The organism is Maricaulis sp., assembly GCF_034670125.1.
Classification (GTDB): domain Bacteria; phylum Pseudomonadota; class Alphaproteobacteria; order Caulobacterales; family Maricaulaceae; genus Maricaulis.
The window spans coordinates 1-57,192 of record NZ_JAXMOC010000006.1; the positions used below are offsets into that span (position 1 = coordinate 1).

Sequence of the window (57,192 nt, forward strand, 5' to 3'; positions counted from 1 at the left end):
GACCCGCTCGTCAAAAGACCAGCAATCAACAGAACCGGCATTCGGCGCGGTCGGGGTTGGTGAAACCGTGTCAGCGTTCGGCAACGCGGACAGGCTCGGGCCATCATCCGTGATGTTGAGGTTCGGCCGGTCGGTCGTCGGTAGCTGGGCCGGCAAGGTTTGTGGCTGCTCGACTACAGGCGACACAGGCAAAACCGGGGTCGATGCCGGGCTGCACAGATTGACTGGGCCGTTGTGCGACGTCGTAAGGCCAGAAAAGACCGCACCGATAAAACTCGAATGCGGCATTCCGTTTGAAGAGAAGGACTGCAGATAGGCAATGTAATTGTCCGGGTTTGTGCGATCGGGCGTGCCCGTCACATTACCGGCGGGGATGCCATTGCCGGCCGCCGCGATCGACAAGATTTGGCTCGCCCGGGCGCGCACCCCATCGGCCAGGAGTACAATGTCGGGATTGCTCGGATCGCGCGGCAGTCTGGCCACTGCCTCGACGAACTGGGCCTGCGTCGCCGTTCCGAGTTGAATGGCGTCTTCCAGCTCACAAGCAAGGTTGATGCTGACCCCCTGATGGGTCATCTGAACCCCACTTCCGGCAATCGCGACGGGATTGCCGGTCGTTGGCGACTGGATCGACAAGGTTTGTGGCTGCTGGAGCACAGGCGTTACAGGCAAAACCGGTGCCGGTGCCGGGCTTCCGATGGAGACGTTGACTTGGCGCGGCGCCGGCGCAGGGGCGCACAGGTCAACAGATCCGCCGAGCGAAGTGGCAACGCCCCTGAATATCGCGGTGACAAGGGCCTGGTGCGTCAGCGCATTGCCGCCATTGTCGTGCACCAGATACGCCATGAGATTGTTCGGATCGGCCCGATCCGGCGGGGTGGTTAACGGGCTTGCAGGCAGTCCGGATCCGCCAGCGACGAGCGCATTGATGGCGCCGAGCTGGGCGCGTGCGCCGTTTGCGAGCAACACAATTCCGGGATCATTCGGATCGCGCGGCAGCCTGGCAACCGCTTCTGCGAACTGGGCGGGCGTCGCCGTTCCGAGTTGAATGGTTTCATCCAGCGGGCAGGTCATGGCTACCGTCGGCGTGGTATTGCCGGCTGGCATGTTGAGGTTGCCGGGGGCGGCGACAGGCGCCACACCGCCAGACACGGGCGATTGGATCACAGGGCCGAGCATTGCCTGGGTGACAATGTTTTGCGGAGCCGGGGTTGGCGCCGGGCTGCACAGATCAGCCGGGCCGCCGCCAGACGGCGTGAGGCCAGAAAAAACCGAAGCGATAAAAGTGGAATGGGCTATCGCGGTTCCACCGCTACGGTACAGCAGATGGGAAACGTAATTGTCCGGGTTTGTGCGATCCGGCTCGCTCGTCACGGGGGCTGCGGCAATACCATTGCCCGCTGCTGCGACCGCTAGAATCTGGCTCGCCCGAGCGCGCACGCCATCGTCCAGAAGTACGATGTCCGGATTGTTCGGATCACGCGGCAGCCGGGCAACAGCTTGAGCGAATTGGGCCTGGGTCGCCGTTCCGCTAGAAACGGCCCCAACCAGCTCACAAGCATACCTGCGCATAGGCTGCCGAGTCGCGGCGGCGCTGAACGCGGCGGGATTGTTGGTCGTCGGCGACTGGATCGCCGGGGGTTGTGACGGTTGGATCACAGGGCCGAGCATGGCCTGGGTCACAATGTTTTGCGGAGCCGGGGGCGGCGCACACAGATCAACCGTTCCGAACAATCCCGTCGAGACGCCGCTGAAAACCGCGTGCATGAAATCGCCGTGCGACATGGCGCGTTGATTGTTGCTGAATTGCAGATGGGCGACGAAATTGGCCGGGTTGGCCCGGTCCGGCGCGCTCGTCACATTGCTGGCCGGGACGCCATTTCCGGTCGCTGCGATCGCCAGGATTTCCCTGGCGCTTGCGCGCACGCCGTTGTCCAGCAGCACGACATCCGGATTCCCCGGATCGCGCGGCAGCCTGGCCACCGCCTGGGCGAACTGGGCCTGCGTTGCCGTTCCTGCGGCTATGGCTGCATCCAGTTCGCAGCTAAAGCCTGACGAAGTAACGAGGCCTTGAGCGCCGGCCGCAACGGACGCGGTCAGGCTGAATGTACCGGCGATGACGGCGGCAGCGAACATGCTGGCGAGTCGTGATGTTTTCATGTTCCGGGTCCTTCGATCGGGCCTTCGCCGCGGCGCCCCGGGCGCGCGGCGTGAATTCAAAGTCTAGAAGCGTTGATTGACGCTGAAGCTGATGATCGTCTGGTCGTAATTCGCCGACGGCAGGTTCGAGCTTGAATCCAGATGGCTGGCGGAGCCTGTTATGGACAATCCGCTGTCGAATTCCCGGGACAATGCGGCCTGATATCTGCGGCGCGTATCTTCTCGGGTAACGCCGTAATACGGATCGAGCCGGTCATAGCTGCGCTCCGAGATGCCGGCGGTGAGCGACAGACGGAGCGGTTGATCGATCAACCGGAGCGGTCGGGAAAGGTTGATGGAGACGGTGGTGGAGTTGTTATCCAGGAAGTCCGAACGTGCGTCTTCACCGGCTTGGCTCAATTCCAGTCGAATCCGGGTATCGCCAAATCGCCGCGATGCCGAAATGCCGACGCTGTCGGCGCTTGCGTCCCGTTCTGACAGGACCGCGTCGAATGTCTTATCCGTCGCTGTGTAGCGACCGACCAGCACCCAACCCCATGGCCCCGGCGTTCCAAAGAACAGGCTTGCCACGTCGATCTCCAGGAAATCTTCGCCGTCGAGCTGGTAGCGCCCGATGGCATAACTGCCGCCGAGGACCGATACGCCAACGCGATGGGTGTAGGTCGCCGTGCCAAGATGGAGGTTATTGTCCCGCGACCCGATTGTACTGTAGCGCGTGCCGGAGAAGGCGTAATCAAGCGACAGGCGACCATTGTCACCGATCTGCCACTTGCCGTTGGCACTCCCCCGCAGCGTGATAGAGCTGTCATCGTCCGATGAGACGCCCGCGCCAGACAGGAGAGCGATATTGTCGCTATTCGAAATCGTCAGCCCGAGGCTGAAGCTCAGGTCCCCATCGCCAGATTGTGCATCAGACGCACTTCCAAGAGCTCCCGCCAGTCCGGCGGCAGCGATAACTCCAAGCCATGGTTTCATATGCAAGTGCCCCAACCCTCATACCAAACAAATTTGCATAGTGCCTTTTCACCGTCAACGGCGTGCCTCGCCGAAACCATTCATATCAAACATTTACCTGAAAGTGTGTGGGATACGACTTCCCCGATTTAACGACGGCCTTACTGCGAAATCGCTCTTGGCATCTGTGCAAATTGCGGCGCCCCAAACCGTGTCGACCCACCTCAAGAGCCCGAAAACACGCCTGCCCCATGCTCGAAAAAATGGCCGAAACAAATGGTGACAGGCACCATTCAATCCTCAATTTCAGGCTGAGCCATAAACCCCTTGCCTCGCACAGGATGTCAGGTGCGCCCCTGCCTTCCCCAAGCGCACCAGCAGATCGCTGCCCGTAACGAAAAAGGGCGGGACAATCGCCCCGCCCTTTTCATGTCTTGTCGGTTCACGCCTTGCCGGGTTCGTCGCCCGACCGGCGGGTCAAACCTTGACCACTTCCTGCTCGATTGCGCCGAAGATGGACTTGCCGTCCTTGTCCTTCATCTCGATGCGGACCGTGTCGCCGTATTGCATGAAGGGTGTGCTTGGCTTGCCGTCATTGATGGTTTCGATCATGCGGATCTCGGCGATGCAGGAATAGCCGACACCGCCTTCGCCGATCGGCTTGCCCGGTCCGTCATCGAGCTTGTTGGACACGGTGCCCGAGCCGACAATCGTGCCCGCGGTGACGGGGCGCGTCTTGCCGAGATGGGCGATCAGCTGGCCGAAATCGAAGGTCATGTCGACGCCGCACTCGGCCTTGCCAAACAGCTCGCCATTATACTTCACCAGCAAAGGCAGGTGCAGCTTCCTGCCGTCCCAGGCGTCGCCCAGCTCGTCCGGCGTCACGGCGACCGGCGAGAAGGCACTCGGCGGCTTGGATTGGAAGAAACCGAACCCCTTGGCCAGCTCGCCCGGGATCAGGCCGCGCAGGGAGACGTCATTGACCAGCATGACGAGCCGGATGGTTTTGACAGCGTCCTCGACCGAACAACCGGCTGGCGCGTCACCGGTGATGACAGCGATCTCGCCCTCCATGTCACAGCCCCAGGCGGTGTCGCCCAGCGGGATGTCGGCGCGTGGGGCCAGGAAAGCGTCGGAACCGCCCTGATACATCAGCGGGTCGGTCCAGAAGGTGGCCGGCATCTCGGCATTGCGCGCCTTGCGGACCAGTTCGACATGATTGACGTAAGCCGAGCCATCGGCCCACTGGAAGGCCCGCGGCAGCGGCGACAGGGCTTCACGTTCATGGAAGCGCTCGCGCGGAATGGTTTCGCGTTCCAGCTCATCGGACAGTGAGCGCAGCTCCGGCTCGCATCGCTCCCAGTCATCCAGGGCAGCTTGCAGCGTCGGCGCGACCTGATGGGCGTCGGCGCACCAGGCCAGGTCTTTCGAGACAACAACCAGGCGGCCATCCCGACTGTCGGATTTGAGCGTAGCGAGTTTCATCCTGTCACTTTCCTGTGCATCGATTGTGGATCTGGCGTGATGAGCCGCCGGTTGAATGGGGCGAAACAGGCTGGCACCGGTTCCGCGGCAACTGAATACTCAAACCCCGCTCCGTCCCGAAGCGGCCTCGGACACGGGTCAGGCTGCGAGGCTAGACCGGATGGAATTCGCCGTCTTCCCCCATCCACTCCAATACCCCGTTGTGAATCGAGAAGCGGGCGCCGTGCAACTGCAGTCCGCGCGCGCGGATCGCGTCTTCCACAAACGGAAAGTCGTGCAGTCGCTCCAGTGAATGCCGGATCGAATTGAGCTCAAGCGCATCACAAAGCGTCTCGCTGTCGGCATCGCCATGTCGGGCGTGGACCTCGGCGCGCGCCGGTTCGAGCGGCTCCAGCCAGGGTCCGACATATTTGAAGGACAGTGAGGCAAGACCGGCCACGCAGGCCGCCACGCCGCCGCACTGGCCGTGCCCCATGACCACGATGTGATCGACGCCCAGGGCGCTGACGGCAAACTCGATCGCCGCGGACACGCCGTGACGGCCGCCATCATCATCCCTGGGAGGGACGAGATTGGCGACATTGCGCACCACGAACAGGTCACCCGGTCGGGCACTGAACACGACCGCCGGGTCGACCCGGCTGTCGGAGCAGGCGATAATGAGCGTGTGCGGGTTCTGCCCTTTGGCGAGCTCGGTATAGTGCTCCCTTTGGGCCTTGTAGGCATCGCGGCGAAAGTCGCGATAGCCGTCCAGCAACATTTTGGGAGGTAGGTCCGGCATGCGTCGCTCCTGCGTCTGACCGACAGGGCCGGCCAATCACATCGATAACGCCGTTCTAGTTGCAATCGAAACCGAATTGAAGCCCGGGGCCGCAGCCTCGACCGCGACAGGCCGCGCAGACAAAAAAGCGGCCGGAACACAACGCGTTCCGGCCGCCAGTCTGTGCAGCATGCAAACCTGTCTGGGAGGATCAGCTTGCCGAGGTGCACATTGCCATGGCGAGATTCGCCGATACGTCTTCCTCGCCGGACGATGCAGCATCGGCGGCGCGGAAATCGGCCACAGCCGCTACCCGATTCCCGGCCAGCCAGTGGGCGGCACCGCGATTATTGAGCGCCCGCCAGGCGTCATCCCGCAGGGCCAGCGCTTCATCGCAAGCCGACAGGGCCGCGTCGACATCGCCGCTGGCGGCATAGCCGGCGCACAGATTCGACCAGGCGGCTGTCTTGTTTCGGGCCGACAGGCCCGACTCGACCAGGCCTTCGCCGATCAGAACCACATTGGCCCATTCGCCACGTTCCACCGCGTTGTATTGAGCACGCACGGTTCCATGGGCGGTCCTGTGCCCGGCCATGGCCGGTTCGCCATCACAGGACTGGGCAAATCCGGTCGGCGCGACGATGACCGCCAGCGCGGCCGCGAGTAACACTGAGCGCATGTTCAATCCCTCCGATATGAGCAATGCAGTAAACACTGTTCATATTTAGAACGAAGTTCCACGAATGGAATTGACGATATCATCATCCTTGGAATACAAAATCGTATGGATGACTGGTCTGATTATCTCGTCTGCCTCGCCGTTTCCGAAGCAGGCAGCCTGACCGCCGCGGCCCATGAGCTCGGCGTCAGCCAACCCACGGTCACGCGGCGCCTGCAATCGCTGGAGACCCGTTTCGGTGAACCCCTGTTCGAACGCGAGCAAGGCCAGACGCGATTGACCCCGCTCGGCCAGAAGGTGACCGCTCATGCGGCGCGGATGCGCGACGAGGCCTCGGCCATAGAGCGCGCGGCCATGGCCCAGGACCAGTCATTGTCCGGGCTGGTGGTGGTGTCCGCGTCGGAAGGCCTGGGGGCCGACTGGCTGCCCCGGGCACTGGCCAGTTTTCAGGCCACCAATCCGGGCATCGGCATCGACATCACGATCAAGAACAATTCCGCCAATCTCGCCGATCGCGAAGCCGATATCGCCCTGCGCTGGAACGGCCCCGGCACCCAGCAAAGCCTGGTGGGGCGCCGAGGCGCCACTGTCGGCGCCGGGCTGTACGCCGCCAAGAGCTACCTCGACAAACATGGACGCCCCGAAACCGTGGAAGACCTCGCCGACCATGCCGGTGTCGGCTGGTCGATCGGTGACTATTTCGGCTGGCCCGCGACGCAGGCCGGCGCTCCGGTCCTGCCCCGCCACGTCTCGTTCAAGTCGAATAGCCCGGCCTCCCATGTCAAAGGCCTTGAGGCCGGCTTCGGCGTCGGCGTGACCTCGCACCGCCTGGCCCGCAGCAGCCAGTATCTCGAGCGTATCCTGCCGGACTTTGAAAGCTCGCTGGACCTGTGGGTCGTGGCCCACGAAACCGTTCGCAAGAGCGCCCGCGTGCGCGCCGCCTACGACCATATCATCGCTCAAATGAAAGCCGACGCGGCCTATTTCAGCCGCGGCGAACCGTCGACGCTTTAGTGCCGGCACCCCGCTGTCACGACGCTCGGGCCGGGATGGCGAGAATGTTCATCGCGATGGAAACACGGTCACGCGGACCGCTGTGCGGCCGAACGGCATGCATGAGCCAGGACGGAAAGATCACCAGCTTGCCCGGCTCCGGCCTGACCCGGTGCTGGGACAATTGCTTGGTGCCGTCCTCGTCCTGAAAAACCAGATCCGGTGCATTCATGCGCACGCTGGGAAAACGCGGGTCCTGGGCCACGAAAAACCCGTCGTCGCTGTCGCCGCCATCGTCGAGGTAGAAACTCGCTGACCAGAACGACCCTGGATGACAGTGCATCTGGTTCGAGGCCGCCGCCGGCGAGACATTGGCCCACATCTCCATGTCCATTTCGTAGCGGGACTGCCCCTGGGCCGCGACGACATCGCTGGTGTGCCGGGCACACACGGCCATGGTCTCTCGCGCCAGCGCAATGGCTTCCTCACCGCCCCATTCCAGCATCGCGGTGTCCGAATGCCAGCCATTGATGTTCGAGCGGGATATCCCGGGGTGCTCGGCCCGTCGGGCCCGGACCCGTGCGAGCAGAGGCTCTATCCAGGCCTTGGCCTGTTGTGGCCAGACTTCGATCAGGGGCGTCGCAAACAACCGGTTGACGCGGCTGCGCGGCGCCAGATTCCAGTCCGCCATCAGTCCTCATCCCCGTAAATCGCGACCACCGGATCGCCGCCTTCGCTCAAGCGCGCCCTGTACATGCCGGGGGTATTGAAACTCCAGGCAATCTCGCCACCGGGCGTGAGCGCGACGATGCCGCCATCGCCGCCCATCGCCGTCAGCTCGTCGCCGATGACCTGGTCGCTCGCGGCCTGGAGGTCGAGGCCCTGGAATTCGACGAGGGCACAAATCCGGCTGGCGACCGTGAGGCGGATGAAATACTCGCCCGTCCCCGTGGCCGACACGCCGCAACTGGCATTGTTGGCATAGGTCCCGGCGCCAATGATCGGGCTGTCGCCGACCCGGCCCCACCGCTTGGCGGTCGTGCCACCGGTCGACGTGCCGGCAGCGATATTGCCGTCACGGTCGAGGGCGACCACGCCGACGGTTCCGAACCGGTGCTCGCGGGCGTCGCGGTCCAGCTCGCCATGATCGACTTCAGCCGGCGCCGGCGCCCCCTCGGGACGCGGCGGGACAGGCAGGCCCAGACCGCCCAGCGAGCGCTCCATCGCCGCCCAGCGACGTTCGGTGAAGAAATAGGCTGGCGGCACGATCTCGAGTTCCTGCTCGCGGGCAAAGGTCTCGGCCCCCTCGCCCTGCAGCATGACATGGCGGGAATTGTCCATCACCGCCCGGGCCAGCGAGATCGGGTGGCGGACCTGCGTCACACCGGCTACCGCACCGGCCTGAAGGGTCGCCCCATCCATGATCGACGCATCCAGCTCGTTGCGCCCGGCGGCTGTGAAAACCGCCCCGCGACCGGAATTGAACAGCGGATCGTCCTCCATGCCGTGAATAACCGCTTCGATCGCATCAAGCGCCGTGCCGCCGCTGTCGAGGACGGCTTCGCCGCGCTCGAGGGCGGCGCCCATGGCGGCCCGGTACTCGGCCTCGCGCTCGGGCGTCATCGCACCCCGCTCGATAACACCCGCCCCGCCGTGGACGACCAGCGCCCAACGGCCCTCCGATTGCGCCTCACTGCCCGCAGTCGCAAGAACGGCCCCGACCGCAGCGACGGTCGCCATCATCAAACGCAGCATATCGAATTCTCCCCGTGATCCGCTCACAGGTTCCCGCGCCCGGGCCGGTCTGGCAAGACGTCTCAGGCGGAATTGACACAGAGCGGGCGCAGACCAACCAGGCTGGCCTGTCCGGGCCCGGCGGCGGCACGGTCGAAATACAGCTGGACGCCCTGAACGGTCCAACCGCGCTGACACCAGACGGTCCGGTATTCGGTGACACACTCCCCGGCTTCCGCCGTCGCCGCTTGATCGGCAAAGGTGTAGAGGCGCACGGCGCCGACGCGCTCGTCCTCGGTGAAACAGGCGGATATTCCGTTGACCCGCTCGCCGGCGCGCAGCGTGGCGGTTCCCGCACCTGCCAGCTGGCGACGCGTCATCCGTCGCGTGCAGAACTGGGCCGTGCGCGGCGAGGCTCCCCGGAAAAAGGCCCGAACCTGGCAGGGCCGGTCGCGGCGCACGGCGATCTGCAAACCGTAAAAGTCATGTCCCGGAACAGCGATCAGGCTGGTGTGGTAGGCCGTGGTCTGACCGACCACCATCTCCTCGCCCTCACCAACCGTCCCGAACGCGACCAGCATCGCTGCGACAAAGGTCGTCAACATGGCATCCTTGCCTCCTGATCGAGACAGATTAGGCAAACATCGGAGCTTTGTCCGTACACTCGTCAATCACAAGCGCGTGCGCACGCTGGCGATCAATCGGCGCTGACGGCGCCGCCGCGAACCCGGACGGTGACACGCGAGGCGCGGCCGGATTCATCAACTGCGCTGACCGAGTAGAAACCCGGCCCGGGCGGCGTCCACAAGGGTTCACCCAGAACATTCTGGGGTACACTGTCGCCGTCGGCATACCATCGCAGCGGACCGGCCGCCTGTGCCGACAGGATGAAGCCGCGGCCTGTCCGGTCCGACCAGACCTCGGCGCCATCCGGCGGAAACAGGATATGCGGCGCTGCATCCTGATGGAATGAGGCCAGGGTTTCGGGCAGGTGTTCCGTGGCCGGCAGATCAAGCAACTCATCAATCTCGCTGTCAGGCTCGACCTGGCTGATTCCGTCCGCGATGCGAAACAGCAGGGGCAGCGCCGCCTCCCGCCCGGTCACGCCGTCCCGCGGCGCGCCGTCAGCCCGCCCGGACCAGACCACGATGGTGTAGCGACCGGCAATCCCGGCCGCCCACGCATCACGAAACCCGTAGGACGTTCCGGTCTTGAAGGCGATGTCGGGCGCCCCCCGCGCCAAAAGGGCCGGGGCGCGGCCACCCGGATGCGGCGCCCGGCGCAGCACCGCCAGGATTTCGTCGGCCGACTCGTTGGACAGCAGCCGGAACCCGCCGGTTGCGACGTTTGATGCAAGCTCATCCTCAAACCAGGCGAGCGGTCGCGCCTCGCCGCCATCGCCGAGGGCGGCATACAGCACCCCGATCTGACGCAGGGTCAGCCCCGCGCCTCCCAGGGCCACAGCCAATCCGCTGTCCTGACCGGCCTGCCGCGGGCGCAACGGGCGGGCGCCGGCGAAACCGAGAGCGGCATTGAAGCGCCGGGCGCCCACCCCGTCCAGTGTCGTCACGGCGGGAATGTTCAGCGAATGTTGCAAGGCTTCTGCGATGGTCACATCGCCGCGAAAGCGGCGATCGAAATTGTCAGGCTGGTAGCCTGAATACCGACGCGGCAGGTCGGCAATCCGGGTCCCCGGCGCCGCCAGTCCGTCATCGAAGGCCATGCCGTATATGAACGGCTTGAGGGTTGAACCCGGAGATCGCGGCCGGTCCGTCAGATCAATCCAGCCGCCCGGCCTCGACCGGCTCGCCGACCCCGCCATGGCCCGGACGGCCCGGCTTTCAGTGTCGATCACCATGGCAGCAAACTGCACGTCATGACCGGTTTCCGGCAGCTCGCTGGCGAGTCGGTCCTCAAGCATGCGCTGCAGCGCCCGGTCGAGCGTGCTGACATGGTCAGGTCCGCCCGGTCGTGCCCGGCGCAGCGCGTCGGCCGCGTGCCAGGCGTCCGACGGGAAGGCCCGGCGGCGCGGCGCCGGATCGCCGAGCGCATCCTCAGCCGAGGTCTCGCGGGCCAGGCCGACCGCCGCCAAGCGCTCAAGCACGCGACTGCGGGCCAGCACGGCCTGACCGGGGCGGCGGTCCGGGCGGCGGGCTTCGGGCGATTGCGGCAGCGCGATCAGCATGGCGATCTGGTCGATGGTCAGATCATCGGGTTCACGCCCGAAATAGGCCCAGCTGGCCGCCCTCACCCCCTCCAGATTGCCGCCATAGGGCGCAAGGGTGAGATAGAGTTCGAGGATTTCCCGCTTGGTGAGACGCAGCTCCAGTTGAAGGGCGCGCGCCATCTGGATCAGCTTGGCGCCAAAGGTTCGCTCCCGTGGTTCGATCAGGCGGGCCAGCTGCATGGTAATGGTCGAACCGCCGGAAACGATACGCCCGGCCGCCAGACTGTCGCGCGACGCACGCACGAGCGCCGGCAGGTCGACCCCCCAGTGCTTGAAAAAGCGCTCATCCTCATAGGCCAGGAGGGCGGCCAGGAAATCGGGGTCCAGAGCCTCGATGTCTGCTGCCAGCCGCCAGCGCCCATCCTCGACCGGGAAGGCACGCAGGACTTCGCCGTTCCGGTCACGGACGACCGCCGACACAGCGCCCGCTTCGGGCAGCGGAGGCGGCAATGCCCGGTCAAGCGCCAGCAAGCCGACCAGACCGGACAGCGTCGCCAGGATGACCCAGTATGCCCGCCCCAGACCGAACATGATCAGTCGCGCGGCGCGATCACCACCCGGCGGGTCTCCGACCGGGCGTAAACATCGCTACGGTACATGTCCTCAACGACAGCGCCGGGAAGCGTGTACTCACCCGGCGTCACCGCACGCACGATATAGGCCAGCCGGCGTGGTCGGCGCTGGGTCAGGTCGAGCGCGGCCGCATAGCGGTCGTCGCGGGTTTCACTCATCGACGGCGCAGCAAGCTGTCCAAGCCAGGCATAGGCCCCGCGCGGCGCGCCCTCGGCGACGCTGATTTCGGCCTCGATCTCGAAACCGGGCGGCAAGAGGTCGATCAGGATGGCCGGGATGAGGCGCTGCTCATGCGGCGACACGGTAATGTCGATGACGAGACGATCGCCTTGGACAAGGGCTTCAAGATCCACGGCCCGGCCATCGAGGCCAAGTACCCGTTTTTGCAGCGACATTCCTTCCGCGGCACGCCCCGGCGCCTGACGGGTTTCGCCATGCGCCAGCTCCGTCACCCAGAGCGGGCCGTCACCGGCGGCCGTGAAGACCAATTCGGACTCGAGCATGTCGGGCTGCACGGTGAAGACGGGGCGGTTGTTATCCGACGGGGCAAAGGGTCCCTCGATCACAACCGAATCGGCGCCGCCCGACAGACCCTGTGCGGCCATCAGCAGAAACGCTTTTTCCTGGGTGGTCAGGCGGGCAGGCTCGGGTAGGTCCGTCACAACCCGTTCGGCCAGCCTTGCGACCCGGTCAGCCTCCCCTGCTTCCGCGGCATAGGCCACCACGCCGGCCAGGTCCCGACGGGCTGACTGATACCAGTCCCCCGGATTCTCGTAACCCAGACGCGCTTCGGCAGCGTCAAAGGCACTGCCGGAGCGGGACCGGTCGCCAATCAGGTGCAGAGCAGCGCCCAATTGCGCCAGGGCGAGCGGGCTGTCGATCTCATCGAGGCGTTCATCGTGCATGTAACGCAATCGCGACCGGTCAACCCGACCGGCGCGCGCCAGCACATAAAGCGCATAGGCCGCACTGCGGTCAGAAAGCCGCTCGGCCGTATCGGTTTGTCCTCGCCAGGTGTAGATATTGGTGCTGTAGCCACTGACCCGCCAGGTCTCCTGCGCGGCAACATGCTCCAGCACAGCATAGGCCCGATCCAGAGCCGCCTGCGGCACGGTGTAGCCCGCCGCCTTGGCCCGCTCGAGGAAATCGACCGCATAGGCACCGATCCACGGCCGGCTGCCGCGATCACCAATCCGCCAAAGGCCGATAGTTCCATCATTGGCCTGCCGGTTGAGCAGGGTTGAAATGGCGTCCTGGATGATCACCCGCGTGCCATCCACCCCGTCGATCCCCGCAGCTCCGGCAAGTGGATCCGCCATAAGGAGCGGCATGGCACGACTGGTGATCTGCTCGGTGCAGCCATAGGGATACCGGGACAGGGACCGCAATAGCGCGTCCTCGTCCAGCGGCGTTGGTGAGAAGCTCAACGTGACGTCCGAGCCGCCCGGCAGGTAGGCCGCCAGCGCATCCGTGCCGAGTGTCCAGCTCTCTCCCGGCAATAACCGGCCGCGCGTGACCGTCGAGGAAGGCAACCAGGCCGAGCGCACTTCGATCGGGTAGCTGCGTGACACGGCGAAGTCATCCGGGCCGGCGACATCGAGCGCCACCGAACCCAGTCCGGCATCGGCTCCCTCCAGCGCATAGCGGCGATCCGCGCGCTGGCCCTGATCGAGCGGAATGGTGTCGGAGGCAGCCCCGCCAACCGCGCCGTCCGCATTCACGGTGGTCAGATAATCACCCGCCGCCCCATCGACATTGTCGATGGTCAACGTCGCCGTCGACACATCGCCGGGTGCCAGGAAACGCGGCAGTATGAGTTCCGCCGGCACATCATCGCGCACGGTCAGGGGGCGCGACACGCCTCCCACGCCGCTCTCGCTCCAGGCGACCGCCATCAGCCTCAGCTCGCCGTTGAAATCAGGAATGTCCAGTGCGACGGTTGCGCGACCATCCCGACCGACCGAGACCGGACCACTGAACAGGGCCACCGTACGGGTCGGCACCACGGTCAGGCCGGCTCCGCCGATCTGGTCACCACCGGAACGGACCGCCGCCGCGGCCCCCTGATTGGGATCGAGCAGGCGTCCGTAATCGTCATAAAGGTCCACATCGAGCGCCGACTGGCCGAAAAACCAGCTGACCGGATCGGGCGCGGCAAACCGGGTCAGGGCCAGAATGCCCTCGTCCACAGCGGCGACGGTTAACCAGGCGCCCTCACGCACCGGCCCGTCCAGGCTCACACCCAGTTCCAGGGTCTGCCGCGGATGGACGCGCTCGGGCGCATCCAGTGTCATGTCGAATGTCCGACGGCCCATGTCCACGGGAAGATACGCAATGCCAACCGCCCGACGCGGCGCCGGCTGGTCAACCGGGTGGCGCGGTGTGAACAGCGACACCATGGCGTAGGCGCCCGCACCCCATTCCTCGGTCACACGGAACGTCAACTCGGCGCCGCTTTCCGGAATGGTCACCGAGCGCGTTTCGATCACATGGTCGCTGGCGATGACGATCTCCGCTTCGCCGGCATAGGGAGGCAGGAGACTGAGTGTCATCTCGCCACCCACCGGTGTGGGCGTGTCCGGCGTCGACAGGGCAACACGGTCAGGCGCCTCGCTGCCAGCCTCGGCAGTCGCGCCCCAGCCGACCCAGAAATCGGCCGATGCGCTCTGGCCGCTAGTGGCTTCGGTCACGACAAGCCGGTAGCTGCCCCAATCCAGGGCCCGGATGTCGATTGCCGACGGACCGTCAGCGGCGCTGTTCAGCACGCCCTGTTCGACCAGGACGATGTTGCGCGTCCGGCGCCACTGCCAGCGGCCCGTGCCAACGCGGTACCAGTCATACTCCCAGTCCACGCGCACCAACTGCCAGTTCAGCGGCGTGGCGACGAGGTCACCGACCGGATCCAGAGCGACGACATCGATCGCCGTCTCGCGATTGCGCTGGGCCCGCCCGTCGAATTGTGGACGCAGACCGAGATAGATTTCCGCAGGCCGGTAGGGAATGCGCATGTCGTCAGCGACCGGGCGACCGCCCGGCTCGATGGCCGACACCACCGCCCGGACGCGCAAGGGCTGCGTCGCGTCCCGGCCAGCGTCTCCCAGATCGATGGACTGGACGGCACGACCTGCCCCGTCAGCGACCGTGTCGGCCAGCTCGCGGGTGAATTCGCGGAAGGGTTCATCGCCACGTCCGAAACGGAAATCGGCAAACCCGGCGAAAGGAGCCGGATCGACCTCGACCCGAACCCGCCCCTCGACCACCAGGCCGGCGCCGGGCGCGCCATAGAGGAAGCGCACATTGGCCTCGATGTCGCGGACCTCACCGGCGCCGATGGCGGTCGCATCGTCGCCGGACAGCGACAGTCCGACCCGTTGCGGGACGAAATCCTCGACCGAGAACCGCACCTGCCCAACACGCCCATGGCCGTCCATTTCAGCGACAATCCGCCATTCGCCGCGTGCAGCCGTGCGCGGCACATCCCAGGCCCAGCTGAGACCACCCGCCTCTGGCGCCGCCGGAAAGCGCACATTCGCCGCCTCGATGCCATTGGGACCAAAAACCGTCAGATCGACAGGACGATCAGTGATGGCGAGCGCCTCGGCATCGCGCAGCAGAGCTGACACGTGAACGGTCTCACCGGGGCGGTAGATGCCGCGATCCAGATACACATATCCATCCGCGCCATCAGGACGCTGGCGGCCGGACGTATCCAGTCCGGACAGGTCAACCGGATTGCGCTGAAAATCGAGCACGGCAAAATCATTGTCGGGGCCATAGGCGGTCAGCAGACGGGGGGCCATGGCGCCGTCACCACGAGTCAACGGGCCCTCAAACCGGGCGCGGCCGCTGGCATCCGTCGTCACGCTGGCAAGCCGCTCATTGGAACGGGCGATCAGCTCGACCCGCACACCAGCGACCGGCTGGGCGGTCTGCAGCGAGCGCACCATGAAATCGACGCCGTCATTGCCACGATAGGCGGTCAGGGCCAGGTCGGTGATCACCAGCCAGCGATTGGCGCGGGCCGGCGTGCGATAATCATCGTCGGCTTCGGCAGCATCCACCACCGTGATGTGGTAAGCGCCCGGCGTCAGCGTACCGATCGCCTCGGCCACCGGGAAAATGGTGGTGACCGGGGTGTTGAGCAGTCCGGCCGTGTCCATCTCGCCCTGCCAGATGATCTCGCCGACCGCGTCCGGGTTTTCGTCCTCACCCGACCAGTGGTAATCACCCGAGGCAATGTTCGCACCGGAGGTTATCGACCGGAACGCCAGCGCCCGGTCATTGATCCGGCGCAGGGTCACGGCCACGCTGTCGACATTGACCGTTTCGATCGCCAGGCCGTCCGCATCGAGGCGGGGCAGGATGACACCGTCACCGGCGATACCGACATAGGCCGGCCGGTCACCGAAATCGACCTCGACGGTCTCGTCGGCCAGCAAGCCGTCACCATTCGCCGCGGGCAATCCCGCGCGCAGGGTCAGCGCCTGGCCTTCGCCAAAACCGAGACCGCCAACACACAGGCTCTGCCCGCTGGCATCCAGGGCGATGGGACGCTCCGGTGTCACGGCAACGTAGGACGCGTAATCGGCTTCCGGATCGAGCGGATGGGTAAAGCCAAGACACAGACGAGGCTCGTCGTCGTCGACATCGATGGCGTAGCGCAGGAATGCAAACTGGCCGGGAATGGCGTCCTCGGCACGCGGCGCATCCGCTTCACGGGCTGCCAGCTCAGGACCGCGCTCGGCCTCCTGGGAGCCGCCGGAACACGCCGCGACAGTCAGGGCCAATGCCCCCGCAAGCCAAACTGCATACCGTGTCGCCATCATGCCTCTCCCCTGAATGAAGCGGTGGGGACCTTAGGGCATGCCGTTGCGAAACGCACCCACAAACAGATTGAAACATTGATGTTTCAGCGAACGGGTTGGTGGACCCGCCACCCGGCGACCGCGAACGGTCAGTCGAGCGGGATACCGCACAGCGCCGCCAGCGCCCGCCACGGTATCGCCGCCGAGGCAAAGCCGAGACTTATGATGGCCAAGCCGACGAAATGGCGCGTGCCTGGACGTCTGGCGAGTGCGAGAAACCGGGTCAGTCCGAGCGCGGCGGCCGTCACAGCCGGCAAGGTGCCCAACCCGAATCCCAGCATGACCAGCCCTCCGGAGACGACGCTGCCGGACAACAACGCATACAGGAGCGCCGCGTAGACCATGCCACAGGGCAACAATCCCCACACCAGTCCCGCCAGCACCGGGCTGGCCGCTCGAAACACACCGTCAAAGCGGGCGCCCATGAAGCGGTGCACCCCCTGTCCGAGCCGATCCAGTCCCGACAGAGCGGGGGCCCAACCCATGACCGACAAACCGATATAGACCAGGATCGAGGCCCCGGCCCAACGCATCACGTAATGGGCCTCGGCCCGGTCGAATCCAAAATAGATGCCGGTCCCGATCGCGGCGAGCACCGCTCCGGCAAGCGTATAGGCAAGGATCCGGCCCATTTGCGCGAGCAACAGAACGCGCACCCGATCGCCCTGGGAACCACCAGGCGACAGCGACAGGGTCAGGCTGGAGGCGATTCCCCCACACATGCCGACACAGTGCAGGCTGGACGCCAAGCCCGCCAGAAAACCACCCGCCAAGCTGATCTCGCCAAGCATTGCCACCCTACCCGTCTGCTCCGGGCCCGGTACGCGTTGCCTGTCTGCCGCCCGGCCTCGACAAGGCGATGGCAGACCGGAAGCCCCAAAAAAGTATGGCATATTGCCGCGACACCCGATTGCGCTTAGTGAGAGGTCATCAAGGGGGAGTTGAAGATGATGGAATTGCAGCATGTCAGACGTGATGCTCCGTGGAAATGGCTGCGGGCCGGCTGGCAGGACTTCATCAAGGCGCCCCGGGTCTGCCTTGCCTATGGTGCCATTTTCGTCCTCATCGGACTGGCCGTCAGCGTCGGACTCACCAGCATCGGCATGGCCGCGGGGATCCCGGTCGCGCTTAGCGGTTTTGCGCTGGTCGGGCCGGCATTCGCGATCGGCCTCTACCAGGTCAGCCGGTCCCTTGAACGAGGCGAGACTCCGCGCTTTCGCGTCGTCATTTCGCGCATGCCCGACCGGCTTTCCCAGATTGGCTTCCTCAGCCTTCTGCTTTTGCTTTTGTTGTTGCTGTGGGTCCGGATCGCACAATTCCTGCTGATCCTCATTGCCCCGTTCAGCCCGCTCGACCCCGGCCCCTTCCTCGATTTTTTGCTGACAGACGGCGCCGGCCTGACCCTGCTTACGGTCGGAACGCTGATCGGCGGCGCTCTGGCGACCCTGGCCTTCTCAATCTCCGTCCTCGCCTTTCCCTTGCTCGTGGATCGCGACGTCGACGCCGTCACAGCGCTGGTCACCAGCCTGCGGGCCGTGGCCACCCAGCCCTTTGTCTTGCTGACCTGGGCCTGGTTGATCGCCTTCGTGATCGGCGCCGGGATTGCCGCGTTCGGGATCGGCCTCGCCATTACCTTCCCGTGGATCGCCCTGGCGTCCTGGCACGCCTATCGCGATTTCCTGCCGGCTGAATAAGCGCCCCGCCTTCCCGGTTCGCTGGCCCAGATCACAGGCACCGGTCACAGGCTCAGGTCACAGGCTCAGGTCACAGGCACCGGTCACAGGCCCAGGTCGCGATTACGGCTCGGGATCCTGACCGGTCTCAGCATCATCGGAGCGGGGTCGACCGGCGGGCGAATCGCGCGACGGCAATGGTGCATCATCGTCCAGCAGCATCCGCTGGGCGGCACCGTCCATGTCGTCATACTGCCCCGAACGCAGGCTCCACAGAAAACCGGCAAGGCCTAGGGCACCCATGGCGATGGCAACCGGGATCATCCAGATCAGAACCGACATCAACCCGTCCTCCGTGCCAGCCTGAGCGCATTCAAGGTGACCAGGACCGACGACGCCGACATGGCGATGGCGGCGATCAGCGGGGTCACGAAACCGGCAACCGCCATCGGAACCGCAATAGCGTTGTAGGCGGCGGCCAAGCCGAAGTTCTCCAACACCCGGCGTCGCGCCGCGCGCGACACATCCAGCGTGACCAGGCAAGCCGCCAACCTGTCGCCCTGCAACACAAAATCGGCAGCGGCCTGCGAAATTTCCGCCGCCGAGGCCAGCGACACCGAAACATGGGCCGCCGCCAGCGCCGGCGCGTCATTGATCCCGTCCCCGATCATCGCTACCACCCGGCCATCGGCCTTCAGGGCCTCCAGCCGGTCAATCTTGTCGCGCGGCTGCAATCCTGCCCGCCACTCGTCGATATCCAGGTCCTCTGCCACGCCCTGGACAGGGCCTGCCCGGTCGCCCGACAGCAGCACCACCCCGCACCCCCGATGTTTGAGGCCGGCGATGACGGCCTTCGCGTCGGGCCGCAAACTGTCTTCGAAACAGAACCGAACCGGCTCGCTCCGCCCCACCTGCAACCAGGCTTCGGTATGCGGATCGGAAATGGCGTCGATGCCCATCCAGCGGGCGGCGCCAAAGCGTGTCACCGCGCCGTCCTGATCGGCCTCCAGGCCACCGCCCGGTATTTCACGAACACCGGCCGCGGCCTCACCCATGCCGGCCGCATCGGCGATGGCGCGCGACAGCGGGTGACGGCTGGTCCGGGCAAGGCGTGCCGCCTGCTCCAGCGCCCCGGACGGCAATCCCGCCTGGTTGATCAGGCGGGGCCGGCCCTCGGTCAGGGTGCCGGTCTTGTCGAACACCACGGTATCGACGCCGGCAAAACGCTCGAGCGCATCACCGGACTTCACCAGGACACCCTCGCGGTAAAGGCGTCCCGAGGCCACGACCTGGACCGCCGGAACAGCCAGCCCCAGCGCACACGGGCAGGTGATGATGAGAACAGCAATGGCGTTGATGATGGCGGGTCGGGCTTCGCCGCCAATCACCAGCCAACCGACCAGTGTCAGCGCCGCCAGCCCGTGCACGACCGGCACATAGAGGCGCGCCGCCCGGTCAGCCAGGCGCACATAGCGGGACCGGGCCTGCTCGCCGGCCTCCACGAGCCGGGTGATCTCGGACAGTAGCGAGTGGTCGCGGTCAGTGCGCGCTTCCAGCACCAGCTTGCCATCCAGGTTCAACATGCCGGAATAAACGTCCAGACCCGGCGTGGCGACGACCGGCGCGGTCTCTCCCGTCACCAGTGAGCCATCCAGCGCGCCCTCGCCTTCACGAATGACGGCATCGACCGGAACCCGGTCGCCTGCGGCCAGGACCAGCCGGTCGCCTGCCTTGACGTCCCGGGCCGGAATGGCACGGATGCGACCATCGGCTTCCAGACGGTTGGCGGTGGCAGCCTGCATCGCGGCCAGACCGCGCGCCGCCTCACCCGCACGGGCCCGCAGGCGCATGTCCAGAAAGCGGCCAATGAGCAGGAAGAAGAGCAGCATGACGGCTGCGTCGTAATAGGTCTGGCCGTGACCGATGAAGGTCTCCCACACCGACAGGCCACAAGCCAGGAGCACCGCGAGGGATATCGGCACATCCATGTTGACGTGACCGCCGCGCAGGGCCGTCAAAGCCGAGCGGAAGAACGGCTGGCCGGCGAAAGCCGCGACCGGCAGTGCAATCAGGGCGGAGCCGCGATGCATCAGGTCCTGCAGGCTGGCACTCATCTCCTCGCCGCCGGCCCAGACCGAGATCGAGAGCAGCATGACATTGGCCATCCCGAACCCGGCGACAGCGAGCGCGTAGAGCAATTTGCGCTCGTCTTCCTTTTGCGGGTCGGCCTCGCTTTCCGGCTCGTAGGGCGTAGCCGGGTACCCAAGGCGCCCCAACGTGTCGACGTAATCGCGCGCAAGGTCCGCCGGCCCGGTCCAGCGCAGGTTCAATCGACCGGTCGACAGGTTCAGCCGTGCTTCGGAGACGCGCCCGTCAGCCTTCAGCCCCCCTTCAATTCGCGCGATACAGCCGGCACAGGTGGCACCACGCACGAGCAGGTCGAGACTGGCCTCGCCACCGCTTTCCCGAACAAAGGCCTGCGGATCGGCATGTCCGGCCATCGGCGCTCCAGCGACCGCCGTCGTCATGGCAGCCTCAAGGCATGAACCATCTCGAACGGCGGCCCGTCGACCGTGTGCACGCGCAAACGCCAATCACCGACGTCGCCGCAAGGCATGTCCGAGCGATAGACACCCGGGCGCGGCTCACTGAAGGCCAGGTCACAATCTGCCCCGGTATCCGCGGGATGGATCATCCGGCCCGCCAGGTCGAGTCCGGTGACGGGAGCGCCGTCCGCATCGTCGATCGCCAGAACCAGCTCGCCATCAACCTGGTTGACGCGTGCCGTCCAGCCCAGTGCGGCCTGGGCGTGCCGACGGTCCAGCGTGTCGTTGTAGTTCAGGCCCTGGACGTAGGAACGCGGAACGTCTTCACCGGGATGACTGGACAGGGCAAGGGTGACGAAAGTCGCATTCACGCCGATCGTGACCCCAAAAAACATCAGGATCAGGATCAGGACATGCCAGCCGCGCAGGGGGTTGAACGGGTTTCGCATGGCTCATTCGGCTCCCGTGATCAGGACGGATCGTGTGGCGGCCGTTTCGCCGGTCGCCGGGTCGACAACCCGGAACAGGAACTCCTCGCGCGGACCATTGATCGCCTCACGCGGCAGGGTCAGATAGATGACGAAGTCCTGGGTCGTGTCGGCCCCGACCTGCAACTGACCCGGCGCATCAGCCGGGGTTCCCAGGACACGCGTCCGGAAGTCGGCGTCGCCGTCGATCTCAAGCTGGAGCAGGCGCGGGGTTGTCGCCTTGTTGATGACGGTCAGGGAATACCCGTTCCGCACCGAACCGTCGGACAGGCGCACATAATTCGGATTGCGGTCGCGCTGGGAATTGAGGTCCAGCTCGGTCCGCAGGACCAGACCGGCCAGCATGACGGCACACACCAATGCAAGCGTCACCGCATAGACCATCGTGCGCGGCCGCAAGAAGCGGTAGCGCGGCTTCTCACCGGCCACGAAGCGATCAACATTATCGTCGGTCTCATAGGTGATCAGCCCCTTCGGGCGATCAACCTTGGCCATGATGTCGTCGCAAGCGTCGATGCACAGCGCGCACTGGATGCATTCCAGCTGAGCGCCGTCGCGGATGTCGATGCCCATCGGACAGACCGCCACGCACTGCATGCAATCGATACAGTCGCCCCGATTGTCCCAGCTGTCATTCTTCTTGTGGGCGCCGCGCGGTTCGCCGCGATCGACCCGATAGGTGACGTTGAGGGCTTCGCGGTCGGTCATTGCGGCCTGGATACGCGGCCACGGACACATATAGGTGCAGACCTGTTCGCGCATGGTGCCGGCCAATGCATAGGTGGTGAAGGTCAGCACCCCGGCAAAGACATAGGAGGACGGCGCCGCTGTGCCGGCGAAGAAATTCGCCAGCGTGTCCCAGGCATCGTGGAAGTACAGGATCCAGGCACCGCCGGTGGCGAAGGCGATCAACAGCCAGACCGCGTGTTTGCCGACCTTTCGCCACACCTTGTCGACTGTCCAGCCAGCACGGTCCAGCTTGATCCGGGCATTGCGGTCGCCCTCGAACAGGCGCTCGACCATGATGAAGAGATCGGTCCAGACGGTTTGCGGGCAGGCATAGCCACACCAGACCCGTCCAAACAGGGCACTGGCGAGAAACAGCCCCATCGCCGCGATGATCAGCAGGCCGGTGACGTAGTAGATTTCCTGCGGCCAGATCTCGATGAAGAAGAAGTAGAAACGACTGCCGGCGAAATCGATCAGAACCGCCTGGTCAGGCGCCCCCTCACCCCGGTCCCAGCGCAGGAAGGGGACGAGGTAGTAAATCCCCAGCGTAACCGCCATTACCGCCCATTTGGCCAGGCGGAACTTGCCATGCGCCAGCTTGGGATAGATCGGCTCGCGCTTCTTGTAGAGCTCGCGCGTCTCCGCCGCATTGACGGCTTGGGCCTGCGACCGGGGAATGCCGGCCGCGGCCTGGTCCTGGGCAGGAGACTGGGTCATCGCCGCTTCATACAGGAGCCGGGCCGCCGGTCACATGCGACCTACTGCCCGGTGGGGCGCTCTGACGCACCCTCCCCGCCTCCCAAAAGGAACACATAGGCCGCCATGGCGTCGATTGTTGCCTCATCGAGGCGCCCTTCCCAGGCCGGCATCACGCCATAGGGGCCACGATGGATGCTGGCGATAACCTGGTCCCGGCTGCCGCCATACAGCCAGTCCTGATCGGTCAGATCGGGAGCGCCCTGGGCACGGTCGCCGGTACCACCGGGCATATGGCAGCTGGCACATTGCGATGCGTAGATGGCGGCACCGCGGGTGATCGCCTCGCTGTCGGCATCGGCACCGGACAGCGACAGGACATAATCAGCGGTGTCGGCGATCTGCGACCGGGTCAGCAGCTCATCACGCCCGAATGCCGGCATCTGCGAGAAACGCGTGTCCGGATGCTCCGCCCGGATCCCCACAGCGAGGGTCGTGCGGATGTCGTCATAGGTGCCGCCCCACAGCCAGACATCGTCGTTGAGATTGGGGTAGCCGACAAATCCCTGGGCGCCGGTGCCGTGGCAGGTCGCACAATTGTCGCCGAACACCGCTTCACCGGCGGCGAAAACAAAGCCAAGCAGATCCGGATCATTCTCGATTTCGGTGATCGACGCGCCTTCCAGGGCGGTAAACCCGTCCGCCCGCTCGGCGGCCAGCGCATCCAGTGCCAACGCGACATTGGCCCGCTCGGAGTGGTTGCGAAGGCCGCGGGTGTGGTCGACCTCACCCGCAAGCCCTGGCAGGGCGGGCCAGGCGGGCATGAACACCCAGTAGATCACCGCCCAGACGATGGAAGCGTAGAATATGTAGAGCCACCAACGCGGCAGCGGCGTGTCGAGTTCCTTGATGCCGTCCCATTCGTGGCCGGTCGTCTCGGTTCCGGAATGCGCGTCGGTTTCGCGCGTCTCGTCATGCTCGGACATGGGTCTCGTCCTCGGTCTCGCCGGCCGGAGCCGGGGCGTCGTTTTCAGAAAGAGGGGCGCTGGCCGCGGCATCAAACCGGGCCTGGTTGCGCGGCCAGAGCGCGTAGACGAGCGCCGCGCCGAACAGGCCGACAAAGACCAGCAGGCCCCAGGTCTGCGCGAAGGTGGAGAGGATCGCGTACATCGCCCTACCTCAGATTTTCATCGGCTTCGGCTTCATAGGTGGAGAAGTCCACCATGGTGCCGAGGACCTGCAGATAGGCGATGAGCGCATCGAGCTCGGTCACCTGATCCGGATTGCCGTCAAAGTCCCGCATCACGGCGCCGGGATAACGCGCCTGGAAGCCGTCATAATCATCGGCAAACGGGTCAAGCTGTGTCTCGATGTCCGAAACCGCTGCTGCCAGCATCGCATCGTCATAGGGCACACCAACGGTGCGCAAGGCGCGCAGGTTGGCCTCGACATTGTCGAAGGCAAGCTCCGAGGTCTCCAGGAAGCCATAGGCCGGCATGATCGACTCCGGCACCACCGATTGCGGCTGCCGCATGTGGTCGCGATGCCATTCATCGGAATACTTGCCGCCGACGCGGGCCAGATCCGGTCCGGTTCGCTTCGAGCCCCACTGGAAGGGGTGGTCATACATGCTCTCGGCCGCCAGCGAGTAATGGCCGTAGCGTTCGACCTCATCGCGCAGCGGACGGACCATCTGCGAGTGACAGTTATAGCAGCCCTCGCGAATGTAGATGTCGCGTCCCAATTGCTCGAGCGGCGTGTAGGGCCGCATGCCGTCGACCTCCTCGATCGTCGAGTCGAGGTAGAAGAGCGGCGCGATTTCGACGATGCCACCGATCGAGACCGTGACCAGAACCCCGACCGTCAGGATCAGCGAGTTCTTTTCGAAGAGCGATTTGTGAAGATCGCTCCAGAGAGATTTTTTCCCTGACATGAGGACCTCCTATTGCGCCGGCTGGAGTGAAGGTTGGTCGACGACATCCTCATCGACCTCGGTCACATCGCCCTTGATCGTGCGATAGACATTGTAGGCCATGATGAGGGCACCCGCGAGGAAGAGAAGCCCGCCGACAGCCCGGATGATGTAGGAGATATGCATCTCCTCGACCGTCTCCACGAAGGAGTATTCCAGGAAGCCGAGGCTGTCATAGGCCCGCCACATCAGGCCCTGCATGATGCCGGCCGCCCACATCGAGGTGATGTAAAGCAGGATGCCGATCGTCGCGACCCAGAAGTGCCAGTCGATCAGGGCCTTGGAGAACATGCCCTTGCGCTTCCACAGCCACGGAACGAGGCAGTAAATGGCCCCGAAGGAGACGAAGCCGACCCAGCCGAGCGCTCCCGAATGCACGTGGCCGACAGTCCAGTCAGTGTAGTGCGACAAGGCGTTGACGGCGCGGATCGACATCACCGGGCCTTCGAAGGTCGACATGCCGTAAAAGGCGACGGACATGACGAGCATGCGCACGACAGGGTCGGTCCGCAGCTTGTCCCAGGCGCCCGAGAGCGTCATCAGACCGTTGATCATCCCGCCCCAGGACGGCATCCACAGCATGATCGAGAAGGTCATGCCCAGTGTCTGCGCCCATTCAGGCAGGGCCGTGTAGTGGAGATGGTGCGGACCGGCCCAGATGTAGATGAAGATCAGCGACCAGAAGTGGATGATCGAGAGACGGTAGGAATAGACCGGCCGGTTCACCCGCTTGGGGATGAAGTAGTACATGATCCCGAGGAAGCCGGCCGTCAGGAAGAAGCCGACTGCATTGTGGCCGTACCACCACTGGATCAGGGCATCCTGCACGCCGGAAAAGGCCGAATAGGAGCGCGACCCCACCCAGGAGACCGGCATCGACAGATTGTTGATCACATGCAGGACGGCAATGGTGACGATGAAGGCCAGGTAGAACCAGTTGGCCACATAGATATGCGGCTCCTTGCGCTTCCACAGCGTGCCCAGGAAGACCAGCAGGTAGACCACCCAGACCAGCGTCAGCCAGATATCGGCATACCATTCAGGCTCGGCGTATTCCTTGCCTTGGGTGATGCCGACCACATAGCCGGACGCGGCCATCAGGATGAAGAACTGGTAGCCCCAGAACACGAACCACGGCCAGATGCCGCCGGCGATCCGGGTCCGGCAGGTGCGCTGGACCACATAGAAGGAGGTCGCAATCAGAACATTGCCGCCGAAGGCAAAGATCACCGCCGAGGTATGCAGCGGCCGCAGGCGGCCGAAACTGGTGAAACCGAATTCTTCGATGTTGAGCACCGGGAAGGCCAGCTGGAAGGCAATGACGACGCCGACCAGCAGCCCCACCACGCCCCAGAACATCGACGCGATGACGCCGGCCTTGATCAGGTTCTCGTTGTACTCGCGCTCATCGGTGATGACACCGCCGCCGGCGATTGAACCGACCAACAGGGTGATACCGGTCAGGAAGCCGCCAAGCAGAAGCCAGGCCTGCCCTTTCATTGCCGCGTCCGGTGCGTAAGCGGCCGCAAAAAGGGACCACAAGGCGCCCAGAATGGTGATGAGAAGTACGATGGCTGTGTTCGGGTCGGATCCGGCCCGTCTCAGCCCTTGAGCGGAATTCATGTGCGCCCCCGGCGATTCGCGTTATCGTCCGGGTGTAGCGCAATTCACCACAAAATGTGTACGGCAATTTGTCACGGGCGGGTTCCGGTGCAGTTCCCCCGTGCGTGACCTCATCCGGATGCCTGCGCGCTTGATCCGCAGCAAGAACCCGTGAAGTCTCCCCGCCTCAGGTCGCAAAGATGACCGTCAACGGGAGAGATCGATGAACTGGGCCCTGTCCATAGACCGTAAAACAATCACCGACGTCCGCATTGTCGAGGACGAGGCGCGCCCGCTCGCTGACGGCGAAGTCCGCCTCGCTGTCGACAGTTTCGCGCTGACCGCCAACAACATCACCTACGCCGCCTTTGGCGATGCGATGCGCTATTGGGACTTCTTCCCGGGCGCCGATGGCCGCTGCCGCCTGCCGGTCTGGGGCTTCGCCGACATTGCCGAAAGCCGGGTCGACGGCCTCACCGTTGGCGAGCGGATCTACGGCTACTTCCCGGCCGCGTCGGAACTCATTGTCCGCCCGGGCAAGGTGACGCCGGCCAATTTCGTCGATACCTCGCAGCACCGCGCCGAGCTGGCCCCCGCCTACAACAATTATGTCCGCTGCGCCGCCGATCCCGGTTGGTCACCGGCGGGCGAGGCCGCGCAAATGGTGTTGCAGCCGCTCTTCATCACCGCCTGGCTGCTCGATTTTTTCCTGCGCGATCCGGACAACGGCCTGACCGAGGCACCGGTCCTTTTGACCAGCGCCTCCAGCAAAACCGCCATCGCCCTCGCCTTTGCGCTCAAGGCTGGCGGCGGCCGCCAGGCGATCGGCCTGACGTCGAAGGGCAATGCCGACTTCGTCGCCGGGCTCGGCCTCTATGACGAAGTCGCGACCTATGACGCGCTCGACCAGCTGGCGCCTGCGGCCCCTGCCGTGATCGTCGACTTTGCCGGCGATGCCGGCCTCAACCGCAAGCTCCATGACGGCCTCGCCGGCCAGCTCGCCGCCAATATCCGCGTCGGCGGTGCCCATTGGGAGCAATCCGCCCCACCCAGCGACCTGCCGCCGCCACGTCCGCAATTCTTCTTCGCGCCGGACGCCGCGCGCACCCTGATCAAGCAATGGGGACCGGAAGCGTTCCAGCAACGCTACAAGGCCGCCTGGCGCAAGTTCGCCGACGCGGCTCCGGGCTATTTCGACTTCCGCAGTGAAGCGGGAAGCGAGGGAGCGCTGTCGGTCTACAAGTCCCTGCTGGACGGTCAGGCCAAGCCGCGCGACGGGATCAGCATCAAGGTCTGATCGGCTGCGCCGCCCCTGACCTCAAGAACCGGATACGGCCCGCTTTCTGACAAGGGATCAATGGATGATTGCGCTCGAAGCACGCGAAAGGATGTGTCCCGGAAGCTGTGGGGAAGCCCTCCCTGACAGGTCCTCGCCCTTGATGGGCGAGGTGGATCACCGCGCAGCGGCGAGACGGAGTGGGTGATCTGCCGTCGGTGCCGGAACGCTGGCGCGTTTCACCCGATCCGGTCCGAGGCTACGCCTCGGCCCACCTTCCCCATCAAGGGGAAGGACCTGTGTGAGCCGACTTATCCCCCGCACAACCTGCCATCAACCGTCATCCTGACGAAGGTCAGGACCCAGTCTCGCAAGCTGGATTTCACCAAGAATGGCAACCACTTCGCGTCGCAGTCTGGGTCCCGATTGTCATCGGGATGACGGTGTGTGGGGCGGGGATAGAGGTGAACTTATCCCCACCCATCGCTACCAGGCGATAATGGCTTTGGTTTTCGGGACGGGAGGCACGAGCTCAGTCACTTGTGCCCGGAAACGAGCGGAGCCTGTCCGCGCGTCGGGGGTGACAACCCGATGTTCCGGCAGGGCGTGCGACCAGGTCGCGGGGCACTAAACGACCGACCCCATCTACCTGACGCATTGGAATCGGGGTGGAGACAGCCCGGGAAATCTTCGCGAGCGGGATGTCGAGGACATCACGGACACCGCAGACCACCCACAGGACACCCCGGTGTCCGCCGACATCCCGCTCCCTCCCACCCTTCGGCGTGAAAGCGCGTGCGGAGACGAAGATGTGTGCCGTGGTTCCAGCCTCTTCGCACCCACACCGGCGTCATCCCACGGTCGCGGCAACGCCGCGATCCGGGGGACCTGCGCTTCCCCGTCGAGCAGGTGGACGAGGTCCCCCGGACAAGCCGGGGGATGACGGTGGTGAAGTGTTGGAGGGATTAAAAGCCGGCGTAATGCGCACGCCCGCCCATAAATCCCTTGCCGGAAGAAAGCCGTATCCGGTTCTTGAGCTCAAGGGTTTCAACCGCGAAGCGGCGGCTGCGCCGCCCTTGACCTCAAGAACCGGATACGGCCCGCTGGCAGACATGGGATTTAGGGACAGGGCTGCGCCTGGGCGCCGAAGATTGGTGTAGGACTGTGTTTTTTTGCCAAAATTGAGTGTCAAGAACGTTTGAAGTATGCATCACTTGCGCAGAAAGCGTTGTAACCACTCCAAAACCACCCACAAGAGAAATGTGACAAGACCGACTAGCGTCATGCCCCACGCAAATTCCGAAATCCCGTTACTGTAACAACCATCTAAATACCTGAACTCACATCGTATTGGTACCGCTCCCGTGGCTAAAAAAAGTATCATCCCGGCCGTTAGGAAGAGTGATATTAGGAATTGCGATGTGATCGACACCTCGCCTACCCTCCCCCGCGAAAGAAGGTAACTTTTCAGGCCCACCGTCCCAAACGAGAGTAATGCAGAAACAGACAAAGAAAGTGACGACAAAAAACCGACCAGCACAAAAACAGGAAGCAGGCCCGCAATTTCAAATTTATAAACATTCGCCACAAGAGCGAATGCAAAATGAACACAAAAACTCAACGTCATGATCGAATTCGAATTCAACATGGATTCACCTCCCGCTTTTGAATGGATCCAGTTTAGTCAGGAAGCCTATCGCTCATGCCCCAGTTATTCACTACTGCTGTGGCACCCTCGACAACCGAAAGAAAAAATAACTTCGCCTCGGACCGGGAATGATCGGGTTGGGTTCAGACCGTTGTCCCTCAAAGCGACCAAACAAGCCGCTCCGCCCCGCCCCTGACAGCCCCGCTAGAGAATGCTCTGGCCCGTCTTCTGCCAGTCGGCCATGAAGGCTTCCAGGCCCTTGTCGGTTAGCTGGTGCTTGACCAGGCCTTTCAGGACTGAGGGCGGGGCGGTGGCGACATCGGCGCCCAGCAGGGCGCATTGCTGGATGTGGTCGGCCGAGCGGATCGAGGCGGCCAGGATCTGGGTGTCGAAGGCGTAATTGTCGAAGATCATCCGCAGATTGGCGATCAGCTCCATGCCGTCAACGCCGAGATCATCGAGCCGGCCGATGAAGGGCGAGACATAGGTCGCTCCGGCCTTGGCAGCGAGCAGGCCCTGATTGGCGGAAAAGCACAGCGTCACATTGGTCTGGATATTCTCGGCGGTGAGCGCCTGGCAGGCTTTGAGGCCCTCAAAGGTCAGCGGCAGCTTGACCACGACATTGTCGGCCAGCCGGGCCAGCTTCTGGCCTTCGGCGATCATCGACGGGGCATCGAGCGCGGTGACTTCGGCGCTGACCGGGCCCTCGACCAGATCGCAGATTTCCTTGACCACTTCGAGGAAGTCGCGGCCGGACTTGGCGATCAGGGAGGGGTTGGTGGTGACCCCATCGACCAGACCGGCTTCGGCCAGCTCGGCGATGTCTGCGGTTTCGGCCGTGTCGACAAAGAATTTCATGATGCGCTCCTCGCGGTCGGTCAGTGTATTTGCTTGCCGTTACCGGTAACGGCCGGATGTGACATTTCAAAGCCCGGTGGGCAGATCAACTCAGTAGCCCGCCAGTTCGACCCGGAAGCCGGCCGCCTGCAGCGCCGCCTGGATCCGGTCCATATGGACCCCGTCCTGCGCCTCCAGCGAGATGTCGATATAGGTCACCTTGGCCGGCAGGTCGGAAAAGGTCTTGTGATAGGCGACATCGGTGACATTGCCACCGGCCGCCGAGATGATTTCCGAGACGGCCGACAATTGTCCGGGAATGTCGACCAGCTCGATGCGAAAGCGGGCCAGGCGGCGCGACCGGGCCAGATCGCGCAGCAGCAAGGACGACAAGAGCCGCGTATCGACATTGCCGCCGGACAGGACGAGGCCGACCGTCTTGCCGGCAAAGCGTTCCTTGTTGGCCAGCACGGCTGCCAGACCGACAGCGCCTGCCCCTTCCGGCAGGACCCGCATCTGCGCGATGAAAAGGTTGAGCGCATGCTCGATCTGGCGCTCGTCGACCAGCAGCACATCGTCGAGCAGGTCGTTCAGGATGGCGCTGGTCAGTTGCCCCGGTTCACGCACGGCGATCCCCTCTGCCAGGGTGAAACCGCCGACCGGTCGGTCGGTGTTACGAAAAATATTGGCGAAGGCCGGGAAGAGGTCGGACTGGACACCGACCAATTCGATGTCCGGCTTGATACGCCGCGCAGCGAGCCCGGCTCCGGCCGCCAGCCCGCCACCGCCAACCGGAAAGACCAGCACGTCCAGGTCCGGCGCGTCCTCCAGCATCTCCATCGCCACCGTGCCCTGCCCCGCCAGCACGACAGGGTCATCAAACGGATGAATGAACACGGCGCCACGGCCTTCGGCGGCGGCGATGGCCAGCGCCTTGGCGGCATCAAAGTCCTCTCCGGCCAGTTCGACCTCGGCTCCCAGCGCTCGCGTGGCATTGATCTTCACCGTCGGCGTTCCGATCGGCATGTAGATCCGCGCCGCGATGCCCATGGCCGCCGCGCTGCGTGCCACACCCTGCGCATGATTGCCGGCCGATGCCGCGACCACGCCGCGGCGGCGCTCATCCGGACTGAGGGCAGCCATGCGGGCAAATGCGCCGCGCTCCTTGAACGAACCGGTGACCTGGAGGTTCTCGAGCTTGACCCGCAAGTCGCAGCCCGCGCTCGCCGACAGGATCGGCGATCCGATCATCGGCGTGCGCAAAATGCCGCCAAACCCGTCCCGGCGCAGCGCATCGACATGGTCGAAAGCGGCGGCGAGCGCGGCGGCTTCCATCTGTGGGCAGTCTTGCAGGTAGTCAGTCGAACGGGCGGTCAGCGACATGGGGGTCTCCGGAATACCGCACAGAAAAAACCCCGCTCCTGTGACCAGGAGCGGGGTGAAACTGCACGATACCTAAGTCAAAGGGGTCAGGTCGTGGCTGTCATCGCTCCTGAAGGCGCCATGACGGTGGTAATCGAAATGATGGAAAGACAGCACACGGCAAGACGCGGCGCGCACAACAGCGCCGCTTCGGAACCCTGCATGATTTTGGCTGACAACAGACGCATGACGCCCTTTTCCAACAAAATTTCACCCACACGATGCCTGCTCCCGAAACATCTGTCCAGAGACAAACCAAAGCGGCCGACCTAACCCGCAGCGTCGTAGGCCTGTCGGAGCCAGCCGATCACCTCCGCATCAACCGCCGCCGGTCCGTCCAGGCGAACCCGGTGCGTGCACATCGCGTTGAACGACCCCGACGCCTCCAGCCGACCGGCCGGCTCGACGCCCTTGAGATTGAGGCCGAGATCGACCCGCGTCTTGGTCGAGGGCTGGATCAGGCCGAACTGCTTGGCCCGGCGCAGCGAGACATAGGCCTTTTTGGGAGCCAGCTCGACATCACTGCCAAAGCCGGTCGCGGCGGAGATCAGGGCGTCATGGATCGGGCGCAGCCCGGCCTTGCCGCCGGCATATTGCGCTTCGACCAGATCCGTGGCGGCAGCCGGGGCCGAGACGACCCCGCTCTTCACCTCATGCGCCACCAGATTGGCAAAGCCATGGGTCATGCCGTGCTCGCTCTTGAGCAGCTTGACCATCTCGCCATGCTTTTCCAGACCGCTGGCCTTGAGGATTGCCACCCATTCGTCCAGCGACTTGCCAGTCTTTTCCGGCATGTTGGCGATCATGGTGCGGGCCATGTCTTCCGGGGATGCGGCCATGATCAGGCCTCCTCTGTCATGCGGATGTCGTCGAGCCCAGGCGCACGCTCGAGCGGCCAGTTGCTCGACAGGGCGGACTTGGGAGTCATCGGGGCCATCAAGGAAAACATGAACAGCATCATGCGCCCTCCCGTCGTGGCCTTGCCGGTTTCGACCAGCGCCTTGAGGTTCTCACAGATGAATTTTGCACCCTGCGCCATCTGCTTTTCCGACTTGGAGACCTCGTCGGCCGCCGAATGCTCATTGATCAACGTGAACTCGACCCCGCCCTCGACCTCCTTAAGGGCGTAGCGCACGATCGACACCGGATCATCCGAGGTGGTGAAGCGGAACGTGTGGGCGTAGCGATGCGGCGGTTCAAATTCGATCACCTTGCCCATGACCAGCGTGTGCTTGCCATCCGGTGTGCGCATCGCGAAGGCGGCCCCGTCCTGGAGGCCCGGCGTGTCGTATTGGCCATTGAAGAAGAAGGGCAAGGGTCGATCCGACCGGATCAGCTCCGACCAGACCTGGTCGATACTGGCCTTGATGATGACCCGGTACATCGATGTCCGGATCTCTCCGGTCAGGTGTTTGGCGACTGGTTCACTCATGATTGCTCCCCCTTTTCCCGAGCATGATCGTCCTCCCCGCCACCATCACCGCCCGCGCGGCGCTGTTCGGCGAGGTATTTGATATCCAGCATGCGGCCCGCCCAGAGGGCTGAGTATTCACTCGACCAGCGATCATGGATCATCTGGATCGGCACCACATTCATGTAGAGGTGGCGCGTACGCCCGCGCTTGTCGGAAATGATCAGCCCGGCCTCCTCGAGCACAGACAGATGCCGCATCACGGCCACCCGGCTGACATCGAAATTGCGGGCCACTTCACCAACCGAACAGCCCGGATCATTGCGGACAATATCCAGCATCTCCCGCCGCGTCGCGCTGGCGAGCGCCTGAAAGACTGCATCCATGGCGTCCGGAGACATCATCGCTTCACCTCATGTAACAAATTGATTACATGTTTGAGCGAGGCGTGACAAGCCCTGATAGAGAATGGCTTTGATCTCGATCAAACATACCGTAATCATTACCTGTCCCGCTGCGCAAAAAGTCGCCGCCGCCAGCCGCCAGATCGTGTGTCACGGTGTGAGCATGAGCCCGGGTTCAACCCTGGCCACAGCGACCGGAGCGCCGCGCCCGACATATTTGTCTTGCAGCGCAACATTTCGCTTTCATCCAACCCTGAAGCGCGCATTATGATACCGTTACCAGCCCCCTCCACAGCCCGACATCATCCGGAGACCTCATTTGCCCACCGAAAAACTCCTCGTCGCCAATCGCAGTGAAATCGCCATCCGCATCATGCGCGCCGCCACCGAGCTGGGCCTGCGCACGGTCGCGATCTATGCCGAAGAGGACAAGCTGGCGCTGCACCGCTTCAAGGCCGATGAAAGCTATCGGGTTGGCGCCGGCCTCGGTCCGGTCAAAGCCTATCTCGACATTGACGGCATCATCGCCATCGCCAAGAAGTGCGGCGCGACCCTGATCCATCCCGGCTATGGCTTCCTGTCGGAAAATCCCGATTTCGCCGAGGCCTGCGCGGCCGCCGGCCTGACCTTCATCGGCCCCTCGCCGGACGTCATGAAGTCCCTCGGCAACAAGGTCGCCGCCCGCAATATGGCGGTCGAGGCCGTGGTGCCGGTGGTTCCCGCGACCGGTCCCCTGCCCGACGCGTCGGATGACTGGGCCGCGATGGCCGACAAGGTCGGCTATCCGCTGATGCTCAAGGCCAGCTGGGGCGGCGGTGGTCGCGGCATGCGGGTGATCGAGGATGCCAGCGAGCTGCACGCCCAGGCCGAAGCCGGACGCCGCGAGGCCGAAGCCGCTTTCGGCAATGGCGAGGTCTATCTGGAAAAACTGATCCGAAGGGCGCGCCATATCGAGGTCCAGATCCTCGGCGACAGCCACGGCAATCTGGTCCACCTCTTCGAGCGCGACTGCACCGTCCAGCGCCGCAACCAGAAAGTCGTCGAACGCGCGCCGGCGCCGGATATGGGTGAGGAGACCCGCTCCGCCATCTGCGACGCCGCCCTGCGCCTGGTCCGGCATGCCGGTTATTGCGGGGCCGGAACGGTGGAATTCCTGCTCGATTCCGAGACCGGCAAATTCTACTTCATCGAGGTCAATCCTCGCGTCCAGGTCGAGCACACCGTGACCGAAGAAGTGACCGGGATCGACATTGTCCGCGCCCAGATCCAGATCGCCCGCGGCGGCCATATCGGTATCGAGTCCGAGACCGGCGTACCGGAACAGTCCAAGATCACCCTGCACGGCCACGCCCTGCAATGCCGGGTTACCACGGAAGATCCGCAGAACAATTTCACCCCGGATTATGGCCGTATCACCGCCTATCGCGGCGCCACCGGTTTCGGCATCCGACTGGACGGCGGCACCGCCTATTCCGGCGCCGTGATCACCCGCTATTTCGACAGCCTGCTGGAAAAGGTCACGGCCTGGGCGGCGACACCGGAAGAAGCCGTCCGCCGGATGGACCGGGCCCTGCGCGAGTTTCGCATTCGCGGCGTCTCGACCAATATCGCCTTCCTGGAAAACGTCATCAATCACCCGGACTTCGTGTCGGGCAATATAACCACCCGCTTCATCGACACCACGCCGGCCCTGTTCGATTTCCCCAAGCGCCGCGACCGCGCGACCCGCCTGCTCGGCTTCATCGCCGACGTCTCGGTCAACGGCAATCCGGAAGTCGCCGGCCGCCCCCTGCCGCCCAGCCATGCCGTTACGCCAGTACCGCCGCCCAGCTCCGGCAAGGCGCCCGATGGCACCAAGCAATTGCTCGACCAGCTGGGCCCGGAGGGCTTTCGCGACTGGATGCTGGCGCAAAAGCGCGTGCTGATCACTGACACCACCATGCGCGATGGCCATCAGTCGCTGCTGGCCACCCGCATGCGCTCGCACGACATGGTGCAGGTGTCGGAAGCCTATGCCGAACACCTGTCCGATCTCTTCTCGGTCGAGTGCTGGGGCGGTGCGACCTTTGATGTCGCCCTGCGCTTCCTCAAGGAGGACAGCTGGGACCGTCTCGCCGATCTGCGCCAGCGCATGCCCAATGTCATGCTCCAGATGCTGCTGCGCGCCTCCAACGCCGTCGGCTACACCAATTATCCCGACAATGCCGTCGACCTCTTCGTCAAACAGGCCGCCGAGACCGGCATCGACGTCTTCCGCGTGTTCGACAGCCTCAACTGGGCCGAGAACATGAAAGTCGCGATGGAGTCGGTGCTCAAGACCGACCGTCTGTGCGAAGCGGCGATCTGCTATACCGGCGATCTGGGTCATGCCGAGCGGCCGAAATACCAGCTCGACTATTATCTCGGCCTGGCCCGCGAGCTGAAATCCGCCGGCGCCCACATCATCGGCATCAAGGACATGGCCGGCCTGTGCCGTCCGGCCCAGATCCGCACCCTGGTCAGCGCCATCAAGCACGAGACCGGCCTGCCGGTGCACTATCACACCCACGACACGTCCGGCATCGCCGCCGCGACCGTGCTGGCAGCGTGCGAAGCCGGTGCCGACGCCGTCGATGCGGCCATGGACAGTTTTTCCGGGCTGACCTCACAGCCCAATCTCGGCTCCATCGTCACGGCGCTGGGCGATACTGATCGCGCCACCGGACTGGACCCGGCGGTGATCCGTCGCTTCTCGGACTATTGGGAAGACGTGCGCACGCAATATGCCGCTTTCGAGCCGGACCTGCGGGCCGGCGCGTCGGAGGTCTATCTGCACGAAATGCCGGGCGGCCAGTTCACCAATCTCAAGGAACAGGCCCGCTCAATGGGGCTGGCCGAACGCTGGCATGAAGTCGCCAAGATGTATGCCTCCGTGAACATGATGTTCGGCGATATCGTCAAGGTGACGCCCTCCTCCAAGGTCGTCGGCGACATGGCGCTCTACATGGTGTCGTCCGGCCTGACGCCGGAAGACGTGTGCGATCCCGACACCGAGATCAATTTCCCGGAAAGCGTGATCGGCTTGTTGCGCGGTGATCTCGGTCAACCGCCGGGTGGCTGGCCGCCGGCCTTGCAGGCCAAGGCCCTGAAAGGCGAGAAACCGCGCACCGACCGTCCCGGCCAACATCTGGAACCGGTCGATTTCGACGCCATCCGGGCGACGATCAAGGGCCATGGCGAACGCGAGATCAATGACAATGATGTCTGCTCGGCGATCATGTATCCGAAAGTGTTCGCGGACTATGAGGATCACCGCCGCGAGTTCGGGCGGGTCGATCGCCTGCCGACTCCCGTCTTTTTCTACGGGATGGAACCGGGTGAGGAGATCTCGGTCGAGATCGATCCCGGCAAGGCACTCAACATCCGCCTGATGGCCATCGGCGAGCCCAATGATGCCGGTCTGCGCGAGGTCTTCTTCGAGCTCAACGGCCAGCCGCGCGTGGTCCGCATCGATGACAAATCGGTCGCCTCAACCGTCATCGCCAATGAAAAGGCCGACATGGCCAATACCGCCCACATTCCCGCACCGATGCCCGGCCTGATCGCCACCGTCGCCGCCAAGGAGGGCGACACCATCAAGGCCGGCACCCTGCTGATGACGCTTGAAGCGATGAAAATGGAAACATCGATCACCGCCCCGCATGCCGGGACCGTCAAGCGCCTGCCGATCAGCGCCGGGGCGCAAGTCGACGCCAAGGATCTGCTGGCCGTGGTGGAGTGAAAGCCGCGGCTCGGTGAGCGTCAGCCCCGAGGATGCTCGGCCCGTCGCACCGCTGCAGTCAGGAGCGCGGCGAACAACGCCAGATCAAGAAGATTGAAGCCGATATCGAGCGCGATCGCCCAGCCTTCCAGAATGAACTCATAGGAGACGAACATCGAGGCCGATAGCCACAGTGCGAAATCGAGCAGGCCCGCAAGAAAATAGACGGCGCATGCGGCGACCGGTCGTGAGGGGTAGAGGGAGGCCGCGACCAGGTATCCCGCGACGTAGGTGAGCCAGAACCCGAAAAACACCGGCCGAATGCTGTCGATGAACTCGGCAAGAAACCCCTGTACGAAATCGGTGCCGGGAACGCCCAGTCGATAGGCCAACAGGACCAGAAAGAGCTGAAGCGCCCAAAGGCCACGAAACCAGAGCCCACAGCCCAATACGGCCGCGGCCATCGTTCCCTTTTGAAAGCTCAATCCTGCCTGATACCGCATGAATCTGCCTTGCTTCAGCGAGGCCAATCAAACCAAAATCAGTCACAAAATGCAACCAAGAGGCAGATCAGAAGACCTTGCCGGCCATACGCACAACGAAATCTTCAAGTCGCTCCGGCTCGATCACCGGCGGCATATGGCCCCGATCGTCCATGGTTTCGACATCGGCATCGGGGAGTGCGGCGGTGAGTGCGTCGATCTGTTCCGGAGCCGACAGAATACGATCCGCCATCCCGTAGAACATCCCGACCGGGACCTTGATCTCGCCGATCCGCGCGGTGATGAGGTGCATGTCCCTGCCCACGGCGGTGAGGTCAGTGGCCGCAGCGTAAAAGGCGTCTGGACGCATGGAGAGCAGGCCACCACCGCGGACCCGGAAGTCATCCGGTGCCGGGTCCGGACCGAAGATGATAGCCAGCGTTTTGGCGCCATTGCGGATCGACATCGGAATGGCCACAGTCTCCGCGATGAAGCGGCGCATGGCCGGATTGGCGACATCAATCCCGGCAAAGGCCTCGGAGGGCGCATCCGGTGGAGTGACCAGCGCGGACACAAGAGCCAGCCCGCCAACGCGCTCTGGATGATTGACGGCCAGTGCCAGCGACACCGCACCGCCCAGCGAATGGCCGACCAGCAGCGGCTTTTCGATGCCTTCCTTTTCCAGCATCTCGGCGATCATGCGGGCCTGCTGCGGGATTCGGGCCTGCTCGTCGCTGTCACGCTCGGACCAGCCGCAACCGGGACGATCGACCGCGATGGCGCGATAGCCGGCAGCGGCGAGGCGCTCGGTCATGGCGTAGGCGAAATTATGGTGGTTGCCGCCCAGCCCGTGGATCATCACGACCGGCTGCCCCTCGCCCTTTTCGACCCAGTGCAGGCGCCCGCCCGACACCTCGGTGAAGCGGCCCCTCGGCGGCAGGGCGGCCGACGCCTTCTTCGCCACCATGTGGCTGAAGCGCCAGGCGATGACGAGGGCGATGACCAGTACCAGCAAGCTGGTGACGACGATCCCGGTGATCACACCGATCAGAGTTTCAAACATGGCAATCCCCTAGGAGGCGCGCTTGGCACCAACCATTTTTTGCATGAGCGACCAGTAGCGGGTCGGGAAAATCCGTTCGATCCACATCATGGTGTGTGCATCCCGGCCGACAAGTATGCGAGGCTTCCGGCGGGCAACGCCGTCAAGGATGATCCGCGCCGCTTCGGCTGGCGGCATGACCAGCAGGCGCTGGGTCTGCTTCCGGGCTGCTTCCATTTCCTCGGGAGACGCACCCGGTGGCGATTTTGCGCTGGCCGCAATTTGGGTTGCGATCCCGCCCGGATGGACTGTCGTCACCCCGATCGACGATCCAGCTAGCTCATGCCGCAAGGCATTGGAAAACCCCTTCACGCCAAACTTGGCCGTCGAATAGGCGGCCTGACCGGCCGGCGCGACAATACCGAAGATGCTGGAAATATTGACGATATGGGCTTCATCAACGGCACGCAGCTTGGGCAGGAAGGCCCGCGTCATCCGGATGACACCATAAAGATTGATGTCCAGCAGGCGTTCAAAATCGGCCATGTCGACGTCCTCGAACATCCCGCCCAGCGCGATCCCGGCATTGTTGAAGAGCAGGTGGACCGGTGTACCATTCGCGTCGACATCCTTTGCCAGCCGGGCAATGGCCGCGGCATCGGCCATGTCGGCCACGAAGGTCGAGACCGTACAGCCGTCCGCCCGCAAAGGCGCCGCGACGGTTTCAAGTCCGTCGGCATTGACGTCGACCAGGATGAGACCGGCCCCGCGTGCAGCCAGTCCCGCCGCCAGCGCCGCGCCAATCCCGCTGGCGGCGCCGGTGATCAACGCCGTGCGGCCGGAATAGTCAAAACGGCTGCTCATTCCGCCGCTTCCCGGGTTGCCGGCTGACCGACCGAGTCAGGGGCTTTGGAGAACGTCATATAGCCATCCTCAAGCTTGCCGAAGCGGATCGTGAGCATGTCCTGGACATAGTTCTGATAGGTCTTCCACGGCGCCCGGTCGCCCTGTTTGGGTAAATGCGCGAGGGCCCGCTGAACATAGCCGGACGAGAAATCGAGCAAGGGCTCGGGCTTGATGTCATCCGGCACCTGCGGAATGGCGATATCGGTTCCGGTCTTTTCCATGTGATTGAGCATGCGGCAGACGCGTTCGCAGGTCAGGTCGACCTTCAGGGTCCAGGACGCGTTGGTGTACCCGAATGCGAGCGCAAAATTGGGCACATCGCCCAACATCATACCGCGATAGGTGTAGAGATCAGCCGGATCGACGACTGCTCCGTCGCGCGAGATTTGCGCCCCGCCGGCCAGCTGCATCTCCAGCCCGGTCGCCGGAACGATGATGTCGGCGTCCAGTGTTGCGCCGGACTTCAGTTGAATGCCGGTCGTGGTGAAGCACTCGATGTGATCCGTGACGATGTCTGCCTTGCCGGACTTCAACACCTGAAAGAAATCGCCATCCGGTGCCAGGCAGAAGCGCTGGTCCCAAGGGTTATAGCTTGGCGTGAAATGGGTCTCGACATCAAAGCCCTCGCCCAACTCGTCCCGAACCGCCTTGATCACCGCCTTCTTGACGAAATTCGGCCAGCGCTTGGATATCTGGTAGATATAGATGGCCAGACCGATATTCTTGATCCGCGACAGCAGGTAGGCCAGCTTGGCCGGCAGGGCTTTGCGCAAGGCTTCAGCCACGCCATCGACCGAAGGGCGCGCGGCGATATAGGTCGGCGATCTTTGCAGCATGGTGACGTGGGATGCGGTTTCCGCCATCGCCGGCACCAGGGTCACTGCGGTCGCGCCGGAACCGATGATCACCACCCGTTTGCCGGCATGGTCGAGTTCGCGATCCCATAATTGCGGATGAACAATCTCGCCCCTGAAGTCGTTATAACCGGCGAATTCGGGGAGGTATCCCTGATCATAACGGTAATAGCCCGAACACATCATCAGGAAGCGGACACTGAAGACCTTTTCCTGTCCTTCGCCGTCAACGGCGGTGACCTGCCACCTCGCAATCGCGCTGTTCCAGTCGGCCGCAACAACGCGATGACCGAAGCGGATATGCCTGTCGATCCCGTTTTCGCTGGCGGTATCAGTCACGTATTGGCGAATGGCCGGCCCGTCGGCGAAGGCCTTGCCGCCGGTCCACGGCCGGAAGGCATAGCCGAACGTGTACATGTCACTGTCCGAACGGATACCGGGATAGCGAAACAGGTCCCATGTCCCGCCAATGGCATCCCGCGACTCCAGGATCGCATAACTGCGGCCGGGGCACCGTGTCTGCAAGTGATAGGCGGCGCCAATACCCGACAGGCCGGCGCCGACAATCAGGACATCGAATTCATTCGCGGACATGTCTGCTCCCATACCGTGTCTTCGGCAGTGTAAGAAAAGTGAACACCGTTTGCCAGCCGTTTCAAGCGTCTTGGCGCGCCGCCAGCCAGGCCGACCGAAGCGCCGCTGCCCAGAACAGTCCGCCCAGCCCGACCCGCACCCGACCGTCGTTGGATGCCCGGGCCAATTCAATCGCCGCCTCGGCGGTCGAAGCGACCTGTAGCCGGGCTTGAGGATTGCGCTGACCGTACATCGCTGCGAGCACCGGCGCCGGCACCCCGCCCGGCAAGGTCGACACGATCACCTCGTCGAAGGTCGGGGTGAGTTGCTCAAGCATCGCATCAACAGGCTTGTCCGCCGATATGGCCAGCAACAATCTCGCCGGGCGACCGTGCAGCAGGGTCATTACACCGGAGACGGCTTCCGCCAGGCCGGCCGGCGTGTGACCCGCATCGATGATCAGCTCCGCCTCCCCGGCACCGCCGCTGCCGGTCCCCGCGGACAGGATTTCCATTCGCGCCGGATTACCGCAATTGGCCAGCGCGTCGACGACCAGGTCCGGCCAACCGCCCGCAAACAGGTCGGGCCGGACCTGGGCGAACACCTCCAGCGCGATCTCCAGATTGTCGGCCTGAAAACGCCCATGCATCGACGTGGTGACGTCTATCGGGCCATGCACTCGATGGTTCAGCCGGATACGGTGACCGGTGATGGTGTCATGGCTGACCGATGGGCCAAGGACATCGCTTGCCCAGACCGCACGAACCGGCTTGAGGCCGGCCATCAGCGCCAGTGACGGCCGCTCGCTCTGGAAACTGCGCCCGATCACCACGCCGGCACCGGGCGCCGCCACATCCAGCTTGTCCAGAGCCACCTCCCGCAAGCTGGTTCCCAGCAAGGGCATGTGCTCGCGGTCAAGGCTCACCATCGCCACGGCCGGCGCCTGCAGCAACCGGGTCGGGTCATATCGTCCGCCAATGCCGGCTTCCATGACCAAGCGTTCGGCGCCAGCCTGTTCAAACCACAGCAGGGCGGTCAGGAAGCCGGCTTCGAAGGCGCACGCCTGATCGCCCGGATGGGCGGCGAGATGGGCGCGGATCGCGGCGCCGACTCGCCTCTCCAGGTCGGACAGGACCGCATCACCGATCCGCTCGCCATCCAGCTCGAAGCGCTCATTGAAGGCGTGAAGGTGCGGGGATGTGAACAGGCCCGTCCGCTCACCCGCGCCCCGAAACAGGGCGCTCAGCATCCGGGCAACACTGCCCTTGCCATTGCTACCGACGATCACGACCGCCCGGCGCCCCATGGCCGCCAGGTCGAGGCCCAGCCGGTCAGCTATCGCGGCAGTACGGGCCAGCCCGACACCCGCGCCGAAGCGCGGCAGGTCCAGCGTACTTGCCTTCATCGCCGGGCCTCCAGCGCGCGCGTCAGAATGTCGGCCCACAAGGCTTGCGCCAGCTCGACTTCACCCAAAGTCTCGAGCGACTGGAAACCCGGATTGGCATTTACCTCCAGTACGACCGGGACACCACCAGCCGGCGCGAACAGGTCAACGCCCGCCACCTGCAGGCCCAAAGCGGCTGTCGCGGCCACGGCCAGATCGGCGAGCGGGGGCGACACCGTGGTGGTAAAACCGTCGACCTGCCCGCCGGCGGCAATATTGCCGCGCCCGCCCAGGGGCAGACGGGTACCCGGAGTCGACCTGTCGGCGGCGCGAACGCCGGCGGCCTCCAGGCAGGCCGCGAAATCGGCCGCGGTGACCGGGCTCAGCGCGTCGTTTGCCAGCCGGCCATTGAGTCGCTCGAACAGGCGTTGCCAACTGGACCGCCCGTCACCCGCTAGGCCGCCCGGCGCCTTGCCATACTGGAACCGGGCCACCCCCGCGACGACGAGAACCCGAAATTCCGGCGCATCCACAAACGGCTGGACTACGATCTGGTCATGGAACCGGGCGACCCGGTCGAGATAGTCGTGCAACGCGCCCTGGTCGCGGATCAATTCGGCGAAGTCGCCATGGGCACCGCGATTGGGCTTGGCGAAGACGGGGTAGCACGCCGTGCTGCCCCATTGCTCCAGGTCCGCGCGCTCGCGGCCGGGGGCCCGCAAATGGGCCCGCGCCGTCTCGAGGAAGTAAAGCGATGTGGGGACATGCGGCAACCCGGCTTCGCCCAGCAGTGCGGTGGTGAAGGCCTTGTCACGCGCAATTGTATAGGCAGTGGCGGGATTGCCCGGATAGGCACAAATGGCGCCGGCACCACAGTGTACCCGCCGCCCGTCAGCCTCGACAGCAAACAGATAGCCCTCACCGCCATCCAGATCCAGAAAACGCCAACCCCGGGTCCGGCAGACAGCGCGCACCATACGGGCATTGAAAGGCAAGCGGTCGGAGGGGGGCATGGCGCGCATGCGAAACTTCTACATCCGCGCCCGGCCCGCGGAAACAGTCGGCTGACGCCCAACCATGCCCGCCGCCACAAAACGCATGGACTGAATACATACCCAAGGGTCGATTTTTGCGAAATCCTGCTTATCTGATGGGCCGGACCGTTTCATCAAGGATACCCGCATGACCTCGACCGACGCCCTCTTCAAGCCTTTTTCTTTGGGTTCGCTTCAACTGCCCAACCGCATCGTAATGGCGCCGATGACACGTTCCAAAAGCCCCGATGGGGTGCCGGGTCAACCGGTCGTCGACTATTATCGTCGCCGGGCCGAGAACGCCGTTGGCCTGATCATCACCGAGGGCACGACCGTGGATCGCCCTGGCGCCAGCTTCGACGCGGCCATACCGAATTTTCATCAAGCCGAGTCGCTGGCCGGCTGGAAAAACGTCGTCGATGCGGTTCACAAGGCCGGCGGCAAGATCGCACCGCAGCTCTGGCATGTCGGCCTTGCCCGCAAGCCCGGGACCGGGCCCAATCCGGAGGCCCGCTCCGACAGCCCGTCCGGCATTGTTCCGGGCGGCAATCAGGTTGGCGAGGCGATGAGCGCGGAGGATATCGCCGACACCATCGCCGCCTTTGCCAAAGCCGCCAAGGCCGCCGCCGACATCGGCTTCGATGCCATCGAGATGCATGGCGCCCACGGGTACCTGCTCGACCAGTTTTTCTGGGAGGGCATGAACCAGCGTGATGACCGCTATGGCGGTGGCCTGACCGAGCGCACAACCATCGTCCAGGAAATCATCAAGGCGATCCGCGCCGAAATCCCGTCCGACCTGCCCCTCATCCTGCGCTATTCGCAATGGAAGCAGCAGGACTACAATGCCCGCCTCGCCGACACGCCCGACCAGCTCGCCGAATTCCTCGGTCCGCTCTCGGACGCCGGTGTTGACATCTTCCACGCGTCCACTCGCCGGTTCTGGATCCCGGAATTCGAAGGGTCTGACCTCAACCTGGCCGGCTGGACGCAAAAACTGACCGGCAAGCCCGCGATTACGGTCGGTTCGGTCGGCCTCAACTCCGACTTCATCGGAGCCTTCATGGGTGAAGGATCGCCGGCTGCTTCGCTGGACGGCCTGATGGAACGCCTGGAGCGCAATGAATTCGACCTGGTGGCCGTTGGCCGGGCGCTGATTTCCGATCCGGAATGGGCCGCCAAGGTACGCGACGGCCGCTTCGATGAATTGGAAGACTTCAGCGCCGAAAAACTCAAAGAATTGGTCTGATGATGGCATGAACCGCCCCGCCGCTCCGCTCACCAGGCGGAGCGGCAAGAGGCGGTGGGCGATGTCCGGTCCGGGGTGCCCTGGTCGGCGAGAGTTCGGCTAGCGTGGAGCGGGTCTGCGACCGGTCCGCGGGCTCGCGACCGGCCTGCCAAGCTGGCGTCTCAGTCAGGCGATCCGCCCGATCACAGTTCATGCATAACAAATGAGCCAAATTTTACTATCATTATCAACACGCTATGAATTTCGCGCATTTACAGTTAGTTGCAGTCTACAATTGAACGACACGTTAACTCCCAACACCTTAGCATGATCGGATAACAACTCTTGATGGATTGATATCGTGACAACTGACGTCCTCGAACGGATCAAAACGGCGCTCACCGGCCGCGACGGTATCGATATCGGCCATTTCCAGTGGATCAACCTGGAGATGATCAAGAACGAGGTCGGTGAACAGTGGATCGAGGTGCGCAAGAAGATCTACAGCGTGTCGGCGCAGTATATCGAAAAGCGGCTTGCCAAGAACGACGTGCTGGTCCGCTGTCGTGGCGGCTTCATCCTCGTGTTTGCGGTGCTGTCCGGAGATGAGGCGGCCGAGAAGACCAAGGAGTTGTCCGACGGGTTGAACCACTATTTTCTCGGAGACCGGGTCCTCAAGCATTTGGAGATAAGCTCCGAAACCAAGGAGTTGTCGGTTTCTGAATTCGCCGAACTGGTCAAGCGCAGTGACGTCTCCCAAGCCGCCGAAATCGGCAAGGCCAGCAAGGAGGCTGTTCCCTGGACGACGAAAAAGGACGCAGCGGGAAACTGGCGCGACATGGATCGCAGGGCCAAGGAAGACGCGGCCGCCAAAGCGGAACGCGACCTGGCCAAGCTGAAGACGCCCGAAATCCCCGCCCCCGCGCCGGAGCAGATCGCCAAGTCGCTCCCGCCGACCATCGACGCCACCAGCGACCTGGACCAACTGTCAACCTTGCCATTCAAGGTCCCGACCGCCGAATGGGATGACATCATTTTCAAGCCGTCATGGGACTCCAAGTTCAAATACATAACCGCCAATTTCTGCCTGCCCCATCGCCATCACAACGGGACCGAGCTGTATGGACGACAAACCCTGCAAGGCAATGACGATCCCAAAGTGCTCCAGACCATGGATCATGCGGTCGCAATGACAGCCCAGCGCGGCTTTCTCAAACAGCTCGCAGCCGGGAAGAAATGCGCCATCGTGATCCCGGTCAACTATGAGACCGTGATCGGTACACAGGACCGGATCCGGTATTTTTCCATCCTGCAGAACATTCCCCAGGCGCAGCGCAAATACTTCTACATCCGCGTCGACAGCATCCCCGACGGCGCGCCGATCGGCCAGATGGAGGAATTGTTCCGGTCCATGCGGATATTCGGGTCCAACCTGCTGGCCAAGATCGAACCCGGCACAGTACGGCTGAACAGGTTTGAGAACTGCTCGATCGCCATTTACTGCTCGTCGCTGGAACGCAGATGGGCCCGCACCGGCCTGAGTGAAAGCGTGATCAAGAAGCTCGTCGACCAGGCGATCTCGATCAGGCGCGCCGGCGCAAGAGCTGCGCTGACCCAGGTCGACACCGCCGAACAATTGCAGTTCGGGATCGATGCCGGCTACGAGATCTTCTCGGGCGCTGTCATCGGCAAGGACATGAAAAACCCGGCCCCCCTGATCGAAGCGACGCTCGAGAAACTGCTGGAACAGGCGGCGTGACGCACAGCCTGTAATCGCAGCGCGACCGACAGATGCCGTTCGCATTCATACCTACAATTTCGGGAAATAAATGGTGCCCGGGGGCGGAATTGAACCACCGACACGCGGATTTTCAATCCGCTGCTCTACCCCTGAGCTACCCGGGCACCGTGTCGAGCAGCTGCCTCGGCAGCCAATCGAGAGCGCGGTTTATAGGTCGGGCACGGAGGCGTGTCCATGGCTCTTTTCAGCGAAATCACAACCGGTGGCAGCTCGGTCCGCCAGAGCGGCCCGCGCGTGCCACTAGTGATCTTCTTCGGCCGGAGGGTTGTCTTCGGCGACGTCGGCCGGCTCGCCTGGAATGGCGTAGGAACCGCTGACCCATTTGCCCAGATCTACATCGGCGCAGCGCTTTGAACAGAAGGGCTTGAACTCGGGATGGGCCGGCTGGCGGCAGATCGGACATTTCATGGCGAGGTCTCCTTTGTGGGGAGGCGGACGGGGTCAGGCGCGACCGACACGGCAGTCATGGCGTGCCAGATCCGGGTTTTCGGTCAGTTCGAAACGGGCCCCGATGCGGTCGGTCAGTGCGGCCCGCCAGGCTATGGTGTCGCTGTCGAGCCAGGTGAAGACTTCCGAGCCAACCGTCAGGCGCTGCTTGCGCGAGCGATCCGACCGGGCCTCCGCGTCGAGGCGGCGCAGCGCCGCAAGCGCGGCGGTCTCGACCGTCGGGCGGCCATCCGCCTCCAGCATGATCTCTGACAGGGTGCGGCCGCGACGCTGGCGGGCAACCTCGCCAATGCAGAACTGCGACAGAGGAGCAACATCGACCTTGGCCCGGTCGCGGCGGAAAGCGCCGCGCAGGGTCTGCTCGACGGCCTTGCGGTCCGGCTGCCCACGCATATGGACAAAGTCGATGGCCAGGATGCCCCCAATGCCGCGCATGCGCGCCTGACGGGCCGCTTCCTTGGCAGCGGAGTTATTGAGCTGGACGGCCAGCTGGGCGGCATTGCCCTGGCCCTTGCGGCCATCGGCATCGACATCAATCGTCGTCATCGCCCGCGTCGTCTCGATATAGAGCGAACCGCCGCCGGGAATCGCGACCTGTGGTTCCAGCGCTTCATCGAAAGCGGCTTCCAGGTCGAAATCGGTCTCGTCGGCCCATTGCGCCTCGGCATCGCCGAAAGTGCGGACCAGGCGCTGGGCGAGGATCTCGGCCGGTTCCAGGCAATCGGGCGCCTCACCGGGCTCGACCTCGACCAGACCGAGATTCGGTCCCTTCTCGGCATAGGCTTCGCGGGCAATGCGCACACCGATGGCGGCGCCTTCGTGCAGGCCTTTGGGTCGCCCGGACTTGCCGAAAGGCAGAAAACCCTCATCGCCGACACCCAGATCGACAAAGGCGGCGTTCAGGGCTGGCTCGACCCGGCGCACACGGCCGCGGTAGATCTCGCCTTCGATGACCCGCTGACCGGCCTCCGACCAGCGGTCGAGATAGAGCTCGACGATGCGGCCATTCTCGGCCACGGCGGCGCGGGTCTCGCCAATGTTTTCTTCGATCAGGATCTGCCGGTTCATGCCGAACCTCCCTCACCCATCCGCGCGGTGACCGGATAGCCCAGCCCCGTCAGCAGATTGGCGGTTTCATAGAGTGGCAGGCCAACCACGCCGGTAAAGGAGCCGATCAGATTGATCACGAAACACCCCGCCCGGCCCTGGATGGCATACCCGCCCGCCTTGCCGCGCCATTCGCCCGAGGCGAGGTAGGCGTCTGTTTCCGGTCGGGAAAGGCGCTTGAACTTGACCCGGGTCTCGACCACCCGCGCTGCGAAACGCCCGTCCGGCGCCCGCGCGGCGATGCCGGTGAAAACGCGGTGATTGCGGCCGGACAGCAAGTCCAGACAGCGGCGCGCCTCGGCTTCAGTCTCGGTCTTGGGCAAAATGCGGCGACCGACGCCAACGACCGTATCGGCGGCCAGGATATAGCCGTCATCGCTGCCGGGATGGGCCATGGCCTTTTCCTGCGCCAGGCGCAGCGCCAGAGGCCCGGGCAGTTCGCCGGGGATCTCGTGCTCGTCGATATGGGTGGGTTCGACCGCGTCGGGGCCCAGTCCCGCCCCGCTCAGCAGATCGAAGCGTCGGGGCGAGGCACTGGCCAGGATCAGGCGCGGGCGGGGAAATGCCGGGTCGGCCAGCGTCATCGCGTCACCACGCCTGAATAAAGCTTACTTGAAGCGATAGGTGATCCGGCCCTTGGTCAGATCATAGGGCGTCATCTCGACCAGGACCTTGTCGCCGGCGAGTACGCGGATACGGTTCTTGCGCATCTTGCCCGCGGTGTGGGCAATGATTTCGTGTTCATTCTCGAGCTTGACCCGGAAGGTCGCGTTCGGAAGCAGTTCCGTGACTTCGCCCGGAAACTCCAACAGTTCTTCTTTCGCCATGCGGCTCCTCGTTTCTGACCCTGCGGTCTGACCCTGTGGGGGCTTAGAATTCTGGGTGTTACCGCAGACTCGCCAAGCCGCCCGCGCACCGGAGCGCGCTGTATACTCCCCCTTGCGGGCAAAAGTCGAGACTCAAGCGCTCTTTGGCGTCGGTTCCCACTGCGCGACGCGGGCCGCAATCGCATCGCGGGTTTCGCGATAGGCGGCGATCTTCATGTCGCGATTGCCACCGGTCTCGCTGGGATCGGGAATCGGCCAAGCCTGGAACTCGGCACCGGTGCGCGCCGCATACTCTTTCGCCATCCGGTCAGCGGCGGTCGACAGCGACACGATCAGGTCGGCCGGCGGGTCGCCGACACCATTGAGGGCAATCGGCGAAAAGTCCTCCAGGTCGACCTTCTTCTCGAGCATGACCGAGACCATGAAGGGATCGACGAAGGCCGCCGGAATGACGCCGCAGGAGCGGGCAATGGCGTCGGGACCGAAGCGCAGGCGCCACAACCCCTCGCCCATGGGCGAGCGGATCGCATTGCGACCACAGACGAACAGGACCGAGGGCAGGCTCATGACGCCGCCCGCCGATGCAGGGCGCAGATCAGGGTGAACAGACGCCGGGCGGTGTCGAAATCAACCTCGATCTTGCCACCGAGGCGTTCGCGCAACAGCGTCGAGCCTTCATTGTGGACACCGCGCCGGGCCATATCGATCGCTTCGATCCGCTCCAGCGGCGCATCGCGCACAGCCTCGTAATAGCTCTCGCAGATCAGGAAATAATCCTTCACGATCCGCCGCAAAGGCCCCAACGCAAACATGAAGCCGCGGACCGGCGTATCGTCTTCCAGGCGCACATCAAAGACCAGCCGGTCATGTTCGATGGCCAGGCGCAGCGCAAAGGGGCCGTCGACCTCACCGTCCGGACGGAAGCGATTGCCTTCCAATAGGTCGGCGATGGCGACGCGCCGCTCGTGGTCGGCATTGACGTCGCCCGGCCCCATGCTGGCCCCGTCGAGGTCGATGCGAACTATCCTGTCGTCGGACTGGCTCATGGTGTTTGGGTGTCTCCGTCAGACTCGCCAACCTCGGCAGTATCATGCTGGGGTCGCGCCGCTGCCCGCCAGGGGCGCGACAGGTCGACCAGGACCACATCCAGGCATTCGACATCAAGCCGCAGCTCGCCGCCACCGGAAAATGTGCAGACCACCTGCCCCGACGGCATCTCGCCTGGCTCGAAGCGGATCGTCAGCAAGCTGACCACCGCATCCTCGGCACCCTGGCGGATATTGCGCGAACGGGCGGCGGTCACATGGCCGATCTGGACGCCCGACCGGACACGCCGGTCGCGCCGTCCGGCCTCCCAGCAAAACCTGTTGAAGGCCATGGTGAATGATCGCAGGCGCCGGGAATGTTCGAAATCCCCCAGCAGCGCCACGGCATCCTGGAGCGCTGCCGAAATAGCCTCGAGATCGGGCTCGTCCAGTGCCGTCAGCCGCAAGGGAGCTGTCATCCGTTCGTCCTGTGGTTCAGGCTCCGTCAGGGAGCCGTTCGATGCGGGCGCCGCAGCCGGTCAGCTTGGCTTCCAGCCGTTCGAACCCGCGATCAAGGTGGTAGACCCGATTGACCACGGTTTCCCCTTCCGCCGCAAGACCGGCGATGACCAGGCTGACCGAGGCCCGCAGGTCGGTGGCCATGACCGGCGCGCCGCGCAGACGCTCGACGCCACGCACCACGGCCTCATTGCCATGCACGGTGATGTCGGCGCCCAGACGGGCCAGTTCCGGCGCGTGCATGAAACGGTTCTCGAAAATGGTTTCGCGGATCACCGATGACCCGTCGGCCAGCGACATCAACGCCATGAATTGCGCCTGGGCATCGGTTGGAAAACCCGGGAAGGGCTGGGTCTCGATGTCGACACTGTCCAGGCGTGAGCCATTGCGGGCCACCCGCACGCCGTCCGCCACGGCCTCAACCGTCACACCCGCCTCACCCATCGACGACCACAGCGCCTTGTTATGGGCCAGCACGCCGCCCTCAAGCACCGCATCGCCGCCAGCCGCGGCAACGGCCAGCGCATAGGTCGCGGTCTCGATCCGGTCGGCGACCACCTTGTGGGTGACACCGGACAGGCGCGACTGGCCCTGGATGCGGATGGTTGAAGTACCGGCGCCCTCGATCGTCGCGCCCATCGCGGTGAGACAATCGGCGAGATCCCCGATCTCCGGCTCGCGGGCCGCATTCTCTATGACGGTCTCGCCGCGGGCCAGCGAAGCCGCCAGCATGGCGTGCTCGGTCGCGCCGACCGAGGCAAAGGGCAGATCAATCTCGCCGCCGACCAGACCACCGCTAGGCGCCTTGGCCGAGACATAGCCTTCGGAAATCTCGATTTGCGCGCCCAGCGCCTTCAGCGCCTTGAGGTGGAGATCAACCGGGCGCGCACCGATGGCACAGCCGCCCGGCAGGGACACACGGGCATGGCCTTCGCGCGCCAGCAACGGACCCAGCACATTGAAGCTCGCCCGCATCTTGCGGACCAGGTCGTAGGGCGCGAACGTGTCGGCAATGGTCGCCGCGTGCAAATGCAGCTGCGCCTCTTCACCGTCGGACACCACGACCCCGAGCTTTTCCAGCAGATGCCCCAGAAAGCGGCTGTCGGCCAGGCGCGGCATGCGGGTGAGGATCACCGGCTCATCGGTCAACAGCGCCGCGGCCATCAGCTTCAGCGCGGAGTTCTTGGCTCCGCTGATTTCAATACTGCCTTCAAGGCGGGCGCCGCCCTGGATGACAATCCGGTCCATGAGTACTCCTTCAACCCCCAGGCAGAAAACCCTGAGACGGAAACGCGAGACGCGCCTGCTTGTATGCAGGCCCCATCCCAGTGCCCGATCCGGGCGGCATTATGACGGGCTGGCGGGTTTTTCTGAGGCAGTTTGTGCAGCGTCGCTGTCATTTTCCGATCCCTCCTCGACCGGGGTGCGCACCGCCGCCTTGCGGCGACGCAGATTGGCACGCAAAGCCTCGGCCAGACGGGCCTCCCGGGAATTGGGGTCCGGTTTGTCGCGCTTGGCGCGCGGCGGATTGGCGGGGGGATCGCTGGGCTTGCTCATGCAATTGGTCATGGCGAACGCTGCACATCACGTCAAGACACACTTGGCGCAGGCTCAGGCTTGCGTTATATGCCCGGCTCTCGCTCGCCGAAAGGCGACCCGGCGCCGCTATAGCTCAGGGGTAGAGCGTTCCCTTGGTAAGGGAGAGGTCGAGTGTTCAATTCACTCTAGCGGCACCATTTCCAAGCTTCTGAAATTGCTTGGACAAATCACGACACAGCATCGGAACACGCACCGAACACGGGCTTTATGAGATTGTGTCGCGGCAGGCCTGTCCGTGTTTGGATTTACTACAACCCATCTGACCTGACCGCCTCCTGGGCCTTGCTCTCGAGATACCTCGCGCAAGACCACGCACAGCCCTGCGCGAAAAGAAGACATGCCGAAACCTCGGCTGTTTTATGGGCGCCGCGGCGCACAGCCATCCATACACCGCTTGTCAGCCAACGGGCCGTATCCGGTTCTTCAGCTCAAGGGTGAAACCGCGAAGCGGCCGCGACGCGGCCCTTGACCTGAAGAACCGGATACGGCGGTCTCTCGGCAAGCGGTTTAGGGTGGGGTTTGCGCCGGAGGCGCGGCGGATAAGGGAGATTAATTGTGTCTGTCCCCGGTTTTTCGCGGTTGTTCTCACCCGTTCTCGGCTGACGAAGAGTTTCCTCTGAAAACGCCCATTTATCCGGGAAATCGCCCCCCATCAAACAATCGGCTATCTGGAACATCACACATTCGATAATCGAAGTTTAGCAATAAAACGGAGTCCTGATTAATTTCCACATCCCCAAATTCACTCATCGAAATCGCAAACAATAGATCACTCCCAGGGACCACTATTAACTCACAACCACCGGGGCATGAACCGATCTCGCGGCCTTGATTCGGAGAAATTATTCCATTCGTGACTATCTCATACCTTCCACTTGGCGCATGTAAATGACCAAAAATATTTGGAACAAAGTCATTTGATGCACAAATTGCTGAATCAATATTTGATTCCAAATTAACCAGCACCGCATTTATGGACGGCTGAAAAACATAAGTAAGCGTTATAGGCTCGGTACCGCCGCTCTCTCCGGCGCTCACAGGCGCTGCTAACAAAATCATCAATGCTAAAACTATCAAGGAAATTTTTTTCACTAGAAATTACCTCCATTCAATTGCACCGCGAGCACCGCAATGTGATCTGCACTAAAGAGCCCCCAGTTTCCGGAAAGAAACCGGGACAGACACATTTTCCGCGCCCCACCTTCTCGTTTAGGTTGCACTTTGGGTCCGCATCCGCATAACTGCAGCCATGCCCCGTACCGCACGCTTCGTTCTTCCTGGCTATCCCCATCATGTCACCCAGAGGGGAAACCGGCGGCAGCAGACTTTCTTCAACGACGAGGACTATGCGCTCTATCTCGACCTGCTGCAAAGCGCTTGCATGCAGTTCGATGTGGCCTGCTGGGCTTATTGTTTGATGCCCAACCATGTCCATCTGATCCTGGAGCCGCATGATCAAACCGGCCTTGGCGCAGCACTCAAGCGCACGCACCAATCCTATACGCGGCACGTCAATGCTCGCGAGGGCTGGAGCGGCTGTTTATGGCAGGGACGGTTTGGTTCGAGCGCCATGGACGAGTCCCATGCACTGATCGCCGTACGCTATGTCGAGCTGAATCCGGTGAAGGCAAAGCTATGTCAGCAGGCCCGGGACTGGCCTTGGTCGAGTGCCCGCGCCCACCTCACCGGCGAGCCCGATCCGCTCTTGTCGGCGGTGCCCTTCCTGGAGCGCATTCCCGACTGGAATACCTATCTGTACCAAGGCCTGGACCCGGCCATCGAAGCCCGGATCGGATACTTTACCGGGACCGGCTATCCGATGGGAGCGGATGATTGGATCTCAGCACTGGAAACCAGATCAGGCCGTGACCTGCGGCCCAAAACACGCGGGCGGCCACTCAAGAAAGCGACAGAATGAACGGGAAAAATGTGCCTGTCCCAGTTTCTCGTCCGGCGGTCTCTCGGCAAGCGGTTTAGGGTGAAGTTTGCGCCGCGGCGCGGCGGATAAGGTGGACTAATTGTGTCTGTCCCGGTTTCCCCAAAGAGCGTGACCATGTGCGATTACGGCCATGTCACTAACTATTTACGGTTCCCATATTCGGACGCGACCTCTGCCCCGACCGACCAGACCGAAGCGTGGTAAGCCATGAGTAAAGAACGGTACATTCCCCATTAAGTCACGCCATGAGCTAGCTCGTGTTCGCCACACTTTACCCACACCTATACAGCATAACCTTTACCAGACATTATAATAGATACGCGAGAGTCATCATCATTGCTTTTGTAATCCTCAAGGCCCCAGACAAGAATACGAATTCGGGCACATGAGTACCGTAGTTTTTTTCGATATTGAAAACAGGCGTACGCCAAATTAACCGCCGCGTTACGGCCACCTTCCGCCCGCATATAGTTAAAAGCACGCTTGATCGTCTGCCACGCGAAGTTGCGACGAAAACAGAATTTGTTTTGCCACTTGTAGAGAGCGGTAAATATCATTGTGTAGTTTACACCACCAAACGTAGGCTCCACAATCTCATATCCAGGGGCGCCAATAAGCATCTCAAACAGGCGTCCTTCTGACAAAAATTTCTCAGCCCTATTCTGCACGATTTCAATTTCCTCCATCAACCTCTGTTGTTGAGTAGGTATCCGTTTCCGAACACCTTGGAGCATCGATCTGCCGCTCCGAAGCCTCCCCACTTGTGCGCCCGGAATTTGGACAAAACAGGGACACACAGCATTTATCCCGCATCCAGTTGACCTGAGCCCCTCGGGTCCCTCGATTATTTCGAGAGTCTGAGCCTTTCATAGTCCATGGTTTGTGATGTGGCGAGCGTGCCGGGAGCGGAGCCCCCGCGTAGCTCGAGCGACCGGCACGCTGCGAGCGTCGAGCGGACCCGATGCGCCCACCGCACCATAAACCCCTTGCCGAATGTATGCCGTAAAACAATTGCCCCCGCCCCTTGCCGCGGTGGCGGTGTCTGGTATTGGCTTGGGAGCGTTGGGCTCGTCGTCTGTGGGGTGGCGACCGGCGGTAGACGGGGCGGGGTTTGCAGGTTTTTCAATCAGACTGGGTGCGCGCTTTGGGAGTGCTGACCGTGGCCGTACTGGGCGCGGCAGCGATTGTGTCTGCCAGCGACGAGACGCATGCCGAGGCGGAACCCGTTCCGGTCATCTACTCCATCCTGAACATGACCGAACGGATGGCGGACCGGCACGCCTGTCCGCTGGACCTGGTGCATGCGCGCGAGCTGATCGAGACGCGCTATGCGGCGACCGGGTACCGGTTGGAATTCAGCCCCCTGGCCGACGGGCCGGATGTGCTGCTGCATGAACTCGCCGCGACGGTTTCGCCGGAACCGGACGCGAGCACGGGCGACTGTGCGTGGACGGTGCATGTCAGTTTCCAGGGCGCGACCGCGACCTATCAGTCGACCGTCGCGCCGTCCTCGACACCGCTCGAACGGGTCGACCTGGCTCCGCTGCCTGCAGCCTCCCTCGCGACCGACACCCGATGAGCGCCTTTCACCCGCCCTGCACGCCGCACCAGAGCGGCCATCTGGACGTCGGTGACGGGCATGCGATTTATTGGGAAAGCGCCGGAAACCCGGACGGCATCCCGCTGCTGGTGCTGCATGGCGGTCCGGGATCGGGGATTTCCGACAAGTTCCGGAAGATGTTCGACCCGCAGCGTTTCCGCATCATCCTGCTCGACCAGCGCGGCGCCGGTCGTTCGACGCCGCACCTGTCGCTAACGGCCAATACGACCGCCCATCTGGTCGGCGATCTGGAAGCCCTGCGCCAACACCTCTCGATCGAACGCTGGATGGTGTTCGGCCCGTCCTGGGGATCGACGCTGGCGCTGGCCTATGCCCAGACGCATCCACACGTCGTCATTGGCCTCATTGTCGGGGCCATCTTTACCGCCCGCGCGGTTGAACTCGACTGGTGGCACAGCCCGGACGGCGCGCCGACCCTCTTTCCCGACGCCTTTGCGACCTTCATCGCGCCGGTCCCGCAAGCAGACCGCGCGTCACCCAAGGCGATCATGCGCTGGTATCTTGCCGAGATGCAGGACGAAGTCGCGCGCGGGCTTCCGGACCTGGCAGGCCTGGCTGACCTCTCGACCCCGCTCGAAACCCTGCGCCGCTCGGCCGTCTATCGCTGGACCGAGTATGAGGACCGCCTCTCCTATCTCGACAATCCGCCGGAGGCGGTGCGGGCCGGACTGGCGGCGCGGGGCGCCGGCTTTGTCGCCGCCCACTCGCTGATCGAAGCGCATTATTTCAGCCAGGGGTGTTTCCTCGAGGAAGGCGAATTGCTGGCCAAGGCCGGCCGACTGGCGGACATTCCGATGGGCATCCTGCACGGCCGCTACGACATGGTGTGCCCGGCCCGCACCGCCTTTGACCTCGCCGCGGCCTGTCCGCACGCCGATTTCCGGCTGGTTGCGGTCAATGGGCACGGCATGACCGAGGTCAGCCAGGCCGAGCTGAACTCGCTTGTCGATGCCGTGGTCTCCCGCATCGCCCTGTAGGAGGTGAGCGGGTCAGGCGTCCGGCGCGACCGGCATCCAGGCGTGGATTGCGATGGCGACCTCGCCGCCTGTGAAATCACCACCATTGGCCGCCAGCTCGATCGGCGTATCCGAATAAAGGGCCGTCGGACCGATCACGCCCAGATTGCTGGCGCCTTCGGCTATGCCCAGCGAGCCGCCGAACTTGGTGCGCTCGCCGGACAGGCCGCAATCGAACGAGCTTGCGCCGGTGATCGCTGAAACGGTTCGCACCGACACACAGAAGACCACCGCACGGGCGGGAATGACGACTGCGCTGGCCACAACCGAACCGCTCAGCCCGGTCAGGGTCTCCTCGATGATCAAGGCGCGGGTTGCGGCGCCGCCATTGCCCTGCGTCAGGACCGTATCGGATGGCGCCGGCCGCCAGCGGGCGTTGGCTGTGTCCCAGAAAAGGCTGGCCTGCTCATCAATGACCGATACCCGCCAGCCGTCGGCCGGGGTGAAGCCGGTCCAGTATCCGTCCCGCCAGACGGCAATGTCGCCGGCTTCCAGGCTCGACCAGGCGTCACCGCTGGCCCCGTCCGGGATGATCCAGGCGGCGCCCTCGGCCGGCGTGGCGGGTTCCGCCGTCACGCTGCGACTTTCCACGACGGCCTGCACCAGGGCATCGAGCCGCATCAGTGCCTCGTTCACGGTGACATGTTTTTGCGCCTGGGCGGGCATGACGAGCGGCAGATCGAGTGTCGGACTGGTCTGGGACATGGGGTTTCTCCTCGCTGGCCCGCCAGTCTGTGGCAAGATGGGGAAGCGGGGATAAGCGGCCACACTGTCCTCGCTTCAGTGACCCACTTGACGCACGCGCCGTGCGCGCTTTCTCTCCGCCGCACAAAGACACCACCAAGATCGAGGAAACCGGGCATGACTGACACTATCCGCGCCCTCGCCGGGGATTTCCCGGCCCAGACGCCGGCC

At 63.7% G+C, this 57,192-nt stretch carries 54 protein-coding genes and 2 tRNA genes (1 of these 56 only partly in view); 11 read left to right on the plus strand and 45 right to left on the minus strand.

What is annotated here, in order from left to right:
- The 5 genes from VOI18_RS11700 to VOI18_RS11720 form a co-directional block, all read right to left on the minus strand.
- On the minus strand, positions 1-2,160 hold a 2,160-nt coding region (locus VOI18_RS11700), incomplete at its 3' end, for a hypothetical protein (protein ID WP_323762598.1).
- Between the two features lie 63 nt (positions 2,161-2,223).
- Positions 2,224-3,141: a hypothetical protein gene (locus VOI18_RS11705; protein WP_323762599.1), complete on the minus strand. Its 918-nt coding sequence runs from the start codon at positions 3,139-3,141 to the stop codon at positions 2,224-2,226.
- 450 nt (positions 3,142-3,591) lie between these two features.
- Positions 3,592-4,599, minus strand: a complete 1,008-nt coding sequence (locus tag VOI18_RS11710) for a fumarylacetoacetate hydrolase family protein (protein WP_323762600.1) — start codon at positions 4,597-4,599, stop codon at positions 3,592-3,594.
- Positions 4,600-4,750: 151 nt separating this feature from the next.
- Entirely contained in the window at positions 4,751-5,380 is a 630-nt protein-coding gene (locus VOI18_RS11715) for a carbonic anhydrase (RefSeq protein ID WP_323762601.1), read from the minus strand.
- A gap of 190 nt (positions 5,381-5,570) precedes the next feature.
- Positions 5,571-6,038, minus strand: a complete 468-nt coding sequence (locus VOI18_RS11720) for a hypothetical protein (RefSeq protein ID WP_323762602.1) — start codon at positions 6,036-6,038, stop codon at positions 5,571-5,573.
- A 105-nt stretch (positions 6,039-6,143) separates the two neighbouring features.
- Here VOI18_RS11720 and VOI18_RS11725 point away from each other — a divergent pair, with 105 nt between their 5' ends.
- Positions 6,144-7,052, plus strand: coding sequence for a LysR family transcriptional regulator (locus VOI18_RS11725; protein WP_323762603.1), 909 nt, complete (start codon positions 6,144-6,146; stop codon positions 7,050-7,052).
- Between the two features lie 16 nt (positions 7,053-7,068).
- Here the strand turns inward: VOI18_RS11725 and VOI18_RS11730 are convergent, their stop codons facing one another.
- The 6 genes from VOI18_RS11730 to VOI18_RS11755 form a co-directional block, all read right to left on the minus strand.
- Positions 7,069-7,722, minus strand: coding sequence for a TIGR02466 family protein (locus VOI18_RS11730; protein ID WP_323762604.1), 654 nt, complete (start codon positions 7,720-7,722; stop codon positions 7,069-7,071).
- The gene (locus VOI18_RS11735) at positions 7,722-8,786 is read right to left on the minus strand and encodes an isoaspartyl peptidase/L-asparaginase (protein ID WP_323762605.1); all 1,065 of its coding nucleotides are present in this window, start codon (positions 8,784-8,786) and stop codon (positions 7,722-7,724) included. Before VOI18_RS11735 ends, VOI18_RS11730 begins: the two co-directional genes overlap by 1 nt.
- 62 nt (positions 8,787-8,848) lie before the next feature.
- The gene (locus tag VOI18_RS11740) at positions 8,849-9,370 is read right to left on the minus strand and encodes a hypothetical protein (protein ID WP_323762606.1); all 522 of its coding nucleotides are present in this window, start codon (positions 9,368-9,370) and stop codon (positions 8,849-8,851) included.
- A gap of 92 nt (positions 9,371-9,462) precedes the next feature.
- Positions 9,463-11,523 carry a penicillin-binding protein 1C gene (gene pbpC, locus VOI18_RS11745; RefSeq protein ID WP_323762607.1) on the minus strand — a complete coding sequence of 687 codons (2,061 nt, stop codon included), beginning with the start codon at positions 11,521-11,523 and terminating at the stop codon, positions 9,463-9,465.
- Positions 11,524-11,525: 2 nt separating this feature from the next.
- Positions 11,526-16,391 carry an alpha-2-macroglobulin gene (locus VOI18_RS11750; protein ID WP_323762608.1) on the minus strand — a complete coding sequence of 1,622 codons (4,866 nt, stop codon included), beginning with the start codon at positions 16,389-16,391 and terminating at the stop codon, positions 11,526-11,528.
- A gap of 128 nt (positions 16,392-16,519) precedes the next feature.
- Positions 16,520-17,221, minus strand: coding sequence for a sulfite exporter TauE/SafE family protein (locus tag VOI18_RS11755; protein WP_323762609.1), 702 nt, complete (start codon positions 17,219-17,221; stop codon positions 16,520-16,522).
- Positions 17,222-17,377: 156 nt separating this feature from the next.
- On the opposite strand from VOI18_RS11755, the gene VOI18_RS11760 reads away from it, so the two are divergent.
- On the plus strand, positions 17,378-18,124 hold the full coding sequence (locus VOI18_RS11760) for a DUF2189 domain-containing protein (protein WP_323762610.1): 747 nt from the start codon (positions 17,378-17,380) through the stop codon (positions 18,122-18,124).
- 102 nt (positions 18,125-18,226) lie between these two features.
- On the opposite strand, the gene ccoS is transcribed toward VOI18_RS11760, so the two are convergent.
- From ccoS to ccoN, 8 genes are read right to left on the minus strand one after another with little or no spacing between them, the layout of a single operon-like run.
- Positions 18,227-18,445: a cbb3-type cytochrome oxidase assembly protein CcoS gene (gene ccoS, locus VOI18_RS11765; protein ID WP_323762611.1), complete on the minus strand. Its 219-nt coding sequence runs from the start codon at positions 18,443-18,445 to the stop codon at positions 18,227-18,229.
- Positions 18,445-20,631 carry a heavy metal translocating P-type ATPase gene (locus VOI18_RS11770; RefSeq protein ID WP_323762612.1) on the minus strand — a complete coding sequence of 729 codons (2,187 nt, stop codon included), beginning with the start codon at positions 20,629-20,631 and terminating at the stop codon, positions 18,445-18,447. The genes ccoS and VOI18_RS11770 overlap by 1 nt, the downstream gene beginning before the upstream one ends.
- Positions 20,628-21,098 carry a FixH family protein gene (locus VOI18_RS11775; RefSeq protein WP_323762613.1) on the minus strand — a complete coding sequence of 157 codons (471 nt, stop codon included), beginning with the start codon at positions 21,096-21,098 and terminating at the stop codon, positions 20,628-20,630. Before VOI18_RS11775 ends, VOI18_RS11770 begins: the two co-directional genes overlap by 4 nt.
- 3 nt (positions 21,099-21,101) lie before the next feature.
- Complete coding sequence (ccoG, locus tag VOI18_RS11780) at positions 21,102-22,583, minus strand: cytochrome c oxidase accessory protein CcoG (RefSeq protein WP_323762614.1); 1,482 nt, start codon at positions 22,581-22,583, stop codon at positions 21,102-21,104.
- A 41-nt stretch (positions 22,584-22,624) separates the two neighbouring features.
- The gene (ccoP, locus tag VOI18_RS11785; protein ID WP_323762615.1) at positions 22,625-23,548 is read right to left on the minus strand and encodes a cytochrome-c oxidase, cbb3-type subunit III; all 924 of its coding nucleotides are present in this window, start codon (positions 23,546-23,548) and stop codon (positions 22,625-22,627) included.
- Positions 23,535-23,732: a cbb3-type cytochrome c oxidase subunit 3 gene (locus VOI18_RS11790; protein WP_323762616.1), complete on the minus strand. Its 198-nt coding sequence runs from the start codon at positions 23,730-23,732 to the stop codon at positions 23,535-23,537. The genes ccoP and VOI18_RS11790 overlap by 14 nt, the downstream gene beginning before the upstream one ends.
- A gap of 4 nt (positions 23,733-23,736) precedes the next feature.
- Entirely contained in the window at positions 23,737-24,495 is a 759-nt protein-coding gene (ccoO, locus tag VOI18_RS11795; RefSeq protein WP_323762617.1) for a cytochrome-c oxidase, cbb3-type subunit II, read from the minus strand.
- A 9-nt stretch (positions 24,496-24,504) separates the two neighbouring features.
- Positions 24,505-26,157, minus strand: a complete 1,653-nt coding sequence (gene ccoN / locus VOI18_RS11800) for a cytochrome-c oxidase, cbb3-type subunit I (RefSeq protein WP_323762618.1) — start codon at positions 26,155-26,157, stop codon at positions 24,505-24,507.
- 202 nt (positions 26,158-26,359) lie between these two features.
- On the opposite strand from ccoN, the gene VOI18_RS11805 reads away from it, so the two are divergent.
- Positions 26,360-27,433: a DUF2855 family protein gene (locus VOI18_RS11805; RefSeq protein WP_323762619.1), complete on the plus strand. Its 1,074-nt coding sequence runs from the start codon at positions 26,360-26,362 to the stop codon at positions 27,431-27,433.
- Between the two features lie 1,189 nt (positions 27,434-28,622).
- Here VOI18_RS11805 and VOI18_RS11810 read toward each other — a convergent pair.
- The 7 genes from VOI18_RS11810 to VOI18_RS11840 all read right to left on the minus strand — a co-directional run bounded on the left by VOI18_RS11810 (position 28,623) and on the right by VOI18_RS11840 (position 33,134).
- Complete coding sequence (locus VOI18_RS11810; RefSeq protein ID WP_323762620.1) at positions 28,623-29,060, minus strand: hypothetical protein; 438 nt, start codon at positions 29,058-29,060, stop codon at positions 28,623-28,625.
- A gap of 204 nt (positions 29,061-29,264) precedes the next feature.
- Positions 29,265-29,918, minus strand: a complete 654-nt coding sequence (fsa, locus tag VOI18_RS11815) for a fructose-6-phosphate aldolase (protein WP_323762621.1) — start codon at positions 29,916-29,918, stop codon at positions 29,265-29,267.
- Positions 29,919-30,008: 90 nt separating this feature from the next.
- Positions 30,009-31,280 carry a threonine ammonia-lyase gene (locus VOI18_RS11820; protein ID WP_323762622.1) on the minus strand — a complete coding sequence of 424 codons (1,272 nt, stop codon included), beginning with the start codon at positions 31,278-31,280 and terminating at the stop codon, positions 30,009-30,011.
- Positions 31,281-31,366: 86 nt separating this feature from the next.
- Complete coding sequence (locus tag VOI18_RS11825) at positions 31,367-31,537, minus strand: hypothetical protein (protein ID WP_323762623.1); 171 nt, start codon at positions 31,535-31,537, stop codon at positions 31,367-31,369.
- Between the two features lie 51 nt (positions 31,538-31,588).
- On the minus strand, positions 31,589-32,158 hold the full coding sequence (locus VOI18_RS11830) for a DUF4287 domain-containing protein (RefSeq protein WP_323762624.1): 570 nt from the start codon (positions 32,156-32,158) through the stop codon (positions 31,589-31,591).
- A gap of 2 nt (positions 32,159-32,160) precedes the next feature.
- The gene (locus VOI18_RS11835) at positions 32,161-32,751 is read right to left on the minus strand and encodes an SRPBCC domain-containing protein (protein WP_323762625.1); all 591 of its coding nucleotides are present in this window, start codon (positions 32,749-32,751) and stop codon (positions 32,161-32,163) included.
- Positions 32,748-33,134, minus strand: a complete 387-nt coding sequence (locus VOI18_RS11840) for a helix-turn-helix transcriptional regulator (protein WP_323762626.1) — start codon at positions 33,132-33,134, stop codon at positions 32,748-32,750. Before VOI18_RS11840 ends, VOI18_RS11835 begins: the two co-directional genes overlap by 4 nt.
- 319 nt (positions 33,135-33,453) lie before the next feature.
- Between VOI18_RS11840 and VOI18_RS11845 the strand changes: the two genes are divergently transcribed.
- Entirely contained in the window at positions 33,454-36,894 is a 3,441-nt protein-coding gene (locus VOI18_RS11845; RefSeq protein WP_323762627.1) for a pyruvate carboxylase, read from the plus strand.
- A gap of 20 nt (positions 36,895-36,914) precedes the next feature.
- Here the strand turns inward: VOI18_RS11845 and VOI18_RS11850 are convergent, their stop codons facing one another.
- The 6 genes from VOI18_RS11850 to VOI18_RS11875 form a co-directional block, all read right to left on the minus strand.
- Entirely contained in the window at positions 36,915-37,337 is a 423-nt protein-coding gene (locus VOI18_RS11850; protein ID WP_323762628.1) for a hypothetical protein, read from the minus strand.
- 106 nt (positions 37,338-37,443) lie between these two features.
- Positions 37,444-38,418 (minus strand): alpha/beta hydrolase, encoded by a 975-nt coding sequence (locus VOI18_RS11855; protein ID WP_323762629.1) that lies wholly within the window; start codon positions 38,416-38,418, stop codon positions 37,444-37,446.
- 9 nt (positions 38,419-38,427) lie between these two features.
- A complete protein-coding gene (locus VOI18_RS11860; RefSeq protein ID WP_323762630.1) occupies positions 38,428-39,261 on the minus strand; it encodes an SDR family NAD(P)-dependent oxidoreductase in 834 nt (277 codons plus the stop codon).
- Entirely contained in the window at positions 39,258-40,751 is a 1,494-nt protein-coding gene (locus tag VOI18_RS11865) for an NAD(P)/FAD-dependent oxidoreductase (RefSeq protein WP_323762631.1), read from the minus strand. The genes VOI18_RS11860 and VOI18_RS11865 overlap by 4 nt, the downstream gene beginning before the upstream one ends.
- A 61-nt stretch (positions 40,752-40,812) precedes the next feature.
- On the minus strand, positions 40,813-42,135 hold the full coding sequence (locus VOI18_RS11870) for a hypothetical protein (protein WP_323762632.1): 1,323 nt from the start codon (positions 42,133-42,135) through the stop codon (positions 40,813-40,815).
- Positions 42,132-43,136, minus strand: a complete 1,005-nt coding sequence (locus tag VOI18_RS11875; protein WP_323762633.1) for a hypothetical protein — start codon at positions 43,134-43,136, stop codon at positions 42,132-42,134. The genes VOI18_RS11870 and VOI18_RS11875 overlap by 4 nt, the downstream gene beginning before the upstream one ends.
- Positions 43,137-43,296: 160 nt before the next feature.
- Between VOI18_RS11875 and VOI18_RS11880 the strand changes: the two genes are divergently transcribed.
- Together VOI18_RS11880 and VOI18_RS11885 are read left to right on the plus strand one after the other, a co-directional pair.
- Positions 43,297-44,397 carry an NADH:flavin oxidoreductase gene (locus VOI18_RS11880; protein ID WP_323762634.1) on the plus strand — a complete coding sequence of 367 codons (1,101 nt, stop codon included), beginning with the start codon at positions 43,297-43,299 and terminating at the stop codon, positions 44,395-44,397.
- Positions 44,398-44,737: 340 nt separating this feature from the next.
- Positions 44,738-46,135, plus strand: a complete 1,398-nt coding sequence (locus VOI18_RS11885; protein WP_323762635.1) for a hypothetical protein — start codon at positions 44,738-44,740, stop codon at positions 46,133-46,135.
- 71 nt (positions 46,136-46,206) lie between these two features.
- Here VOI18_RS11885 and VOI18_RS11890 read toward each other — a convergent pair.
- From VOI18_RS11890 to VOI18_RS11935, 10 genes are all read right to left on the minus strand, one after another.
- Positions 46,207-46,281 (minus strand) — tRNA-Phe (locus tag VOI18_RS11890).
- 136 nt (positions 46,282-46,417) lie between these two features.
- Positions 46,418-46,585, minus strand: coding sequence for a DNA gyrase inhibitor YacG (locus tag VOI18_RS11895; protein ID WP_323762636.1), 168 nt, complete (start codon positions 46,583-46,585; stop codon positions 46,418-46,420).
- A 33-nt stretch (positions 46,586-46,618) separates the two neighbouring features.
- Positions 46,619-47,692 (minus strand): ribonuclease E/G, encoded by a 1,074-nt coding sequence (locus tag VOI18_RS11900; RefSeq protein WP_323762637.1) that lies wholly within the window; start codon positions 47,690-47,692, stop codon positions 46,619-46,621.
- On the minus strand, positions 47,689-48,315 hold the full coding sequence (locus VOI18_RS11905; protein WP_323762638.1) for a Maf family protein: 627 nt from the start codon (positions 48,313-48,315) through the stop codon (positions 47,689-47,691). Before VOI18_RS11905 ends, VOI18_RS11900 begins: the two co-directional genes overlap by 4 nt.
- Before the next feature lie 24 nt (positions 48,316-48,339).
- A complete protein-coding gene (infA, locus tag VOI18_RS11910; RefSeq protein ID WP_011643070.1) occupies positions 48,340-48,558 on the minus strand; it encodes a translation initiation factor IF-1 in 219 nt (72 codons plus the stop codon).
- A gap of 132 nt (positions 48,559-48,690) precedes the next feature.
- Positions 48,691-49,125: a low molecular weight phosphatase family protein gene (locus VOI18_RS11915; protein ID WP_323762639.1), complete on the minus strand. Its 435-nt coding sequence runs from the start codon at positions 49,123-49,125 to the stop codon at positions 48,691-48,693.
- The gene (locus tag VOI18_RS11920) at positions 49,122-49,604 is read right to left on the minus strand and encodes a UPF0262 family protein (RefSeq protein ID WP_323762640.1); all 483 of its coding nucleotides are present in this window, start codon (positions 49,602-49,604) and stop codon (positions 49,122-49,124) included. Before VOI18_RS11920 ends, VOI18_RS11915 begins: the two co-directional genes overlap by 4 nt.
- Entirely contained in the window at positions 49,601-50,062 is a 462-nt protein-coding gene (locus VOI18_RS11925; protein ID WP_323762641.1) for a DUF2948 family protein, read from the minus strand. Before VOI18_RS11925 ends, VOI18_RS11920 begins: the two co-directional genes overlap by 4 nt.
- 16 nt (positions 50,063-50,078) lie before the next feature.
- Positions 50,079-51,350, minus strand: coding sequence for a UDP-N-acetylglucosamine 1-carboxyvinyltransferase (gene murA, locus VOI18_RS11930; protein WP_323762642.1), 1,272 nt, complete (start codon positions 51,348-51,350; stop codon positions 50,079-50,081).
- Positions 51,351-51,449: 99 nt separating this feature from the next.
- On the minus strand, positions 51,450-51,659 hold the full coding sequence (locus VOI18_RS11935) for a hypothetical protein (RefSeq protein WP_323762643.1): 210 nt from the start codon (positions 51,657-51,659) through the stop codon (positions 51,450-51,452).
- Positions 51,660-51,763: 104 nt separating this feature from the next.
- On the opposite strand from VOI18_RS11935, the gene VOI18_RS11940 reads away from it, so the two are divergent.
- Positions 51,764-51,838: transfer RNA gene (locus VOI18_RS11940), tRNA-Thr, on the plus strand.
- 493 nt (positions 51,839-52,331) lie between these two features.
- Here VOI18_RS11940 and VOI18_RS11945 read toward each other — a convergent pair.
- Positions 52,332-52,793, minus strand: a complete 462-nt coding sequence (locus tag VOI18_RS11945; RefSeq protein ID WP_323762644.1) for a hypothetical protein — start codon at positions 52,791-52,793, stop codon at positions 52,332-52,334.
- A gap of 157 nt (positions 52,794-52,950) precedes the next feature.
- On the opposite strand from VOI18_RS11945, the gene VOI18_RS11950 reads away from it, so the two are divergent.
- A complete protein-coding gene (locus tag VOI18_RS11950) occupies positions 52,951-53,619 on the plus strand; it encodes a transposase (RefSeq protein ID WP_323762645.1) in 669 nt (222 codons plus the stop codon).
- Between the two features lie 302 nt (positions 53,620-53,921).
- On the opposite strand, the gene VOI18_RS11955 is transcribed toward VOI18_RS11950, so the two are convergent.
- The gene (locus VOI18_RS11955) at positions 53,922-54,326 is read right to left on the minus strand and encodes a hypothetical protein (protein ID WP_323762646.1); all 405 of its coding nucleotides are present in this window, start codon (positions 54,324-54,326) and stop codon (positions 53,922-53,924) included.
- A gap of 449 nt (positions 54,327-54,775) precedes the next feature.
- Between VOI18_RS11955 and VOI18_RS11960 the strand changes: the two genes are divergently transcribed.
- Together VOI18_RS11960 and pip are read left to right on the plus strand one after the other, a co-directional pair.
- Positions 54,776-55,219, plus strand: a complete 444-nt coding sequence (locus VOI18_RS11960; protein WP_323762647.1) for a hypothetical protein — start codon at positions 54,776-54,778, stop codon at positions 55,217-55,219.
- A complete protein-coding gene (pip, locus tag VOI18_RS11965; RefSeq protein ID WP_323762648.1) occupies positions 55,216-56,238 on the plus strand; it encodes a prolyl aminopeptidase in 1,023 nt (340 codons plus the stop codon). Before VOI18_RS11960 ends, pip begins: the two co-directional genes overlap by 4 nt.
- A gap of 12 nt (positions 56,239-56,250) precedes the next feature.
- On the opposite strand, the gene VOI18_RS11970 is transcribed toward pip, so the two are convergent.
- Entirely contained in the window at positions 56,251-56,982 is a 732-nt protein-coding gene (locus VOI18_RS11970) for a DUF2793 domain-containing protein (RefSeq protein ID WP_323762649.1), read from the minus strand.
- A 156-nt stretch (positions 56,983-57,138) separates the two neighbouring features.
- On the opposite strand from VOI18_RS11970, the gene VOI18_RS11975 reads away from it, so the two are divergent.
- Positions 57,139-57,192: the beginning of a methylmalonyl-CoA mutase family protein gene (locus VOI18_RS11975; protein WP_323762650.1), read on the plus strand. Its footprint extends 1,389 nt past the window's final position; only the first 54 of its 1,443 coding nucleotides appear in the window; the start codon lies at positions 57,139-57,141; its stop codon lies off the right edge, out of view.

Bases quoted from the DNA above. Each gene is read 5' to 3' on its own strand.
- VOI18_RS11710 (WP_323762600.1), bottom strand. From the start codon at position 4,599: ATGAAACTCGCTACGCTCAAATCCGACAGTCGGGATGGCCGCCTGGTT.
- VOI18_RS11715 (WP_323762601.1), bottom strand. From the start codon at position 5,380: ATGCCGGACCTACCTCCCAAAATGTTGCTGGACGGCTATCGCGACTTT.
- VOI18_RS11720 (WP_323762602.1), bottom strand. From the start codon at position 6,038: ATGCGCTCAGTGTTACTCGCGGCCGCGCTGGCGGTCATCGTCGCGCCG.
- VOI18_RS11725 (WP_323762603.1), top strand. From the start codon at position 6,144: ATGGATGACTGGTCTGATTATCTCGTCTGCCTCGCCGTTTCCGAAGCA.
- VOI18_RS11730 (WP_323762604.1), bottom strand. From the start codon at position 7,722: ATGGCGGACTGGAATCTGGCGCCGCGCAGCCGCGTCAACCGGTTGTTT.
- VOI18_RS11735 (WP_323762605.1), bottom strand. From the start codon at position 8,786: ATGCTGCGTTTGATGATGGCGACCGTCGCTGCGGTCGGGGCCGTTCTT.
- VOI18_RS11740 (WP_323762606.1), bottom strand. From the start codon at position 9,370: ATGTTGACGACCTTTGTCGCAGCGATGCTGGTCGCGTTCGGGACGGTT.
- pbpC (WP_323762607.1), bottom strand. From the start codon at position 11,523: ATGTTCGGTCTGGGGCGGGCATACTGGGTCATCCTGGCGACGCTGTCC.
- VOI18_RS11750 (WP_323762608.1), bottom strand. From the start codon at position 16,391: ATGATGGCGACACGGTATGCAGTTTGGCTTGCGGGGGCATTGGCCCTG.
- VOI18_RS11755 (WP_323762609.1), bottom strand. From the start codon at position 17,221: ATGCTTGGCGAGATCAGCTTGGCGGGTGGTTTTCTGGCGGGCTTGGCG.
- VOI18_RS11760 (WP_323762610.1), top strand. From the start codon at position 17,378: ATGATGGAATTGCAGCATGTCAGACGTGATGCTCCGTGGAAATGGCTG.
- ccoS (WP_323762611.1), bottom strand. From the start codon at position 18,445: ATGTCGGTTCTGATCTGGATGATCCCGGTTGCCATCGCCATGGGTGCC.
- VOI18_RS11770 (WP_323762612.1), bottom strand. From the start codon at position 20,631: ATGACGACGGCGGTCGCTGGAGCGCCGATGGCCGGACATGCCGATCCG.
- VOI18_RS11775 (WP_323762613.1), bottom strand. From the start codon at position 21,098: ATGCGAAACCCGTTCAACCCCCTGCGCGGCTGGCATGTCCTGATCCTG.
- ccoG (WP_323762614.1), bottom strand. From the start codon at position 22,583: ATGACCCAGTCTCCTGCCCAGGACCAGGCCGCGGCCGGCATTCCCCGG.
- ccoP (WP_323762615.1), bottom strand. From the start codon at position 23,548: ATGTCCGAGCATGACGAGACGCGCGAAACCGACGCGCATTCCGGAACC.
- VOI18_RS11790 (WP_323762616.1), bottom strand. From the start codon at position 23,732: ATGTACGCGATCCTCTCCACCTTCGCGCAGACCTGGGGCCTGCTGGTC.
- ccoO (WP_323762617.1), bottom strand. From the start codon at position 24,495: ATGTCAGGGAAAAAATCTCTCTGGAGCGATCTTCACAAATCGCTCTTC.
- ccoN (WP_323762618.1), bottom strand. From the start codon at position 26,157: ATGAATTCCGCTCAAGGGCTGAGACGGGCCGGATCCGACCCGAACACA.
- VOI18_RS11805 (WP_323762619.1), top strand. From the start codon at position 26,360: ATGAACTGGGCCCTGTCCATAGACCGTAAAACAATCACCGACGTCCGC.
- VOI18_RS11810 (WP_323762620.1), bottom strand. From the start codon at position 29,060: ATGTTGAATTCGAATTCGATCATGACGTTGAGTTTTTGTGTTCATTTT.
- fsa (WP_323762621.1), bottom strand. From the start codon at position 29,918: ATGAAATTCTTTGTCGACACGGCCGAAACCGCAGACATCGCCGAGCTG.
- VOI18_RS11820 (WP_323762622.1), bottom strand. From the start codon at position 31,280: ATGTCGCTGACCGCCCGTTCGACTGACTACCTGCAAGACTGCCCACAG.
- VOI18_RS11830 (WP_323762624.1), bottom strand. From the start codon at position 32,158: ATGGCCGCATCCCCGGAAGACATGGCCCGCACCATGATCGCCAACATG.
- VOI18_RS11835 (WP_323762625.1), bottom strand. From the start codon at position 32,751: ATGAGTGAACCAGTCGCCAAACACCTGACCGGAGAGATCCGGACATCG.
- VOI18_RS11840 (WP_323762626.1), bottom strand. From the start codon at position 33,134: ATGATGTCTCCGGACGCCATGGATGCAGTCTTTCAGGCGCTCGCCAGC.
- VOI18_RS11850 (WP_323762628.1), bottom strand. From the start codon at position 37,337: ATGGCCGCGGCCGTATTGGGCTGTGGGCTCTGGTTTCGTGGCCTTTGG.
- VOI18_RS11855 (WP_323762629.1), bottom strand. From the start codon at position 38,418: ATGTTTGAAACTCTGATCGGTGTGATCACCGGGATCGTCGTCACCAGC.
- VOI18_RS11860 (WP_323762630.1), bottom strand. From the start codon at position 39,261: ATGAGCAGCCGTTTTGACTATTCCGGCCGCACGGCGTTGATCACCGGC.
- VOI18_RS11865 (WP_323762631.1), bottom strand. From the start codon at position 40,751: ATGTCCGCGAATGAATTCGATGTCCTGATTGTCGGCGCCGGCCTGTCG.
- VOI18_RS11870 (WP_323762632.1), bottom strand. From the start codon at position 42,135: ATGAAGGCAAGTACGCTGGACCTGCCGCGCTTCGGCGCGGGTGTCGGG.
- VOI18_RS11875 (WP_323762633.1), bottom strand. From the start codon at position 43,136: ATGCGCGCCATGCCCCCCTCCGACCGCTTGCCTTTCAATGCCCGTATG.
- VOI18_RS11880 (WP_323762634.1), top strand. From the start codon at position 43,297: ATGACCTCGACCGACGCCCTCTTCAAGCCTTTTTCTTTGGGTTCGCTT.
- VOI18_RS11895 (WP_323762636.1), bottom strand. From the start codon at position 46,585: ATGAAATGTCCGATCTGCCGCCAGCCGGCCCATCCCGAGTTCAAGCCC.
- VOI18_RS11900 (WP_323762637.1), bottom strand. From the start codon at position 47,692: ATGAACCGGCAGATCCTGATCGAAGAAAACATTGGCGAGACCCGCGCC.
- VOI18_RS11905 (WP_323762638.1), bottom strand. From the start codon at position 48,315: ATGACGCTGGCCGACCCGGCATTTCCCCGCCCGCGCCTGATCCTGGCC.
- infA (WP_011643070.1), bottom strand. From the start codon at position 48,558: ATGGCGAAAGAAGAACTGTTGGAGTTTCCGGGCGAAGTCACGGAACTG.
- VOI18_RS11915 (WP_323762639.1), bottom strand. From the start codon at position 49,125: ATGAGCCTGCCCTCGGTCCTGTTCGTCTGTGGTCGCAATGCGATCCGC.
- VOI18_RS11920 (WP_323762640.1), bottom strand. From the start codon at position 49,604: ATGAGCCAGTCCGACGACAGGATAGTTCGCATCGACCTCGACGGGGCC.
- VOI18_RS11925 (WP_323762641.1), bottom strand. From the start codon at position 50,062: ATGACAGCTCCCTTGCGGCTGACGGCACTGGACGAGCCCGATCTCGAG.
- murA (WP_323762642.1), bottom strand. From the start codon at position 51,350: ATGGACCGGATTGTCATCCAGGGCGGCGCCCGCCTTGAAGGCAGTATT.
- VOI18_RS11935 (WP_323762643.1), bottom strand. From the start codon at position 51,659: ATGAGCAAGCCCAGCGATCCCCCCGCCAATCCGCCGCGCGCCAAGCGC.
- VOI18_RS11950 (WP_323762645.1), top strand. From the start codon at position 52,951: ATGCCCCGTACCGCACGCTTCGTTCTTCCTGGCTATCCCCATCATGTC.
- VOI18_RS11955 (WP_323762646.1), bottom strand. From the start codon at position 54,326: ATGGAGGAAATTGAAATCGTGCAGAATAGGGCTGAGAAATTTTTGTCA.
- pip (WP_323762648.1), top strand. From the start codon at position 55,216: ATGAGCGCCTTTCACCCGCCCTGCACGCCGCACCAGAGCGGCCATCTG.
- VOI18_RS11970 (WP_323762649.1), bottom strand. From the start codon at position 56,982: ATGTCCCAGACCAGTCCGACACTCGATCTGCCGCTCGTCATGCCCGCC.